This is a genomic window from Streptomyces sp. NPDC001902 (assembly GCF_042891295.1).
Classification (GTDB): Bacteria; Actinomycetota; Actinomycetes; order Streptomycetales; family Streptomycetaceae; genus Actinacidiphila.
The window spans coordinates 56,677-107,560 of record NZ_JBIATA010000033.1 but is presented as its reverse complement, the minus strand read 5'-3'; the positions used below and the strand labels follow the sequence as shown (position 1 = coordinate 107,560).

Annotated in this window: 50 protein-coding genes and 1 pseudogene (1 of these 51 cut by a window edge); 23 read left to right on the top strand and 28 right to left on the bottom strand. The window is 73.6% G+C overall.

The features are described 5' to 3' along the window. Positions 1 to 120: 120 nt before the first annotated feature. Positions 121 to 822, bottom strand: a complete 702-nt coding sequence (locus ACFYYN_RS37405; protein WP_500549297.1) for a Type 1 glutamine amidotransferase-like domain-containing protein — start codon at positions 820 to 822, stop codon at positions 121 to 123. A gap of 286 nt (positions 823 to 1,108) precedes the next feature. On the opposite strand from ACFYYN_RS37405, the gene ACFYYN_RS37400 reads away from it, so the two are divergent. The 3 genes from ACFYYN_RS37400 (at position 1,109) to ACFYYN_RS37390 (ending at position 6,654) form a co-directional block, all read left to right on the top strand. Next, a complete protein-coding gene (locus ACFYYN_RS37400; RefSeq protein WP_500549296.1) occupies positions 1,109 to 5,185 on the top strand; it encodes a discoidin domain-containing protein in 4,077 nt (1,358 codons plus the stop codon). A 95-nt stretch (positions 5,186 to 5,280) separates the two neighbouring features. Further along, positions 5,281 to 5,850: a GNAT family N-acetyltransferase gene (locus tag ACFYYN_RS37395; protein WP_500549295.1), complete on the top strand. Its 570-nt coding sequence runs from the start codon at positions 5,281 to 5,283 to the stop codon at positions 5,848 to 5,850. A 27-nt stretch (positions 5,851 to 5,877) separates the two neighbouring features. Continuing rightward, on the top strand, positions 5,878 to 6,654 hold the full coding sequence (locus tag ACFYYN_RS37390) for a hypothetical protein (protein ID WP_500549294.1): 777 nt from the start codon (positions 5,878 to 5,880) through the stop codon (positions 6,652 to 6,654). On the opposite strand, the gene ACFYYN_RS37385 is transcribed toward ACFYYN_RS37390, so the two are convergent. The 3 genes from ACFYYN_RS37385 to ACFYYN_RS37375 are packed head-to-tail and all read right to left on the bottom strand — an operon-like array spanning position 6,635 to position 9,380. Next, positions 6,635 to 7,195 (bottom strand): cysteine hydrolase family protein, encoded by a 561-nt coding sequence (locus tag ACFYYN_RS37385; protein WP_500549293.1) that lies wholly within the window; start codon positions 7,193 to 7,195, stop codon positions 6,635 to 6,637. The genes ACFYYN_RS37390 and ACFYYN_RS37385 overlap by 20 nt on opposite strands. After that, a complete protein-coding gene (locus tag ACFYYN_RS37380) occupies positions 7,171 to 8,934 on the bottom strand; it encodes an MFS transporter (protein WP_500549292.1) in 1,764 nt (587 codons plus the stop codon). Before ACFYYN_RS37380 ends, ACFYYN_RS37385 begins: the two co-directional genes overlap by 25 nt. After that, entirely contained in the window at positions 8,931 to 9,380 is a 450-nt protein-coding gene (locus ACFYYN_RS37375; protein WP_500336186.1) for a MarR family winged helix-turn-helix transcriptional regulator, read from the bottom strand. Before ACFYYN_RS37375 ends, ACFYYN_RS37380 begins: the two co-directional genes overlap by 4 nt. Positions 9,381 to 9,566: 186 nt before the next feature. Between ACFYYN_RS37375 and ACFYYN_RS37370 the strand changes: the two genes are divergently transcribed. The 6 genes from ACFYYN_RS37370 to ACFYYN_RS37345 all read left to right on the top strand — a co-directional run bounded on the left by ACFYYN_RS37370 (position 9,567) and on the right by ACFYYN_RS37345 (position 14,570). After that, positions 9,567 to 10,622, top strand: a complete 1,056-nt coding sequence (locus ACFYYN_RS37370; protein WP_500549291.1) for an ABC transporter substrate-binding protein — start codon at positions 9,567 to 9,569, stop codon at positions 10,620 to 10,622. 128 nt (positions 10,623 to 10,750) lie between these two features. Next, on the top strand, positions 10,751 to 11,755 hold the full coding sequence (locus ACFYYN_RS37365; protein WP_500326243.1) for a FecCD family ABC transporter permease: 1,005 nt from the start codon (positions 10,751 to 10,753) through the stop codon (positions 11,753 to 11,755). Continuing rightward, positions 11,752 to 12,855: a FecCD family ABC transporter permease gene (locus tag ACFYYN_RS37360; protein ID WP_500549290.1), complete on the top strand. Its 1,104-nt coding sequence runs from the start codon at positions 11,752 to 11,754 to the stop codon at positions 12,853 to 12,855. The genes ACFYYN_RS37365 and ACFYYN_RS37360 overlap by 4 nt, the downstream gene beginning before the upstream one ends. Next, entirely contained in the window at positions 12,852 to 13,661 is an 810-nt protein-coding gene (locus ACFYYN_RS37355; protein WP_500549289.1) for an ABC transporter ATP-binding protein, read from the top strand. Before ACFYYN_RS37360 ends, ACFYYN_RS37355 begins: the two co-directional genes overlap by 4 nt. A gap of 56 nt (positions 13,662 to 13,717) precedes the next feature. Next, positions 13,718 to 14,035, top strand: coding sequence for a hypothetical protein (locus ACFYYN_RS37350; RefSeq protein WP_500549288.1), 318 nt, complete (start codon positions 13,718 to 13,720; stop codon positions 14,033 to 14,035). Between the two features lie 136 nt (positions 14,036 to 14,171). Then, entirely contained in the window at positions 14,172 to 14,570 is a 399-nt protein-coding gene (locus ACFYYN_RS37345; protein WP_500549287.1) for a VOC family protein, read from the top strand. Between the two features lie 92 nt (positions 14,571 to 14,662). Here the strand turns inward: ACFYYN_RS37345 and ACFYYN_RS37340 are convergent, their stop codons facing one another. Further along, positions 14,663 to 15,826 carry a HEAT repeat domain-containing protein gene (locus tag ACFYYN_RS37340; RefSeq protein ID WP_500549286.1) on the bottom strand — a complete coding sequence of 388 codons (1,164 nt, stop codon included), beginning with the start codon at positions 15,824 to 15,826 and terminating at the stop codon, positions 14,663 to 14,665. 168 nt (positions 15,827 to 15,994) lie between these two features. On the opposite strand from ACFYYN_RS37340, the gene ACFYYN_RS37335 reads away from it, so the two are divergent. Then, the gene (locus tag ACFYYN_RS37335) at positions 15,995 to 16,621 is read left to right on the top strand and encodes an LAETG motif-containing sortase-dependent surface protein (protein ID WP_500326253.1); all 627 of its coding nucleotides are present in this window, start codon (positions 15,995 to 15,997) and stop codon (positions 16,619 to 16,621) included. 114 nt (positions 16,622 to 16,735) lie between these two features. On the opposite strand, the gene ACFYYN_RS37330 is transcribed toward ACFYYN_RS37335, so the two are convergent. Further along, complete coding sequence (locus ACFYYN_RS37330) at positions 16,736 to 17,332, bottom strand: GNAT family N-acetyltransferase (RefSeq protein ID WP_500549285.1); 597 nt, start codon at positions 17,330 to 17,332, stop codon at positions 16,736 to 16,738. A 196-nt stretch (positions 17,333 to 17,528) separates the two neighbouring features. On the opposite strand from ACFYYN_RS37330, the gene ACFYYN_RS37325 reads away from it, so the two are divergent. Both ACFYYN_RS37325 and ACFYYN_RS37320 read left to right on the top strand, forming a co-directional pair. Then, positions 17,529 to 18,401 (top strand): alpha/beta fold hydrolase, encoded by an 873-nt coding sequence (locus ACFYYN_RS37325; protein ID WP_500549284.1) that lies wholly within the window; start codon positions 17,529 to 17,531, stop codon positions 18,399 to 18,401. Positions 18,402 to 18,447: 46 nt separating this feature from the next. Next, positions 18,448 to 19,377 carry a pyridoxamine 5'-phosphate oxidase family protein gene (locus ACFYYN_RS37320; protein ID WP_500549283.1) on the top strand — a complete coding sequence of 310 codons (930 nt, stop codon included), beginning with the start codon at positions 18,448 to 18,450 and terminating at the stop codon, positions 19,375 to 19,377. Between the two features lie 6 nt (positions 19,378 to 19,383). Here the strand turns inward: ACFYYN_RS37320 and ACFYYN_RS37315 are convergent, their stop codons facing one another. Together ACFYYN_RS37315 and ACFYYN_RS37310 are read right to left on the bottom strand one after the other, a co-directional pair. Then, positions 19,384 to 19,599 carry a hypothetical protein gene (locus ACFYYN_RS37315; RefSeq protein ID WP_500336202.1) on the bottom strand — a complete coding sequence of 72 codons (216 nt, stop codon included), beginning with the start codon at positions 19,597 to 19,599 and terminating at the stop codon, positions 19,384 to 19,386. Next, complete coding sequence (locus ACFYYN_RS37310; protein ID WP_500326262.1) at positions 19,596 to 20,273, bottom strand: RNA polymerase sigma factor; 678 nt, start codon at positions 20,271 to 20,273, stop codon at positions 19,596 to 19,598. Before ACFYYN_RS37310 ends, ACFYYN_RS37315 begins: the two co-directional genes overlap by 4 nt. Before the next feature lie 154 nt (positions 20,274 to 20,427). Here ACFYYN_RS37310 and msrB point away from each other — a divergent pair, with 154 nt between their 5' ends. Both msrB and msrA read left to right on the top strand, forming a co-directional pair. Further along, the gene (gene msrB, locus ACFYYN_RS37305; protein WP_499515733.1) at positions 20,428 to 20,895 is read left to right on the top strand and encodes a peptide-methionine (R)-S-oxide reductase; all 468 of its coding nucleotides are present in this window, start codon (positions 20,428 to 20,430) and stop codon (positions 20,893 to 20,895) included. Between the two features lies 1 nt (position 20,896). Then, entirely contained in the window at positions 20,897 to 21,409 is a 513-nt protein-coding gene (gene msrA, locus ACFYYN_RS37300; protein WP_500326264.1) for a peptide-methionine (S)-S-oxide reductase MsrA, read from the top strand. A gap of 94 nt (positions 21,410 to 21,503) precedes the next feature. On the opposite strand, the gene ACFYYN_RS37295 is transcribed toward msrA, so the two are convergent. From ACFYYN_RS37295 to ACFYYN_RS37245, 11 genes and pseudogenes are all read right to left on the bottom strand, one after another. Beyond that, positions 21,504 to 22,019: a CGNR zinc finger domain-containing protein gene (locus tag ACFYYN_RS37295; protein ID WP_500549282.1), complete on the bottom strand. Its 516-nt coding sequence runs from the start codon at positions 22,017 to 22,019 to the stop codon at positions 21,504 to 21,506. A 183-nt stretch (positions 22,020 to 22,202) separates the two neighbouring features. After that, complete coding sequence (locus ACFYYN_RS37290) at positions 22,203 to 22,880, bottom strand: GAP family protein (protein ID WP_500549281.1); 678 nt, start codon at positions 22,878 to 22,880, stop codon at positions 22,203 to 22,205. 70 nt (positions 22,881 to 22,950) lie between these two features. Further along, positions 22,951 to 23,691 (bottom strand): annotated as a pseudogene (locus ACFYYN_RS37285) (SDR family oxidoreductase). A 23-nt stretch (positions 23,692 to 23,714) separates the two neighbouring features. Further along, positions 23,715 to 25,325: a benzoylformate decarboxylase gene (mdlC, locus tag ACFYYN_RS37280; RefSeq protein WP_500549280.1), complete on the bottom strand. Its 1,611-nt coding sequence runs from the start codon at positions 25,323 to 25,325 to the stop codon at positions 23,715 to 23,717. A gap of 191 nt (positions 25,326 to 25,516) precedes the next feature. After that, positions 25,517 to 25,930 carry an ATP-binding protein gene (locus tag ACFYYN_RS37275; protein ID WP_500549279.1) on the bottom strand — a complete coding sequence of 138 codons (414 nt, stop codon included), beginning with the start codon at positions 25,928 to 25,930 and terminating at the stop codon, positions 25,517 to 25,519. Positions 25,931 to 26,133: 203 nt separating this feature from the next. Then, positions 26,134 to 26,460 (bottom strand): hypothetical protein, encoded by a 327-nt coding sequence (locus ACFYYN_RS37270; RefSeq protein WP_500549278.1) that lies wholly within the window; start codon positions 26,458 to 26,460, stop codon positions 26,134 to 26,136. Between the two features lie 141 nt (positions 26,461 to 26,601). Further along, on the bottom strand, positions 26,602 to 26,937 hold the full coding sequence (locus ACFYYN_RS37265; protein WP_500549277.1) for a hypothetical protein: 336 nt from the start codon (positions 26,935 to 26,937) through the stop codon (positions 26,602 to 26,604). 37 nt (positions 26,938 to 26,974) lie between these two features. Then, positions 26,975 to 27,730: a ferredoxin reductase gene (locus ACFYYN_RS37260; protein ID WP_500326279.1), complete on the bottom strand. Its 756-nt coding sequence runs from the start codon at positions 27,728 to 27,730 to the stop codon at positions 26,975 to 26,977. Further along, positions 27,700 to 28,299: a sulfite oxidase-like oxidoreductase gene (locus ACFYYN_RS37255; RefSeq protein WP_500549276.1), complete on the bottom strand. Its 600-nt coding sequence runs from the start codon at positions 28,297 to 28,299 to the stop codon at positions 27,700 to 27,702. Before ACFYYN_RS37255 ends, ACFYYN_RS37260 begins: the two co-directional genes overlap by 31 nt. A 143-nt stretch (positions 28,300 to 28,442) precedes the next feature. Then, positions 28,443 to 29,498, bottom strand: coding sequence for an aldo/keto reductase (locus ACFYYN_RS37250; RefSeq protein WP_500549275.1), 1,056 nt, complete (start codon positions 29,496 to 29,498; stop codon positions 28,443 to 28,445). A 128-nt stretch (positions 29,499 to 29,626) separates the two neighbouring features. Continuing rightward, positions 29,627 to 31,096, bottom strand: coding sequence for an MFS transporter (locus tag ACFYYN_RS37245; RefSeq protein WP_500549274.1), 1,470 nt, complete (start codon positions 31,094 to 31,096; stop codon positions 29,627 to 29,629). Positions 31,097 to 31,343: 247 nt separating this feature from the next. Here ACFYYN_RS37245 and ACFYYN_RS37240 point away from each other — a divergent pair, with 247 nt between their 5' ends. Next, positions 31,344 to 31,934: a TetR/AcrR family transcriptional regulator gene (locus ACFYYN_RS37240; RefSeq protein WP_500549273.1), complete on the top strand. Its 591-nt coding sequence runs from the start codon at positions 31,344 to 31,346 to the stop codon at positions 31,932 to 31,934. A 36-nt stretch (positions 31,935 to 31,970) separates the two neighbouring features. On the opposite strand, the gene ACFYYN_RS37235 is transcribed toward ACFYYN_RS37240, so the two are convergent. Continuing rightward, positions 31,971 to 33,233 (bottom strand): FAD-dependent oxidoreductase, encoded by a 1,263-nt coding sequence (locus ACFYYN_RS37235; protein WP_500549272.1) that lies wholly within the window; start codon positions 33,231 to 33,233, stop codon positions 31,971 to 31,973. A gap of 179 nt (positions 33,234 to 33,412) precedes the next feature. On the opposite strand from ACFYYN_RS37235, the gene ACFYYN_RS37230 reads away from it, so the two are divergent. Further along, positions 33,413 to 34,564, top strand: a complete 1,152-nt coding sequence (locus ACFYYN_RS37230) for a serine hydrolase domain-containing protein (protein WP_500549271.1) — start codon at positions 33,413 to 33,415, stop codon at positions 34,562 to 34,564. Between the two features lie 18 nt (positions 34,565 to 34,582). On the opposite strand, the gene ACFYYN_RS37225 is transcribed toward ACFYYN_RS37230, so the two are convergent. Next, on the bottom strand, positions 34,583 to 36,007 hold the full coding sequence (locus ACFYYN_RS37225) for a hypothetical protein (RefSeq protein ID WP_500549270.1): 1,425 nt from the start codon (positions 36,005 to 36,007) through the stop codon (positions 34,583 to 34,585). A 61-nt stretch (positions 36,008 to 36,068) separates the two neighbouring features. Here ACFYYN_RS37225 and ACFYYN_RS37220 point away from each other — a divergent pair, with 61 nt between their 5' ends. Both ACFYYN_RS37220 and ACFYYN_RS37215 read left to right on the top strand, forming a co-directional pair. Then, positions 36,069 to 36,860 carry a TetR/AcrR family transcriptional regulator gene (locus ACFYYN_RS37220; RefSeq protein ID WP_500549269.1) on the top strand — a complete coding sequence of 264 codons (792 nt, stop codon included), beginning with the start codon at positions 36,069 to 36,071 and terminating at the stop codon, positions 36,858 to 36,860. 56 nt (positions 36,861 to 36,916) lie between these two features. Next, positions 36,917 to 37,105, top strand: coding sequence for a DUF4236 domain-containing protein (locus ACFYYN_RS37215; RefSeq protein ID WP_326570932.1), 189 nt, complete (start codon positions 36,917 to 36,919; stop codon positions 37,103 to 37,105). Between the two features lie 9 nt (positions 37,106 to 37,114). On the opposite strand, the gene ACFYYN_RS37210 is transcribed toward ACFYYN_RS37215, so the two are convergent. Beyond that, positions 37,115 to 37,717: a GNAT family N-acetyltransferase gene (locus ACFYYN_RS37210; protein WP_500326293.1), complete on the bottom strand. Its 603-nt coding sequence runs from the start codon at positions 37,715 to 37,717 to the stop codon at positions 37,115 to 37,117. Between the two features lie 141 nt (positions 37,718 to 37,858). On the opposite strand from ACFYYN_RS37210, the gene ACFYYN_RS37205 reads away from it, so the two are divergent. Continuing rightward, positions 37,859 to 38,257 (top strand): YybH family protein, encoded by a 399-nt coding sequence (locus ACFYYN_RS37205; protein WP_500549300.1) that lies wholly within the window; start codon positions 37,859 to 37,861, stop codon positions 38,255 to 38,257. A gap of 60 nt (positions 38,258 to 38,317) precedes the next feature. Next, positions 38,318 to 39,046, top strand: a complete 729-nt coding sequence (locus ACFYYN_RS37200; RefSeq protein WP_500326295.1) for an SMI1/KNR4 family protein — start codon at positions 38,318 to 38,320, stop codon at positions 39,044 to 39,046. A 25-nt stretch (positions 39,047 to 39,071) separates the two neighbouring features. On the opposite strand, the gene ACFYYN_RS37195 is transcribed toward ACFYYN_RS37200, so the two are convergent. Both ACFYYN_RS37195 and ACFYYN_RS37190 read right to left on the bottom strand, forming a co-directional pair. After that, positions 39,072 to 39,743, bottom strand: a complete 672-nt coding sequence (locus ACFYYN_RS37195; protein WP_500549268.1) for an enoyl-CoA hydratase-related protein — start codon at positions 39,741 to 39,743, stop codon at positions 39,072 to 39,074. A 183-nt stretch (positions 39,744 to 39,926) separates the two neighbouring features. Beyond that, complete coding sequence (locus tag ACFYYN_RS37190; protein WP_500549267.1) at positions 39,927 to 41,207, bottom strand: sulfite oxidase; 1,281 nt, start codon at positions 41,205 to 41,207, stop codon at positions 39,927 to 39,929. Positions 41,208 to 41,788: 581 nt separating this feature from the next. On the opposite strand from ACFYYN_RS37190, the gene ACFYYN_RS37185 reads away from it, so the two are divergent. From ACFYYN_RS37185 to tmpA, 3 genes are all read left to right on the top strand, one after another. Next, positions 41,789 to 43,153, top strand: a complete 1,365-nt coding sequence (locus ACFYYN_RS37185; RefSeq protein WP_500549266.1) for a bifunctional o-acetylhomoserine/o-acetylserine sulfhydrylase — start codon at positions 41,789 to 41,791, stop codon at positions 43,151 to 43,153. Continuing rightward, positions 43,150 to 44,310: a homoserine O-acetyltransferase MetX gene (gene metX / locus ACFYYN_RS37180; protein ID WP_500549299.1), complete on the top strand. Its 1,161-nt coding sequence runs from the start codon at positions 43,150 to 43,152 to the stop codon at positions 44,308 to 44,310. The genes ACFYYN_RS37185 and metX overlap by 4 nt, the downstream gene beginning before the upstream one ends. A 101-nt stretch (positions 44,311 to 44,411) precedes the next feature. Next, positions 44,412 to 46,049, top strand: coding sequence for a 2-trimethylaminoethylphosphonate dioxygenase (tmpA, locus tag ACFYYN_RS37175; RefSeq protein ID WP_500549265.1), 1,638 nt, complete (start codon positions 44,412 to 44,414; stop codon positions 46,047 to 46,049). Positions 46,050 to 46,431: 382 nt separating this feature from the next. On the opposite strand, the gene ACFYYN_RS37170 is transcribed toward tmpA, so the two are convergent. From ACFYYN_RS37170 to ACFYYN_RS37155, 4 genes are all read right to left on the bottom strand, one after another. Further along, a complete protein-coding gene (locus ACFYYN_RS37170; protein WP_500549264.1) occupies positions 46,432 to 46,923 on the bottom strand; it encodes a hypothetical protein in 492 nt (163 codons plus the stop codon). Further along, a complete protein-coding gene (locus ACFYYN_RS37165) occupies positions 46,924 to 47,703 on the bottom strand; it encodes a GntR family transcriptional regulator (RefSeq protein ID WP_500549263.1) in 780 nt (259 codons plus the stop codon). Positions 47,704 to 47,834: 131 nt separating this feature from the next. Then, entirely contained in the window at positions 47,835 to 49,802 is a 1,968-nt protein-coding gene (locus tag ACFYYN_RS37160; RefSeq protein WP_500549262.1) for a phosphocholine-specific phospholipase C, read from the bottom strand. 27 nt (positions 49,803 to 49,829) lie between these two features. Continuing rightward, positions 49,830 to 50,884, bottom strand: the 3' portion of a protein-coding gene (locus ACFYYN_RS37155; RefSeq protein ID WP_500549261.1) for an endonuclease/exonuclease/phosphatase family protein. It continues 709 nt past the right edge of the window; only the last 1,055 of its 1,764 coding nucleotides appear in the window; its start codon lies beyond the right edge, outside the window; it ends in the stop codon at positions 49,830 to 49,832.

The following is a 50,884-nucleotide window of genomic DNA, read 5'->3' as shown; positions in this document are numbered from 1 at the left end:
ACCCACGCCCTCGACATCCGCAACCGCGTCATGCTCGAACTCGAACCCGACCACATCGCCGTCCGCCCCGACCGCCCCGAAGAGGACTGACCGGCAACCCACCCGGTTCCTGACCGGACCTCACGTCAGCAGGCGTGCGGGCAGTCCCGTCTCGCGCACCGCGCCACCGCTCCCGGACTCCACCCGGTGCAGGGTCGGACCCGGTCGTTCCGCGACGACCTCCGTGAGACCGCCGTCGGTGAACAGGGCCGCCACCCCGTCGTCGAGGGCCCAGCCGGCGGGCAGTTCCCCCTCGGCCACGGCAGCGCGGAACGCGGGCCTGCGGGCGGGCTCGCTGTCGTAGTGGGGGCAGAAGCTGCCCGACAGCAGGCCGAGGCCGTCGCGCAGCGGTGTGACGGGGCCGAAGGAGTCCGTGAGGCACGCCCCGAACCAGCAGTTGGCGCCGGCGCTGATGCCGCACAGGAGCACGCCCGCGTCGAGGGCTTCGCGGAGGACCACGTCGAGGCCGTGCACGCGCCACACGGCGAGCATGGCCGCGGTGTTGCCGCCGCCGACGTAGACGACGTCCTGGGAGAGGACGAAGGAACGCAGGTCCCGGTGGTCACGGCGGAACAGCGGCAGGTGGGCCGGTTCGCAGTCGCGCGCGGCGAACGCCGAGTGGAAGTCCTCGACGTAGGACTGCGCGTCACCACTGGCGGTGGGCACGAAGCAGACCTTCGGGCGGCGCCGCCCGGCGGGGCGCAGCACGTATGCGTCGAGCGGCGACCCGGGCGCCCAGGAGAAGCCGCCGCCCAGCAGCACGATCCTTCTCTTCGCAGCCATACGGGCATCTTTGACGGCCACTGGGCGGGCGACACCTCCTGCCCGGACCGCCGCCGGAAAGGCCCCCGGCGCGGGCGGACCAACGACTCTGACGCGAAGCCCGACTCATGTCAATATGTATTCCTAATTTAGGAGAATCCCGGAACGTGGCGTGCCCAAAACCTTGACAGGCCCTTCCCGGCGGGTGCATGTTCGGCAACGTTGTCATCGCGATGGCAACGTTGTCATCGCTTCGATGATGCCAGGCCGCCTCCTCATTGAACATCCCTGAACGGAGCCGTTGTTCATGCCGGACCAGTCCTCCCTGCCCTCCCGACGCGCCGTACTCTCCACCGGCTCCACCCTCCTCGCGGGGTTCGGGCTCGGCATGGCCTTCCCCGCCGCCGCCACGGCACAGACGCGGTCCTCGAACCCGGCCGATGCCCGGGGCGAACTCGCCGCGTACCGCCCGGTCACGGTGTCCTCCACCGACTACGCCCCCACACCGGCCGAGTTCGCCGTCGACGGCCTCGACCGGGTCGGCGTACGGGGCTCCGGCTGGCGGGCCGCCGCCGGCGACCCCCAGTGGATAGCCGTCGACCTCCAGGCCCTGTGCGAGGTCGGGTCGGTGCGCCTCACCTTCGAGGCGACGGTCGACGACCCGCCGTTCACGCCCGGGACCGGTGGCAACCCCCGCGACAACACCACCGGCCAGGAGGTGCTGTCGAGTTGCGCGGTCGCCTTCGTGATCGAGACCTCGCGCGACGGGAAGTCGTGGACCGTCGCGCACCGCACCGACGACGGCAAGGGCGGGGTCGTGGAGATCGCCCTGCCCCGGCCCGTCACCGCCCGCTGGGTGCGGATGACGGTCACCAAGCGCTCCAACGCCAACCCTCTGGGCCTCAACGGCTTCCAGGTGTACGGCACCCCGCGCGGACACCGCCCCGAGGCCACCGGCTGGACCGACTGGGGCACCCACCACCGCACGCCCCCGGCCCTGGAGGTCGCCGACGACGGCACCGTGCCGCTGGAGTCCGGCTGGGACCTGACCATGGACGACTGGGCGGGCGGCAGCGCCGCGGAACTGTCCGCGCCCTCCGTGGACACCAGCGCCTGGCTGCCGGCCACCGTGCCCGGGACCGTCCTGTCCTCGCTCGTGGCCGAGGGCCACCTGCCCGACCCGGTCGCCGGCTTCGCCAACCTGCACATCCCCGAGGCCCTCTCCCGCCACTCCTGGTGGTACCGACGCGAGTTCCGCCTGCCCAAGGGCCTGCGCACCGGGGCCGGGCGCCGCGTCTGGCTCGAGTTCGACGGGGTCAACCACGAGGCGGACATCTGGCTCAACGGCAAGCAGGCCGGCACCCTCACCTTCCCCTTCGCCCGGGCCGCCTACGACGTGACCGGGCTGCTGGCGGCGCAGGGCCCGCAGGCCCTCGCGGTGAAGATCAGCCCCATGCCGTTCCCGGGCAGCCCCGGCGACAAGGGCGCGGCCGGCCTCGCCTTCGTCGACGCCGGCGCGAACATGATGAACCGCAACTCGCCGACCTACCTGGCCTCCTCCGGCTGGGACTGGATGCCCGCGGTGCGCGACCGGGCCGCCGGCATCTGGAACCACGTACGGCTGCGCTCCACCGGCGACGCCGTCCTCGGCGACCCCCGCGTCGACACCGTCCTGCCGGACCTGCCCGACACCCGCACGGCCGAGGTGACCATCGTCGTACCGCTCCGCAACGCCGCCGCGGAGGCCAGGTCCGTCACCGTCACCGCCGCCTTCGACGGCGTGCGCGTGCAGCGGACGGTCACCGTGCCGGGGGGCGGCAGCACCGACGTCGTCTTCGACCCGGCCTCGGACCCGAAGCTGCGCCTGCGGAACCCGAAGCTGTGGTGGCCCAACGGCTACGGTGAGCCGGAACTGCACCGGCTCACCCTCACCGCCTCCGTGGCCGGGCAGGAGAGCGACCGGCGCACCACGCGCTTCGGCCTGCGCCAGTTCGGCTACGAGTACGACACCCCGCTCACCTTCCAGTCCGGCTCCGACGCCTACGCGCAGACGGTCACGTTCACCCGGCGGACCGCCCGCTACGTGCGGATCCTGTGCCGCACCCGGGCCACCGACTGGGGTTCGTCGATGTGGGCGCTGTCGGTGGCCGACAGCAGCGTGCCCGACCTCGACCTCGCCCTGCACAAGGAGGCCACCTCCTCCTCCACCGACGACCCGAACAACCGCCCCGGCAACGTCACCGACGGGGACCCGGGCACCCGCTGGTCGTCGAAGTTCGAGGACGACCAGTGGGTCCAGGTCGACCTCGGCTCCGCGGTGCCCTTCGACCGCGTCGTCGTCACCTGGGAGCAGGCGTACGCCGAGACGTACACCGTCCAGGTCTCCGACGACGGCGACGACTGGACCGACGCCGCGTCCGTCGACAACGCCGCGGTCCCGCTGCCCTTCCAGACCTCGGGCGCGGCGAGCCTGCAGGACGTGGAGTTCGCCGCGACCACGGCCCGCTACCTGCGGATCCTCTGCCACACGCGCGCCACCAGCTGGGGCTCGTCGATGTGGGGCCTGTCGGTGGTCGACAGCGGTACACCCGGCACCGACCTGGCGCTGCGCAAGGAGGCCACCGCCTCGTCCTCCGAGGGCGACGGCAGCGGGCCGGGCAACGCGGTGGACGGCAAGCCGGGCACCCGCTGGTCCTCGAAGTACGAGGACGAGCAGTGGATCCAGGTCGACCTCGGCTCCGCGGTGCGGTTCGACCGGGTCGTCATCACCTGGGAGCAGGCGTACGCCAGGACCTACACCGTCCAGGTCTCCGACGACGGCGACGAGTGGACCGACGTGAAGTCCGTCGACAACTCCACCGTGCCGCTCAAGATCAGCGTCAACGGCGTCCGCGTCTTCGCCCGCGGCGGCAACTGGGGCTGGGACGAGCTGCTGCGCCGCATGCCCGCGGAGCGCATGGACGCGGCCGTGCGCATGCACCGCGACATGAACTTCACGATGATCCGCAACTGGGTCGGCAGCAGCAACCGCGAGGAGTTCTACGCCAGTTGCGACGAGCACGGCCTGCTGGTGTGGAACGACTTCCCCAACGCCTGGGCGATGGACCCGCCCAACCGCCAGGCCTTCCTCGACCTGGCGCGGGACACCGTGCGGCGCTACCGCATCCACCCCAGCGTCGTGGTGTGGTGCGGCGCCAACGAGGGCAACCCTCCGGGCCCGGTGGACGAGGGGATGCGCTCCGCGGTCCGCGCGGAGGCCCCCGCCCTGCTCTACCAGAACAACTCGGCCGGCGGCATCGTCTCCGGCGGCGGCCCGTACGGCTGGGTCGAGCCCGAGCGGTACTACTCCGCGTCCACCTACGGCAGCGGCAGCTTCGGGTTCCACACCGAGATCGGCATGCCCGTCGTGTCGACCGCCGAGACGATGCGGCGCATGGCCGGCGACGAGCCCGAGTGGCCGGTCGGCGGCGTCTGGTACCACCACGACTGGAGCACCCGCGGCAACCAGGCCCCGCAGAACTACCGCGCGGCCATCGAGGGCCGGCTCGGCACCGCGGAGGACCTCGACGACTTCTGCCGCAAGGCGCAGTTCGTCAACTACGAAAACTTCCGCGCCATGTTCGAGGCCTGGAACGGCCGGCTGTGGGACGACGCCGGCGGCCTGATGCTGTGGATGTCGCACCCCGCCTGGTACAGCACGGTGTGGCAGACGTACGACTACGACTTCGACGTCAACGGCGCCTACTACGGGGTCCGCAAGGCCGCCGAGCCCGTCCACGTGCAGGCCGATCCCGTGACCGGGAAGGTCGTGGCGGTCAACCACACGCCCGCGGCTCTCAAGGGTGCGACGGTGTCCGCGCGGCTGCTCGACCTGTCCGGTCATCCGCTGTCCGCGGAGCGTCGCGGCACGGTGGACGTCGCGGCGTCCGCGAAGGCGGAGGCGTTCACCGTGGCGTGGACGGACGGCCTGCCGGACTTCCACCTGCTGAAGCTGCGACTGACGGACCGTCACGGCGACGTGCTGTCCGAGAACGTCTACTGGCGCTACCGCAAGCCCGAGCACATGCAGGCGCTCAACAAGGCCGCGCGGACCCGGGTCCTGGCCGACGTCACGGACACGGACCTCTCGGGCGACCGCCACGGGCTGACCGCGCGGCTGAGCAACCGGGGGTCCACGGTCGCCGCCCTGGTCCGGCTCTCCCTGCTGGACTCCCGTGACGGGGACCGGGTGCTGCCCACCCTGTACAGCGACAACTACCTGTGGCTGCTCCCTGGTGAGAGCCGCACGGTGACGCTGTCCTGGCCCGCCGGGGCGCTGCCGTCGAAGCGTCCCGAGCTGCGGGTCGACGGCTACAACGTGCCGCCGGTCACCGCGCAGCCGTAGTCCCCGTCGCCGCCGTGGCGGTCACCTGCCGGGTGACCGCCACGGCGATGCGGCGCGCCGGGAACCCGTCCCACATCGCGGACGTCTGACAGGAGGTGACGACTTCTCCAGCCCTGATGCGCCCGGCGCGGTTCGGCGACCTGGCGGCCATCGTGGACGTGCACACGCAGGCGCGTGCCGCGTACTACCAGGCGGGCGGCCTGCCCGGTTCCGAGATCGACAGCCCCGACGGGTGGGCGCGCCGTCGCGCGTCCTGGGCGCACGCCATCCAGTCGAGCGCGACGACGGTGCTGTGCGCCGTCGAGGACACCGAGGTGGTCGGCGTGGTGGCCATGGGGCCGCCCAAGGAGGGCTCGGAGGCCGCGCCGGCGTGCGGTGAGCTGCACTGGATCCACGTACGCCCCGACCGCTGGGGCCGCGGCGTCGGGGGGCGGTTGCACGCCGAGTTCGTGCGCTTCCTGCGGGACTCCTCCCTGGAGACGGGGCTGTTGGACGCCTGGGAGCGCAACAGCCGCGCCCTCGCCTTCTACACCCGCCACGGCTGGGTCCCGGAGGGCGGTCGCCGCCCCGGCCCCGGCGGCGCCGACTTCGTACGTCTCCGTCTCGACCTGCGCGGCCGCGTGTCCGCCGCCGCGTCCGCGGGCAGTAGCGTGCCACTGGCCTGACCGGCGGCGTCTGGCATCCTTTCCGGTGTGCTGATCAAGGGGTACGACCACGGACCGCTGACGGCCGGTGAGCCGCTGACGGACCGTCCCGGCTTCTGGGCGAACCACCTCCTGGGGTGGTGCGAGGCCGGGCCGTCCGACGAGCGTCCCGAGCCGGAGTGGTTCGGGGACGACGGGGCCGACACCGACGCCCTGGCCGAGGTGCTGGACGACGAGCGGGCCTGGCCGGTCCTCAGGGTGCCCTTCGGGGACGGCCACTGCGTCGTCCTGGTCCACCGGAACCTCGACGGCGACGCCGGGCTGGACTTCCTTCTCACCCACCCCGGCTGGGTCCGCGCGGAGACCCTGTTCTCGTACGCCGGCGACGCCTACGGCCCCGGTCTGCGGTGGCGCCAACTGGTGCACGTCGCCGAGGCGGTGCCGGGTGCCGGCCCGGACGAGGGCCTGTCCGATCCCGCCGCCCGGCTGCTGCTCCTGCTGCCCGTGCTCACCGACGGCCGGCGGCACGCCACGAAGGCCCTGCCGCGGATCGCCGCCGCGCTCACGGCGGTCGGCGCGCCGCAGGAGACGGCGGCGCTCGCGGCCCGGTGCCTCATCGGCGGTCCGGGGGACGGGATCTGGCACGACCCGGCGTGGGGCTCGCCGCTCAGCGGTGGCGGTTCCCGTACCGGGGAGGGCGAGGGGCGGCCGTACCCGGAGCCGTTGCCGGGCCTCGGCGTGACCGCCGCCCAGGGGGAACGGCTCGCCCGCGCCCTCGGCGGGCACGGGGAGCCGTCCACCGGGGTCAGTGAGCCATGGACTTGACCCATTCCTCCACGGTGACGACGTCGGCCTGCCGCGGGAACACCTTCTCCGTGAGCACGCGGTGCACCTCCGGGTCGGCGTCCAGGCATCCGTCGGACAGGACGGTGAGCCCGTAGTCGAGGTCGGCCGCCTGGCGCAGCGTGGACAGGACCACGCCTGAGGTCGCGATGCCGGTCAGGACGAGGCTGTCGATGCCACGCGCCCTCAGGACGACGTCCAGGTCGCTGCCCGCGAAGGCGCTGACGCGCTTCTTGGTGACGACGATGCCGCCGGGGGCGGGCGCGACGTCGGGGTGGATCTCGGCGCCCGGGTCGCCCGCGGCGAAGCCGCCCGCCTGCGCGAGCGCGCCGAAGGTCTTGTTGCGGGAGCTGATCTCCGGATGTCCGGCGCGGAAGCCGATGACGACGTGGATGACGGGGACGTCCGCGGCACGCGCGGCGTCGATCGCGTCACGCACCCGGGACAGGTAGCCGGTGTCCCCGGTGAAACGGTCGGTGATGGCTCGCTGGACGTCCATCACGAGGAGTGCGCTGTGCGCCATTCTTGCTGTCCTTTGTCCGTGACGTTCGGGTCGTTCGGGTCGTTCGTGTCGCCACCGGGACGGCTCGCCGCGGGAGTGTCGCGGCGGCCGCGCAGCGCCGAGGCGAGCGCGGCGATCAGGGCCATGACGGTGGCCGCGCCGAAGACGGTGACGAGTCCGTGGTGGAAGGGACCGGAGACGAGCGTGGGGAAGAAGGCCGTGCCGGTCAGGACGTGCACCTGGTGCTCGGGCAGGGTGCCGAGGACCCCGCTGGGCGCGAGCAGGTGGCCGATGGGGTTGTCGCCGAGGAAGGTGGCGAACAGGGTGCTCACCGGCGGCAGTCCGGCGACCTGCTCGGCGGTCCCGGCGGGCACGCCGTTCGCCCGCAGTCCGTCCGCGAGCGTCTGCGGCAGCGAGCCGGCCAGGCCGGCGATCATCAGCGAGAAGCACAGGCCGATGGAGAGCGCGGTACCGGAGTTCTGGAAGGTGGAGCGCATGCCGGAGGCGACGCCGCGCTGATCCGGCGCGACGCTGCCCATGATGGCCGAGGTGTTGGGGGCCGAGAACATGCCCTGCCCGATGCCGCTCACCAGCAGCAGTGCCGCGAAGGCGGGGTAGGGGAAGTCGACCGGGAGCGCGAGCAGGCCGACGAACGCGGCCGCCACGAGGACCAGTCCAGTCGTGGAGAACAGCCGGGCGCCGAAGCGGTCCGACAGGTACCCGGACACCGGCCCCGCCACGAGGAAGCCGACGGTCAGCGGCAGCATGAACAGGCCCGCCCACAGGGGCGTCTGCTCGAAGTCGTAGCCGCGCAGCGGCAGCCAGATGCCCTGCAGCCAGATGATGAGGGTGAACTGCAGGCCGCCGCGGGCGATCGCGGTCAGCAGCACCGCCAGGTTGCCGGCGGCGAACGCCCTGATGCGGAACAGGCCGAGCTGGAACATCGGTTCCGCGACCCGGGTCTCCGCGACGCAGAACGCCACGAGCAGCAGCACGCCCGCCGCCAGGCCGCCGAGCACCCAGGGGTTGGTCCAGCCCGTGGGGTGGCCGCCGTAGGGCTGGATGCCGTACGTGATGGCGGCGAGCAGGCCCCCGGCGCCTGCGGTGAAGCTGAGGTTGCCGATCCAGTCGACCCGCCCCCGCTTCCGTGCGCCGGTCTCCCGCAGGCTGCGGTACGACCAGACGGTGCCGACGACGCCGATGGGCACGCTCACCCAGAACACCGCGCGCCAGTCGATGGTGGCCAGCAGCCCGCCGGCGATCAGCCCGAGGAACTGGCCCGCGAGCGCGGTGATCTGGTTGATGCCCAGCGCCATGCCGCGTTGCCGGGTGGGGAAGGCGTCGGTGAGGATGGCCGCCGAGTTCGCGGTCAGCATCGACCCGCCGACGGCCTGCACGATCCGGAAGCCGATCAGCCACAGGGCTCCGCCCCCGCCCCTGAGCGGGTCGAGGGACAGGGCGAGCGAGGCGCAGGCGAAGATCGCGAAGCCCATGTTGTACATCCGGACCCGGCCGAACATGTCGCCCAGGCGGCCGAGCACGACCACCAGCACGGCGGAGACCAGCAGGTAGCCCAGGATCATCCAGAGCAGGTAGCCGATGTTGCCGGGGGCGAGCGGGTCGAGGCCGATCCCGCGGAAGATGGCCGGCAGGGAGATGATCACGATCGACGCGTCGATCGTCGCGATCAGCACGCCGAGCGTGGTGTTCGACAGCGCCACCCACTTGTAGCGGCCGCCGGCGACGTCCGCGCTGGTCACAGCTGCTCCGCCAGCCGGTCCAGCAGCGGCAGCGCGTCGACGAGCTGCCGCCGCTCCTGCGCGGTGAACTGCCCGCCCAGCACGGCGGCCAGCCGCTGCACCGACTCCGACCGGCGGTCCGCGAGCACCTTGAGCCCCGCCTCCGTCACCGTCATCACGACGCGCCGCTTGTCCTTCGCGTCCGGCCTGCGGCTCACCAGCCCGCGTTCCTCCAGCCCGGCCAGCGTCGTCGCCATCGCCTGCGGGCGCACCCGCTCCAACTCGGCCAGCGACCCCGGAGAATCCGGGCCGTCCCGGTCCAGCCGGGCGATCACCGACACCTCCGACAGCGTCACGTCCCCCACGGCGTGCGCCTGGCGCAACCGCCGCGCGATCCGGCCCACGCTCAGCCGCAACGCAGCCCCGACCTCGGTCGGGTCACCCGCTTCGAGTGCCTTCGCATCCATGATTAGTAACAATAGATTAATCAATCTGATGTAACTATCGAGCTCCGGTCAAGACCGGACCAAGAGGCGGCGCCGGGACCGGGCGGGAGCGCCCGGGGACCCCCCGCTTGCGGAGGGCGCACAGGCAGCGCATAAGGTTAGGCTCGCCTAATGCTTCAAAGGTGAACCACGTACAGGAGCCTCCACATGTCTCTTCGGCGCCGCGGCACAGCCGCCGTCGCTGTCGCCATCGCCGCCGCGCTCTCCCTCGCGGCCTGCGGTGGATCCAGCAGCAACGGGAAGGAGGGCAGCGCAGCCGCCTCCGCGACCGCCGGGTCCAAGGACTCCAAGTCCGTCGCGCAGGGCGGCGAGGACTTCGGGGACGCCGCGGAGAAGACCGCGGCCATGGGCACCACCGCCGAGCCGGGCGAGTGGCCGCGCACCATCACGCACGCCATGGGCAGCACCGTCCTCAAGGCGCAGCCGAAGCGCGTCGTCGTCCTGGATGTAGGCGAGCTCGATAACGTTGTCTCGCTCGGCATCAAGCCGGTCGGCCTCGCGCCCACCGAGGGCTCGCCGGAGCTCCCGTCCTACCTCAAGGGCGCCGCGGGCAAGCCCGCGAACATCGGCACCATCAACAGCCTCAACCTCGAGGCGATCGCCGCGCTCAAGCCGGACCTGATCCTGGGCAGCCAGCTGCGCGCCGCCGACTCGTACGACGAGCTGTCGCAGATCGCGCCGACCGTCTTCTCCATCCGCCCCGGCTTCACGTGGAAGGAGAACTACCTCCTCAACGCGGCCGCGCTGGACAAGACCGCGCAGGCCAGGGCGAACCTCGACGCGTACGCGAAGAAGGCGGAGGCACTCGGCACGAAGCTGGGCGCCGACAAGCCGACCGTGTCGATGGTGCGCTACATGCCCGAGGGCAAGATCCGCCTCTACGCGAACGACTCCTTCATCGGCACCATCCTCAAGGACGTCGGCATCCCGCGGCCGAAGAACCAGGACATCGAGGACCTGGCCGCCGAGATCAGCGCCGAGAACATCGACCAGGCCGACGCCGACTACATCTTCACCGGCGTCTACGGCGACCCCAAGGCCACCGAGAAGTCCAAGGCCCAGGGCAACCCGCTGTGGAAGAACCTGAACGCGGTCAAGGACGGCCACGCCTTCGACGTCCCGGACGAGACCTGGTACCTCGGGCTCGGCGTCACCGCGGCCAACGCGGTCCTCGACGACCTGGAGCAGCGCCTCACGGCGTGAGCCCGCGAGGCCACCGAGAGCCGTACGCCGGGCGCCGGCGGGCCGGCGTGCCCGCCGGCGCCCGGCGCGCGCCCGTACGACCCGCAATCCGCAACGCGGAACCCGGAAAGAGAGAGTGAGCGCGGCGCATGGCGCGACCGACCCGTCGCCGTATCGCCTGGCTGGTGGGGTGCGCGGTGATGCTGCTGATCGCCGTCCTGCTGAGCCTGGCCGTCGGCAGCCGACAGATCGCCCCCGGCGAGGTCATCCAGGCCCTGCTGCACGGCGGCACCAGTGACGACGCCCAAGTGGTGCGGGCGTTGCGCGTGCCGCGCACCGTCATCGGAGTGCTGGCCGGCGCCGCCCTCGCCGTCGCCGGGACCGTGATGCAGGGCGTCACCCGCAACCCGATCGCCGAACCCGGCATCCTGGGCGTCAGCCAGGGCGCGTCCGTCGGGGTGGTGTGCGCGATCGCGTTCCTCGGCGTGCACACCCTCACCGGGTACGTCTGGTTCGCCTTCGTGGGCGCGGCGGTCGCGGCGGTCGCCGTGTACGCCGTCGCCGCGGGCGGTTACCGCGGCGCCTCCCCCGTGAAGCTCGCGCTGGCGGGCGCCGCGATGAACGCCTTCCTCGCCTCCGTGGTCTCCGGGATCGTCACCACCGACGCCCACGCCCTGGACGAGTTCCGGTTCTGGCAGGTCGGCTCGATCAGCGGCCGCGGCAGCGACGTCATCGGCCAGATCTGGCCGTTCGTGGCGGCCGGACTGCTGCTGGTCGCGACGATGGCCCGGGGCCTGGACGCGCTCGCGCTCGGCGACGACGCCGCCAAGGGCCTCGGCCACAACGTGGCGCTGCTGCGCGTCCTGGGCGCGGTGGGGGCGACCGTGCTGACCGGCGCGGCCGTGGCCGCCGTGGGGCCGATCGCCTTCACCGGCCTGGCGGTTCCGCACATCGCCCGGGCCCTGGTCGGTGCGGCGCACCGCTGGGTGCTGCCGGTGGCCGCCCTCCTCGGTCCGGTGATGATCCTCGCCTCCGACGTGCTCGGCCGTATCGTCTTCCCGCCCTCGGAGGTACCGGTGGCCGTCATGACCGCCCTGCTCGGCGTGCCGTTCCTCATCGCGCTGGTGCGGCGCCGGACGGTGGTGGCCGCATGAGCCGCGCGACCGCGCCCACGACCTCGCCGACGCCCACGCCCGCCCGGCTCTCCGTACGCCCGGCCGGGCACGCCCTGTTCCGTCCCGGGCGGGGCAGTTTCCTGGTCCACCGCCGGGCGGTCCTCGTCGCCGTCGTGCTCGCCGTGCTGCTGCTCGCGGCCGTCGTGCTCTACCTCTGCGTCGGCGAGTCCTTCGTCTCCCCCGCGGAGGTCGTCAACGTCCTCCTCGGCCGTCCCAGCCCGGACCAGCTCGTCGTCGGCACGCTGCGACTGCCCCGCCTGGTCGTGGGCCTGCTCGCCGGGGTCGCCTTCGGCGTCGCCGGGGCGCTGGTCCAGGCCGTCGCGCGCAACCCGCTGGCCAGCCCCGACGTCATCGGCGTGACCCACGGCGCGGGCGCCGCGACGGTCGCCGCGATGAGCTTCGGCCTCGCCTCGCACACCGCGCTCCCGTACGTGTCGATCGCGGGCGGGCTGGCGGCCGCGCTGCTCGTCTACGTCTTCGCCTGGCGCCGCGGGCTCCACGCGTCGCGCTTCGTCCTCGTCGGGATCGGCGTCTCGGTCGCCCTGGGCTCGCTCACGCAACTCTTCCTCACCAAGGGCGACTTCCTCGTCGCGCAGCAGGCCAAGGTCTGGCTGACGGGCTCGCTCAACAGCCGCGGCTACGACCAGGCCGCTCCCCTGGCGACGGTGCTGCTCCTGGCGATCCCCGCGGCGCTCTGGGCGGCCAGGGCCCAGCGCGGCGCCTCCTTCGACGACGACACCGCCTTGGCCCTCGGCATCCGGCTGGACCGGGTACGGCTCGGCCTGACCGCGCTCGGCATCGTCCTGGCCTCGGTGGCGACGGGGGCGACGGGACCGGTCGACTTCGTCGCCCTCCTCGCCCCGCAGATCGCCCGGCGGCTGACCCGCACGGCGCAGATCCCGCTGCTGTCCTCTGCGCTGACCGGCGCGCTCGTGGTCGTCGTCGCCGACCTGCTGGCCCGGCGCCTGTTCTCCCCCGTCGAACTCCCCGTCGGCGTCCTCACCGCAGCGGTGGGCGCCCCCTACCTGATGTGGCTGATCGCCCGCACCCGCAGCCGTTCCGGAGGCACCACCTCATGAGCCGTACCAGCCGACTCACCGCCCGGGAGCTGACCCTGGCGTACGAGGACCGCACCGTCGTCGACGGCCTGGACCTGGAGGTCCCCGACGGGCGGGTCACCGTCATCGTCGGCCCCAACGCCTGCGGCAAGTCCACGCTGCTGCGCGCGCTGGGCCGGCTGCTCAAGCCGCGCTCCGGCACGGTCCTGCTGGACGGCACCGAACTCGCCCGCATCCCCGGCCGGCAGATCGCCCGGGCGATCGGCGTCCTGCCGCAGAGCCCCACGCCGCCGGACGGCATCACCGTCGCCGACCTCGTGGCGCGCGGACGCCAGCCGCACCAGAAGTGGTGGCAGCAGTGGTCCGAGGCCGACGAACGCGCCGTAGCGGAGGCGCTGGAGCACACCGGCACCGCCGACCTCGCGGACCGGCCGGTCGACGAGCTGTCGGGCGGGCAGCGCCAGCGGGTGTGGATCGCCATGGCCCTCGCCCAGGAGACCGACCTGCTGCTGCTGGACGAGCCGACCACGTACCTCGACATCGCCCACCAGGTGGAGGTGCTGGACCTGGTCCGCCGCCTCAACCACGGGCGGGGACGCACGGTCGTCGCCGTGCTCCACGACCTCAACCAGGCCGCCCGCTACGCCGACCACCTCATCGCCATGAAGGCCGGCCGGATCGTCGCCCAGGGCCCGCCCCGCGACATCGTCACGGCGGACCTCGTCCACGAGGTCTTCGGCCTCACGTCGGTCATCGTCCCCGACCCGGTCACGGGCAGCCCCCTCGTCGTCCCCGGAGTCCCCTGGCAGCCCGCCGCGGCACAGTGACCCCTCCGCCGTCGCACGGCACGGCGGAGGCCGACGGCCTCCGCCATACTGCCCGGATGACCGCACCGACCGGCCCCGTGATCCTCTTCGACGACGACTTCCACATGTACGTCCTCAGGGACGTCGCCCACGCGGAGGCCTACTGGGAGATGCCGGACGAGTACACCTGCGGATTCGACGCGCAGGCACGCCCTCTGAGCATGGCGGGCGAACCCCATCGGGTCACCCTCGAACTCACCGGCGCCGCACCGGCCGAGACGGCACTGCGCCGCCTCGTCGCCGACCACTACCGGCGCTTCCTCCCCCGCGAGGCCCCGCCACAGGCGGCGGACCTGGCGGAGTTCGTGGCGGCACTGCCCCGCGACGGCGGCTGACGTCCGCCCGGCCGGGCGGACGTCAGCGCGGCGGCGGCAGGGGTTCCTCCTCGAACCGGGCGTCACTGGGTCCGTCGGTGCGCCCCTGCTCCTGGGCCGTCCCGGGTCGGACAGCGCGGTCTGGGAACATCGGACCATGAGCGGAACCCACCTGAGCGTCAAGGACGTCGTCGTCGACTGTGCGGATCCGGAGCGGCTGGCCGCGTTCTGGGGCGAGTTGCTGGGGCGGGCGGTCGTGGCGCGGATCGGCCCGTACGTGTGGCTCGCGCGCGGCGAGGGGCCGGGCCTGGGCTTCCAGCGGACCGAGGAGCCCAAGTCCGGGAAGAACCGGGTCCACTTCGACGTGGCCTCGCCCGATCCGGGGGCGGAGCGGGCGCGGATCGAGGCGCTGGGCGGGCGGGTGCTCGAGGAGTACGCCGAGGGCGGGTTCCTGGTCATGGCCGACCCCGAGGGGAACGAATTCTGCGTCGTCCCCGAGGGGCCATTCGAGCTCGACGACGAGGGACGCGCGAGCTACCTCCGCGACGGCGGCTGACCAGGGCGAGGCCCCGCAGCGATGTGCCGCATGACTTCCGGCGGCGGCCCCGGGCGGCGCGGAACCGCCGCCCGGCGGACCGGGGCGCGCTCTCAGCTCGTGGCGGGCAGCGCGGCGACGAGGAGGTCCCGCAGCGGATCGCGTTCCGTGGGGAGTCCCGCGGCCCGCAGCCAGGAGACTCGGTTGGCCATGGTGCCCCAGCAGGCGTCCTGGCCGACCAGGGCCTCCAGGAAGGCACGTTGGGCCTCCGTCAGCGGCCGGCCGGGGGCGTACGGGGTCGGGAAGGCGCACGCGAGGAGCGGGCCCCACTCACTGTCGACGGTGTGCTGGTGGTACTTCGGCACCAGCGCGAGGGCGGCCGGGAGGACCTCGTCGAAGTGCCGGGCGCGGTCGAGCAGTCCGCGCAGCAGGGTGAAGCGGAACCAGCCGTCGAACTGGGGCAGCGGCTCGTCGAACCACGCGTCGGCGGCCGTGGGGTCCGCGAGCGCGTCGAGCAGCGCCGGCACGGCCTCGGAGCCGGAGGTGCCCAGCGCGGCGCAGGCGCGCACCGCCGGGTCGGGGTCCGCCAGGAAGCCGCCGGTGTCATGCCCCCAGGCGCGCAGCGACAGGAGGGCGCCCGCCCGCTCGCGGCGGTCTCCGTCGGCGCGGACGATCCGCTCCAGGCGTTCGGCCGCGGCCGGTACGCGGTCGGCGAGTTCGGGCGCCCGCAGCAGATGCGTCACCGCGCCGAGGGCCGCCTCCCTGACGGTGGCGTCCGCGTCGTCCAGCCAGGGCAGGACCGCGCCGAACAGTTGCGGCCGGACGGCACGGCACGCCTCGATCGCCGCGATCTCCTCGGCCCAGTCCTCGTCGCCGTCCTCCTCTGCCCCCTCGTCCTCCTCGTCCTCCTCGTCCGCCGCGGAGTCGGCGAGTTCGCCCAGCCACTCCAAGAGCGCGGCACGCAGCGGCCGGACCCGGTCGTCCCAGGAGAAGTAGCTCTCGTGAACGGCGAGCGTGCGGGGGTCGCCCAGGATGCCCGCGACGAACAGCGCGGCGGGCGCGGTGGCGGAGTACAACGAACCCTGGTGCAGCACGGACATCTCCAGCCGGCCGAGCGACTCCGCCTGCACCTCCGGGTCGTCGTGCAGGAGCCCGAGCAGGTCGTCCGGGGTGCCGTCCGCGGATCCGTAGGCGTGGGCGAGGGCTGCCCAGTCGGTCGCCGGCAACAGGGCGGCGGGTTCGGGCAGGGCGGTGGCGGCGTCTTCGTTCGCGGACATGGCGGCAGTCTGCCGCAGAGGTCCGACAACGGCCGTGCACATCAGGCGAATCCGGCCCTTTCACCCGTGTTCCCGCGTTAACTGTGGGGCGGCAGTGAGCGATGTGGGGAGGGGGGAGTACATTGCGGCTGCCATTGGCATCGGAATTCACCACAGCCTGGAGAACTTGTGACCGCATCCCCCCGCCGTGCCTGGTACCGCCCCGGCACCCTGATAGCAGCCGCCGCGACCGGTGTCATCGGTCTCGGCCTGTGCGCCACCCCGGCGTCCGCCCACACGCCCAACTGGAGGGCGGACTGCCACACGGTGGAACTCCACCTGAAGGCGTACAACGGGCGCGTCACGAACACCGTCACGGTCACCGCGGACGGCAAGGAACTCCTGAAGACCACGGAGTTCGGTTCGTCCTTCGACTGGACCCACGAAGTGCCGGCCCACACCGCCGACGTGCACCTGCACCTCAGCGTGGTGGCCGGGGACGGCAAGCAGTTCTCGAAGGAGGACGACTTGACCGTTCCGGCGTGCCAGGACCAGAGCACGCCCACGCCCACGCCCACGGAGACGAAGACCACCGAGTCTCCCAAGCCCAGCGAGACGCCCAGCGAGTCGGCCAGCACGGCCCCCTCCGCTGCGCCCTCCACCCCGTCCACCGACGAGTCCCCGGCCGGCGACCTCGCCGAGACCGGCGCCTCCAGCTCCACCCCGCTGATCGCGGGCGGTGCGGCCGTCGCGCTGCTCGCCGGCGGCGGTCTGCTCTTCGCGAACCGCAAGCGTCGCGCCGCGGCCCGTCACTGACCCCCGGTCGCTGACGGCGGTGCGGTGACGCGCCGTGCATGACACAAGGGTGCCGGACCGTGCTCCGTACGGTCCGGCACCCGTCCTTTTGATTCCCGAGCCGGACGCCCCGCGTCAGGCCACGGGCCCCGGCGCGGCGGAGGCCTCGAACTCCCCCTTGCGCAGCCGGTACACCTGCAGCCGCAGGTCGTAGTACTTCTCGGTCTCCCCGACCCATTCCATGCCGACGCTGCGGGCCGTGGCGGCGCCGCGGTCGTTCCGCGGGCGGACCACGGCGAAGAGTTCGTCGACGCCCGACCCGAAGGCGTAACCGGCCAGGGCGCGCCCGGCCTCGGTCGCCAGGCCCCTGCCCCAGTAGGGGTGGGCGAGCTGCCAGCCGATCTCGAGGTCGACGCCGTAGGGCGGGAGCGGCAGGACGGCGGCTCCGCCGACGAGTTCGCCGCTCTCGCGCAGTTCGATCGCCCAGCGCCCGGCCGGCCGTTCGAGGGCGGCACCGCCCTCCTCCCAGGAGCGCAGCAGTTCCCGCATGGACGCGACGTCGGGCTGCCGGGTCATCGCCGGAGCGAGCCAGCGCGTCACGTCGTCCGCCCCGTAGACGGCCAGCGCCGCTTCGGCGTCGTCGCCGCGCCATGGCCTCAGGACGAGCCGGGGGGTGACGATCCGGGTTTCCTCGTTGCCCTTCGCGCGCTGCGCCGTGGCCGTACCAGTCATCTGCGTCTTCCGTCCCTGTCGCGGGCTCCGCCGGCCGTACGTCCGGCGGGCGCCCGAAGTCCCCTGTGCCCTTGCACAACACCAGGAGGCCGCCGTCACTTCCCGCCCCGCTCCCACCTAACCCTCATCACTCGCTTGACAGGTTACCTCGACCCTGTTTCGATGTAACCATCGAAGTGAATCGAAGGGGTTAGACATGGTCACCGTGCACCACCGCTACGCCGAGGTCCAGGGGCACCGGCTCTTCTACCGGGAGGCGGGCCCGGCCGACGCCCCCGTCCTCGTGCTCCTCCACGGCTTCCCGACCAGCTCGTTCATGTTCCGCGAGCTGATCCCGCGGCTCGCCGGCCGCTACCGCGTCATCGCGCCCGACCACCTCGGCTTCGGATTCTCCGACGCCCCCGCCGCCGACGCGTTCGCGTACTCCTTCGACGCCCTCGCCGGACTCACCAAGGGCCTGCTCGACCGGCTGGGCGTCACGCGCTACGCGCTCTACGTCCAGGACTACGGAGCGCCGATCGGCTGGCGCCTCGCGCTGGGCGACCCCGGGGCCGTCACCGCGATCGTCACCCAGAACGGCAACGGCTACGAGGCGGGGTTCATCGAGGAGTTCTGGAAGGACGTCCACGCCTACCAGCGCGAGCAGACCCCCGAGACCGAGGCGGGCGTCCGTGCGGCACTGAGCCTCGAGGGCATCAAGTGGCAGTACGTCACGGGAGTGGCGGACGGGACCACCGTCAGTCCCGACACCTGGCACCACGACTTCCAGCTGGTCTCCCGGCCCGGGAACGACCTCGTGCAGCTCACGCTCTTCCGTGACTACGCGTCGAACCTCCCGCTCTACCCGCGCCTGCACGAGTACCTGCGCACCCACCCCGTGCCCGTGCTCGCGGTCTGGGGCGAGAACGACCCCATCTTCGGGCCCGACGGCGCCCGGGCCTTCGCCAAGGACGCGCAGCGGGCGGAGGTGCACCTCCTCGACGGCGGCCACTTCCTCCTGGAGACGCACGTCGAGCCCGTCGCGGAGCTGATCCTGGGCTTCCTCGACAAGGCCGGCCTGCCCCGCTGAGTTCCCGCATCCCCCACCCCACCGCCGTACGACGATTGCGAGGGCCATGACCCGCCATACCGGCTTCCACGAGGGCGAACTCGCCGTCCAGCGACGTGCCGGCGTCGCACACGAGGCCGCGCGCCTGCGGGGCATGCTCGACCCGCCGCACCTCGGCGGCGGCGTGGCCCACTTCCTCGCCGAGCGGGACCTGGCCGTGCTCGGCGCGCACGACGAGGACGGACGCCTGTGGGTCTCCCCGCTGACGGGGACCCCGGGCTTCCTCTCCACCCGGGGCGAGCTCGTACGGGTCGCCGCCCGTCCGCGTACGGGCGACCCCCTCGCCGTGCTCCCCGTCGGCGGGGCCGCGGCCCTGATCGTGATCGACTTCGCGATCCGCCGCCGGCTGCGTCTCAACGGCACCCTCGCCGCGGCCGACGACGCCGGCTTTGAGCTCGCCGTCGACCAGGCGTACGGGAACTGCCCCCAGTACATCCAGCAGCGCCTGCTCGGCCCGGCGCCGGCGGACGCCCCCGACGGCGAGGACACGCCCACGACCGGGGCGCGGCCCGCCGACCGGCTCGACGCGACGCAGGCGGCCCTGGTGGGTCGCGCCGACACCTTCTTCCTGGGCACCGCCCACCCCGAACACGGCGCCGACGTCTCCCACCGGGGCGGCCCGCCCGGATTCGTCCGGACGGCGCCCGACGGCAGCCTGTGGTGGCCGGACTACCCCGGCAACAACATGTTCAACAGCCTCGGCAACCTGGCCGGCGACCCCGCCGCGGCCCTGCTCTTCGTCGACTTCGCCGCCGGGACGACGTTGCAGCTGTCCGGCACCGCGGTCGTCGACTGGACTGCGCCCGGTGCCGCCGGCGACGACGGGGGCACCGGCCGCCGGGTCCGCTTCACCCCGCGGCACGTCGCCACCGGGCGGGTCCCGGTCCGGGCAGACGCCGTCCTGCCCTACCGGCTCAACCCGCCGCTCACCGCCTGACCGGGATCAGCCGCCCGTCACCGCGGCCAGCAGTCCGCGGAAGTCCTCCTCGCAGGCCGGGCAGCCGCGCAGGTGCACCGCGACACCGGGGTAGTGCCGCTCCGGTGCCGCGTCCGCCAGGAACAGCTCCAGGTAGACGTCCATCAGGTCGAGCGCCGCGTCGCAGCCGGGGTCCAGGGGGTCGGTCCGCAGGAGGTCGTCAAGGCCCTGCCAGTCGTTCATGAGCGCCTCGCTGTCGTCAGGGGCAGATGTCCATTGGCTGCGAGCCGGGCACGGAGCTTACGCCGCGCGTCGAACATCGTCTTGTAGAGCGCGTTGCGGTTCGTCCCGAGTTCCGCGGCGAGCGTGTCGGCGTCCACGCCGTTGACCGCGAGCGCGGTGAACACCGTGCGCTGGCGCTCGGTGAGCTCCTCGTCGACGGCCTCACGCAGGGCGTCCACGAGTTCACGGGCCTCGCTCTGCCGGACGGGGTCGATGCCGAGCCGGTCGGGGAGCCGCTCCCACGCCTCGGGGTCGAGCTGCACGCCGGCCGTCCGCCAGAAGTGACGGCCGAGCTTGCTGGACACCTCGTTCATGACGAACTTGTACGCCCAGGTCGTGAAGCGGCTGTCACCGCGGAAATCGCCGATCTTCCGGGTGATCGACAGCAGCGCGTCGGCCGCGGCCTGGTGGGCGATGTCGTCCAGCTCCGGCCCGGTGATGCCGTGCCGCGACCCGCGCCGGTTCAGCTCGGCGTAGGCGATCCGCAGCAGCAGCGCGTGCAGCCGGCCGGTCGCCTCCTCGTACGCCTCACCGTCCGCCGAGAGCGCCCGCACCCACTGCGCGGACTCCGCGTCGAGGGACCGGCCTCCCCGGGCCCCGTCACCGGCCCGGCCGTCGTGTTCTGCGGAACCCATGCAGCGATCCTAGACGCGGCCGCCCGCCCCCACCTCCACGGCGGCGCCCCCCGGGGCCCCGCGGAAAACCGGTCGTTCCCGGCAGGTAAGACCCGCGCGTTCCCCGTCACCAATGGGCGTACGGAAAAGAGAGAGCCGCGAGCAAGGAGGGACCGTGACCGGCTACCGCAGGAACCCGGAGGCCGTCTCGCGACTGTCACCGGAGCAGTACCGCGTGACGCAGGAGAACGGCACCGAGCGCGCCTTCACGGGCGCCTACCTGGACAACAAGGAGCCCGGGATCTACGTGGACGTGGTCTCGGGGGAGCCGCTGTTCGCCTCGGTCGACAAGTACGACAGCGGCAGCGGGTGGCCGAGCTTCACCCGGCCGCTGGACCGCACCACCGTCGTGGAGCGGCCCGACCCCGCTTACGGCCGGCTGGCCACCGAGGTCCGCTCGGCGACGGGCGACAGCCACCTGGGGCACGTCTTCCCCGACGGCCCCCGGCAGGCGGGCGGCCTGCGGTACTGCATCAATTCCGCCTCACTGCGCTTCATCCACGCCGATGACCTGGAGCGGGAAGGTTACGGGGCCTACCTCGGGTTGTTCGACAATGGTGACAGGACCGATTCGGAGGATTGACATGGCAGGACAGACACAGAGGGCCGTGCTCGCGGGCGGGTGCTTCTGGGGCATGCAGGACCTGATCCGCAAGCAGCCCGGCGTCGTCGCGACCCGCGTCGGCTACTCGGGCGGCGACGTGCCCAACGCGACCTACCGCAACCACGGCACGCACGCCGAGGCGATCGAGATCCTCTTCGACCCCGAGAGGACGGACTACCGGGCGCTGCTGGAGTTCTTCTTCCAGGTCCACGATCCGACCACGAAGAACCGCCAGGGCAACGACATCGGCATGAGCTACCGCTCGGCGATCTACTACGTGGACGACGAGCAGAAGCGTGTCGCGGAGGACACCATCGCCGACGTCGAGGCCTCGGGCCTGTGGCCCGGCAAGGTCGTCACCGAGGTCGAGCCCGTCGGGCCCTTCTGGGAGGCCGAGCCCGAGCACCAGGACTACCTGGAGCGCTACCCGGAGGGCTACACCTGCCACTTCCCGCGGCCGAACTGGCGGCTGCCGGCCCGCACGAAGGGCTGACCGACCCCGTCGCGCCGCCCTGGTGACGGGCTCGGGCGGCGCGGCGGCCCGACACGGCCCGGGGCCTCAGCGGCTCCGGGCCGCCGTCGTACGTTCAGTCGGCGGCCGTGGCGCGGGCGCGACGGTGGTGGCGCCGGGCCTTCATCCGGTTGCCGCAGGCGGCCATGGAGCACCAGCGGGCGGTGTTGGCCTTGCTGCGGTCGAGCAGGAACAGCCGGCACTCCTCGTTGGCGCAGGGCCGCAGGCGTCCGGGCCTGCCCTCCTGGAGCGCGCCCCAGACCGTGACGGCCCGCACGGCCGGCCTGCGGTCCGCCGGGGCCTCCAGCTCCCAGTCGATGCCGTGCGCGGTCACCCGCGGCACCCGGACGACCCCGGTGAGCAGCTTCTGGAGGTCGCCGGGCTCACCGTCCCCGCGCGCGACGCGCTGCAGCACCTCGCGCGCCGCCAGGAGGTGGCGCAGCTCCTGCGCCGTGCCGGCTCCGCCGTGGGCGCGCAGCCAGCGGCGGCCGGCGTCCGGGCCGGCCAGCTCGTCCACCTGGGTCCCGTCGACGACCGGCGTCGTGTTGAGCAGTTCCAGCAGGAAGTCGTCGTCCGTGGTGTCGGCCGTCATGCTCGGCGCCCCCATTCCCGGGTAACCCTTCATTGCGTGTTTGAAGGTTACACCTCCGGGCACGGGCACGGCGGGGGCCGCCCGGCTCATGAGTGCGTTCCCGCTGGAGCGGCCGTGAACTGCGGCTGGAGGCCCCGATCGAACGCGCGGCGCCCTACCGACCGTCCCGACGGGCCTGGAGGGTCAGCGGTCGAGACCGGCGAGGCCGTCGCCGAGGACGCTCGCGCCCAGGAGCAGCAGCACGACCACCAGGATCGCCGTGCTGTTGGCGACCATGAACCGCCGCAGGCCGTCCAGGACGCGGGACGCGCGCTCCCCGCCGGCCAGGTGCAGGAGCACCGCGCCGAGCACGACGCAGGAACCGACGAGGACGAAGGCAACCACGGCGAGGGCGAGGTCCGTGCCCTGCGCGCCGGTCTCCGCGATCGACGCGGCGGCCGAGGCCGTCAGGACGAGGTTCTTCGGGTTCGCCGCCGACAGCAGGAGGCCGAGCAGCAGCGCGCGTGCGGCGCTCGCCTCGTCCAGCGACCTCGTCCAGCCCGGCGCCTGCGCCTCGTCACCGTTCCTCGGGCGCCGCCACCACTTGCGCGCGCCGAGGACGAGGAGCGCGCTGCCGGCGCACACCCGTCCCCAGTCGGCGACCGCCGAGGAGGGGCTGTGGGGGTCGTGGGCGCCGCCGAACGCCACGGCGACGACGGCGGCCACGGCGACGAGTCCGGCGATCCATCCGGCCGCGAAGAGCGGGCCGTTGCGCCGGCCGTCGCCTCCTCCCAGGATCATGACGACGCCGATCACGGGGAACGGGCTGAGTGCCACCGCGAGGGCCGCGGGCAGCACGGCCCCAATAGCCTGGCCGAGCACCGTTCCCCTTCCGTCCCGCACACCCGGCCGCTCCGGGTGCCCTTGGCTGATCGCGCGGTTCGCCGCGCCGTCAGAGCGCCCGCAGCTCACCACCGTCGACGGGCAGCATCACGCCGGTCGGGAAACTCGCGGCCGGCGAGAGGAGGAACGCCGCGGCCGTCGCGAACTCCCGGGGCCGCCCCGTGCGGCGCAGGGAGTTCTCCGGGCGCCTGCCGCCGGTCAGGACGGCTGGTTCCCTGGCGCGATCGGTGTCGATGTGCGCCGGCAGCAGGCCGTTCACCCTGGTGCCGGATCCGCCGAGTTCGTCGGCGAGCGTCTTTGGTCACCAGGGCCAGCCCGGGCCGCAGCCCGTTGGAGACGGCCAGCCCGGGGATCGGTTCGCGGACCGACGAGGACAGGACGAAGGCGAGGGAGCCTTCGCCGGTGAACGCGTTCGCGGCGGCCCGGGCGATGCGCACCGCGCCCAGGAACGTGGACTCGAAGGCATCCCGCCACACCTGGTCCGCGACGTCCATCACGGCGCCGGCGGGCGGCCCGCCGGCGCTACGAGGGCGCCGTCCAGCCGGCCGAGGTGCCGCAGCGCCGCGCCCACGACCTCGTCGGCGGAGCCCGGGTCGGCGTTGTCCGCGACCACGCCGACGACGCGGGCGTCACCGCCCAGGTCCCGGGCCGCGTCCGCGACGGAGGCGGCGCTGCGTCCGGTGACCACCACCCTGGCGCCCTCGGCGGTCAGCACCTCCGCCACGGCCCGGCCGAGTCCCCGGCTGCCGCCGGTCAGCAGGTGGACATGGTCCCGGCATCCCAGATCCATGACGGCGTTCCGTTCCTCGCGCCTCAGAGGGTGATCTTCTGGGGCCGGGTGGTCACCACGATGACGGAGGTGACTCCGGACTCCAGGGCGGCCGTGAACTCCTTCTCCAGCTCCGCCGTGCTCGCCACCTCGACGGCACGGCAGCCGAAGCCCCGCGCCACGGACACGATGTCCAGTCCCGGGAGGTCGAGTCCGGGCACGCCCGGGGTCTGCTCCAGGTCGGCGAAGGACTTCAGGATCGAGTACTCCCCGTTGCGCATCGCGACGTACACCACGGGCAGCCCCTGCTGCACCGCGGTCCACAGCCCTTGCACCGAGTACTGGAAGGAACCGTCCCCGATCAGGCCCACCACCGGACGCCTGACCCCGCGGTCCCGGTCGCCGAGGGCGATGCCGACGGCGGCCGGCAGGGCCCAGCCGATGCCGCCGCTCGCGGTGGCGAAGAAGGACCCGGGCTCCACGGTGGGCAGCCACTCGGCGTGCTCGGCCATGGTCGAGGTGGACTCGTTGACGAAGACGGCGTGCTCCGGGCGGACCTCGCCGAGGGCGGCGTAGACCTCGGCGGGCGTCGGCGGGCTGCTCGGGGTCTGCGGCAGCTTCCGTGGGCGCGGCATGGGCTCGGGCCGCTCGCGGTCGCCGCCGTCGGCGACCTCCTCGGTGAGGAGTTCGATCGCCATCCGGGCGTCGCCCAGGAGGCTGTCGCCGACGCGGGCGGCCGCGGCGACCGCCGGGTCGCTCGTGATGTGCAGCAGTTCGGTCCCCGGCGGCAGGATCTCGCCGGGCACGTACGGGTAGTACCGGAAGACCTCGGCCCCGATGACGACCACCAGGTCATGGCCGGTGAGCCGTTCGCCGATGGCCCGCACCGACATGCCGAGCGGGCCTCGGTAGAGGGGGTGGTCCTCGGGGAACGACGCGCGGTCCGCGAGCGGCGGGCTGTAGACCGCCGCCTTCAGCCGCTCGGCCAGCGCCACGGCGGCCTGCCATCCGCCGGCGCGGTCCACCTCGGGCCCGAAGACCAGGGCGGGACGCCGGCTCGCCGTAATGCGCGCGGCGAAGCGCCGCAGGCGCTCCGGGTCCGGCGCGTACGCCGTGCTGACGTCGCGCAGGACGGCGGGGCCGGCCAGCGGCCGGTTCCAGTCGTCGAGCGGGATGGACAGGAACACCGGGCCCGCGGGCGGCTGCAGGGCCGCGGCGTAGGCGCGCATGAAAGCCTCGGGCACGTCCTGCGCGCGCGCCGGCTCGTACGACCACTTCACCCACGGCTTGGGCAGGGTCGTCGCCTCGCGGTTGCCCAGGTAGGGCTCGCCGATGACCAGTTCGCGGTGCTGCTGGCCCGCGGTGACGATCAGCGGGGTGTGCCCGTGGTACGCGGCGACCAGGTTGCCGACGCTGTTGCCGAGGCCGGCCGACGAGTGCACGTTCACCAGCGCCGGGCGGCGGGTGGTCTGGGCGTAGGCGTCCGCCATGGCGATGACGGAGGCCTCCTGGAGGGCCAGGACGTAGGTGAAGTCGTCCGGGAAGTCCTGGAGGAACGTCTCCTCGGTGGATCCCGGGTTGCCGAAGACCGTCGTCAGCCGCAGTGACCGCAGCAGGTCGTAGGTCACCGATTGGACGGTGGATCGCTCGCTCATGGTGCGCAGTGCTCCCAGGGGCCCGGTGGACGCCGAGGCGGACGGTATCCGCCGGTCGCGGGGTGTCATCTGTCGCGACACACGGTGACGTTAGACGCTCGCACCACAACGGCCCAGCACATCGGACGTGCCGCGCGGTGCGACCATCCCAACGGGCGGCGTGGACGAACGGGCCCCGGTGGCGGCCCCCCTCAGGGGTTGCCCGTCTCCTCGTACCGCGTGTCCCAGTGCCGCGTGAGGGAGGCGACGATGAACAGACCGCGTCCGCCCTCGTCCTGCAGGCGGGCGTGGCGCAGGTGCGGCGCGGTGTCGGCGTCGTCGTGCACCTCGACGGTGAGCCCCCGGTCGAGGATGAGCCGCAGCCGGATGGGGCCCTTCGCGTGCCGGATGACGTTGGTGGCGAGTTCGCTGACGACCAGGTCGGTGACCGGGGCGTGGTCCTCCAGCCCCCACTGCGCCAGCCGGCCGTGCGCGGCGCGGCGGGCCTCGCGGACGGAGGCCGCCTCGGCGGGGAAGGTCCAGCTGGAGACGTGGCCGGGGGCGATGGTCCGGGTCCTGGCCAGCAGCAGGGCGGCGCCGTCCTGCGGGGTCGCACCGCGCAGCACCTTGTAGACGATCTCGTCGCCCGCCGGCGAGCGCCAGTGAGCACTCCAGGAGGGCGACGGCCTCCTCGTGGTGGCCCAGGACCAGGTGTCCCAGGCCCGCTCTGCGCTGCGGCTCGGGACGGTCGAGAGGGATGCGCCCGGAGTCGTCCCGGGTGATCAGGTGCTCCACGCCGTCCCGCCGCCGTGCCCCGCCCGGCTGAGGGTCAGGAGTCCGCCGTGGTGCCGTGCCCGAGGTACAGGGCTGCGCCGGCGTCCCGGTCCGAGGCGGTGAGGTAGGCCCAGCCCAGGGGGTTCCAGCGCAGACGGCGCACCTCGACGCCGTCGATCACGGCGTTCCCCCGCGCCGCGCACTCGTACGCGTCCGCGGCGCGGAGCATGGCGGTCCGCACGGCGTCCTCCGCGTCGGCGGCCTCGCCGACCACGTAGTAGTGGCTGCGCACGGCACCCCGGGCCGTGCTGAACCGCAATCCCACGAACCATCGGTCCTCGGGGGCGGTGACGGTGGCAAGCATCGGCACTGCTCTCCTCATCCGCGGTCTCCGTGGCGTCCGTCTCCGGACCACCACCCGTCGATCCGTTGGAACAGCGGGCGCGGCACCCTCCATCGCAGGTCGGGGAGGCCCCGGCGAACCTGGGAACGGCGGTACCACCCCCAGGGGCACGGGCAGCGCTCAGGCCCCGTCGGCGGGCCGGTACCGGACCGCGCAGATGAAGACACCGGAGCCGGACCGCTCGCACTCGACGTACGCAGCGGTCCCGGTCTCGGCGGCGGGCGGACGCCAGGGCATCACGGCCTCGCCCGCGAGCAGCGCGTCCAGGGTCTGCAACCGGGGGTCGCGCAGGGTGGGGTGGTGCTCGTAGCCGGCCGCACCGAGGGCCATGGCGACGGCCATGCCGAGCAGGTTGACCTCGGTCGGCTGCTCGGGCGGTGCCGAGCCCTCCGTCGGGTGGAGGCGGATGCCCTCGTCGGGCACCTCGATCACACGGGCGGCGTAGCGCTCGGTCATGGGCGGGGTGGTCTCCTTCCGGTGCGGTGGCGCGGGGTCATCCCCCGCTGGGACCGAAACGCTCGGTGCGGATCCGGTCCGGGGAGTGGCCCAGGGCCACCAGCAGGCCCGCGGCCGTCTCGACGAAGCCGGTGGGGCCGCACACGTAGCAGGTGGGCTCGAAGTCCGCGGGCCAGCCCCATTCGGCCAGGTCGCGCGCCTGGAGCCGGCCCGCGGGGCGGGTCCCGCCGTCCGGCGCCGAGCGGGTGTGGACGTACGTCGTGTCGAGGCCGGGCTCGCCCCGGTCCAGCTCGGCCGCGTAGAACCGGTCCCCGGGCGTGCGCACGGAGTACAGCAGCCGGAACGGCGCGCGGCTGCCCGCCGCGGCGCGGGCGCGGACCATCGCCATGAGCGGGACGAGCCCGGAGCCGCCCGCGACCAGCAGGACCGGTTCGGTCTGCTCGGGGCGCCAGACGAACCAGCCGCCAACGGGGCCGCGGATCTCGACGGCGTCGCCGACGGCGAGGTCGTCGGTCAGGTAGGGCGAGACCTCGCCGTCCTCGACGCGCTGGACGGTCAGTTCGATCCGGTCGCCGTCGGGCGCGGACGCCAGGGAGTAGCTGCGCTGGGTGCTGTAGCCGTCCTCCGCGGTGAGCCGGACGTCGAGGTGCTGTCCGGGCAGGTGGCCGGGCCAGCCGGGCACGTCGAACACGAGGGTCCACGCCGCCTCGGACTCGGCGCGCCGCTCCACCAGTTCGGCGGCCTGCCAGCGCAGACGGTCGCCTAGTCTCCTTGGTACCGCTGTTCGCGCCATGGGTCTCCGTAGTCGTGGTAGCCGACGCTCTCCCAGAAGCCCGGCTCGTCGTCCAGGAGCAGCCGGATGCCGCGGACCCACTTCGCCGACTTCCACAGGTACAGGTGCGGGACCAGCAGCCGGGCGGGGCCGCCGTGCTCCGGGGCGAGCTCGTCACCGTCGTACTCGTGGGCGATCCACGCCTGTCCATCGAGGAGGTCCTCCAGGGGCAGGTTGGTGGTGTAGCCGCCGTAGGAGTGAACGAGCGCGTACTCGGCGGCGGTCTCGACGTCGGCGAGCAGCACGTCCAGGGAGACGCCCCGCCAGTGGGTGCCGAACTTCGACCACTTGGTCACGCAGTGCAGGTCGGCGGTCGGCGTCTCGGCCGGCAGCGCCATGAGTTCCGCCCAGTCCCACCGGTGGCGGGTGCCGTCCTCGGTGGTGACGGTGAACTCCCAGTCGTCCCGGGTGATCCGCGGGGTGGGTCCTGCGGACATGACGGGGAAGTCGAAGGTCTCGTACTGTCCCGGCGGGAGTTCGTTGCCCGATGTGGGGCGCCGGCCGTGGAATCCCCGCGAGATGATGGGCATGCCGCGCCGTCCTTCCTCTCCTCGCCGCCCCGCAGTCGTGGTGCGGAACCCCAGCATCGCGGACCGGGGGAATCCGGTCCACCGGAGCCCCGGGCGGGCGCGGCCGCGGTCGGTCGTGACCGGGGCCGCGCCGTCACTGGGGGTCAGGCGACCGGCCGGGGCGGCTCGACCACCAGGGAGGAGTCGCCGCCGCGGACCCGCTCCAGCACGCCGGCGGTGGCCTCGTGGGGGACGCCGAGCGGTACGGCGCTGACCTCGTTCAGCCGCGTGTACTGCTCCGGGGTGAGCTGCACGTCGAGCGCGCCGAGGTAGTCCTCGAGCTGGGCGGTGTTGCGCGGGCCGATGATCGGCACGAAGGACGTCGCGGCGCGGGCGCCCCGCTCGCGCAGCCAGGCCACGGACACCTGCGCCGGAGTGGCCGCGGTCTCCTTGGCGATGTCCAGGACGGTGTCGACGACCGCGGTCTTCTGGGCGGACGACTCGGTGTGGATCAGCGTCTTCAGGTCGCTGAGCCGGCCCTCGTCGCCGCCGCGGTACTTGCCGGTGAGCAGGCCGCCGCCGAGCGGGGACCACAGGGCGGCGCCCAGCCCGAGGCTCTCGGCCATCGGCAGCACCTCGCGGTCCGCGGTGCGCTCCACGAGGCTGTACTCGACCTGGATGCCGGCGACGGGGGCCCAGTTCTTCAGCTCGGCGAGGGTGACGGCGCGGGAGACGCGCCAGGCGGGGAAGTTCGACAGCGCGGCGTGCAGGATCTTGCCGGAGCTCACCAGGTCGTCCAGGCCGCGCAGGATCTCCTCGATCGGCGTCAGGTCGTCCGGGAAGTGGACCCAGTACAGGTCGATGTAGTCGGTGCCGAGGCGCTTCAGGCTCGCGTCCACCGAGTGGATCATGTTCTTGCGGCTGTTGCCGGTCCTGGAGATGTCCACCTGCGGTGTCGATGCGACGCTGAACTTGCTGGCGACGACGAAGTGGTCGCGGTCGGCGGCGATGAAGCGGCCGAGCAGTTCCTCCGACTCGCCGAACTGGTAGTTGTCGGCGGTGTCGAGGAAGGTGCCGCCGGCCTCGGCGAACCTGTCGAACATCCGGCGGGACTCGTCCGGGTCGGCGCCGGCGCCCCAGCGGGTGCCGAAGTTGCCGGTGCCGAGGGCGTACTCCGAGACGCGCAGTCCGGTCCGGTGTCCGAAGGTCGTGTAACGCATCAGTTCTCCTTGACGGGGTGGTGCTGTCGGGGGGATGTGCGGTGTTCCGCGGGGGCGGTCACTGGGGGGGCAGTGGCGGGTGGTCACGGGGGGGGGTGGTCGCGGGCGGGGTCAACTCCGTCGGCGTGTCACGCCTTTCCCTCCTGCGGTGACGACGGCCGTATGGTCCGGGGGCTGATCCCCAGCGCGGCGAGGGCGCTCAGCGCCACGACACCGGCGGAGATCCACCAGGCGAGGGAGAACGCGTGCGCCGGGTCGCGGGGGCCGGCGGCGGCCAGGACGACCACCAGGCCGCTGACGCCGAGCACGGTGCCGATCTGACCGGCCATGGTGACGACGGCGCTGCCGGTGGCGGCCTGGTCCTTGGGCAGGCCCGAGGTGGCCGACGAGATCATCGTGGGCAGGGCCAGCCCCACGCCGACCCCGGCGACCAGCCAGCCGGGCAGGATGTCGACGGCGTAGTCGAGGCGTCCTCCGGCATGGAGTGCGGTCCACGCGGTACCGAGGGCGACCAGCGCCGAGCCGAGCGCCGCGACGGTGCCGGCCGGGACACGCCGGCCGATCCGCCGGCCGAGGGCAGAGGCGGCGAACACCATGGCCGGGCCGGGCGCGACGCCGAGGCCGGTCTCGATCGCCGACCAGTGCCACACCTGCTGCAGCCACAGGGTCAGGCCGAGCAACTGGAGCCCGAAGGCGGCGTAGAACAGCAGAGCGGCGACGTTCGCCGAGGCGAACACGCGGTCGCGCAGCAGGCTCAGGTCGACGACGGGGACGGGGTGGCGCGCCGAGCGCAGGAGGCAGGCCGCGAGCGCCGCCGCGGCGGCGGCGAAGGCTCCGACGGTCGGCGCCGCCGCCCATCCCCATTCCGGGCCCTGGACCAGGCCCAGTGCGAGCGTGCCGATCGCCACCACCAGCAGGGCCCCGCCGACGAGGTCGGGCAGCCGGGCGCCGGTGTCCGGGCGGCCGCCCGGCAGCAGCCGTACGGCCAGGACGAACGCCGCGGCGCCGATCGGCAGGTTGAGCAGGAATATCCACTGCCAGGCCACCTGGACGAGCAGGCCGCCGACCACCGGTCCCGCCGCCGCGGCGAGCGAGCCGCTGGCCGCCCAGATCTGCACGGAGCGGGTGACCTTGGCGGGTGGCGCCGTGGTCAGCACGAGCCCGAGGCTGGCCGGGGTGAGGACGGCCGCCCCCGCCGCCTGCAGGAAGCGGAACGCGACCAGGACCCACAGGTCGCCGCTGAGGGCGGCGCCCAGGCTGGCGAGGGTGAACACGCCGAGCCCGAGCAGGAATCCGGCCTTGCGCCCGTAGCGGTCGCTCAGCCGCCCGGCCGGGACGAGCAGCGCGGCGTACACGATCGCGTAGCCGTTGAGGATCCAGCTGAGCCGTGAGAGCGAGCTCTCGCCCACACCGTGCCCGATGGGGGTCAGGGCGACGTTGACGACGAAGGCGTCGAGGGCGGAGAGGAACACCGACGTGGCGAGGACCGCGAGCACGAGCCCGGGGTGCGGGGCGCTGCGCGCGGCCGCCGGGCCGCCGGGGGCGGGCACCCGCACGACGGCGGTGCCGCCGGCGGGGTCCGAGGGGGTACGGGTCATGGGTCTGTCTCCGGGGAAGAGGCACGGTCGCGCCGTACGCGGGCCGGGCGGCCCGGTCGACGGGGACAACAGGGGGCGCCGCGGCACTGCGGCGGGAAGCGGAGACGTGCGCGGGACACGGCCCGACTCCGCGGGACGAAGCGGCGGGAGGGTCCGCCGAGCCCTTAAGTAAACCGATCGGTCTCCTTACGTGCTCCACCGTAACAGCCGTTTCCGGTGAAGTAAAACGATCGGTATCCTTAACGGCATGAGCGACGCACCCTCCCCCGTACGCCGGCGCAGTGGCCGAGGCGCCCGGGAGCGGATCCTCAAGGCGGCGACGGAGCTGTTCACCGCCCAGGGGGTCAACGCGACCGGGATGGACCAGCTGACCACCGTCGCCAACGTGTCGAAGCGCACCCTGTACACGCACTTCGCGAGCAAGGACGACCTCGTCCAGGCCTATCTGCGCGAACTCGAGGACGGCCTGCTTCCCGCCGAGGTGATCCCCGGCGAGCCCTGCCCGGACCCGCGGGAGCAACTCCTGGCGATCTTCGACTGGCCGCCGGGGCGGACGGACGGACCGTTGCGCGGCTGCCCCTTCCTGAACGCCGCCGTCGAGGTGCCCGACCCCGACCACCCGGTGCACCTGCTGGTGGCCGCCTACAAGAGGGAGTTCGCCCGCAGGCTGACGGCCCTGGCACGGGTGGCGGGGGCCCGCGACCCCGAGGCGCTCGGCGAACGGCTCGCCCTGCTCTACGACGGCGCCGTCGCCCGCAGCACCGCCCTGAACGCCACCGGGCCGGGCGCCCACGCCCGCGCCATCGCCGTCGCCCTCGTGGACGCCGCGATCGACTGAGCGCCCCGCGCCCCGCGCCCCGGCCGTCCCAGCGCCTCAGCGCAGCCGTGTCGCCGCGCGGCGCCGGTCCGACAGCACCTCGCGGGCGGCCCGCGTGCCCGAGGCCAGCGCGCCCTGGAGCGACCCGGTCGCCCGGTGGTCGCCGCACACGTGGCGCCCCGGCGCGAAGCGGGTGGTGCGGGTCATCGGGTGCGGTGCCGGCATCGCGGGCAGCGCCTCGCGCACGGTGCAGCGGTGCAGCGGCTCCCAGGCGGAGGCGTCCGTGCCGTACGCGTCCGACAGCGCCGCGGTCAGGGCGGGCTCGTCGGCGGGGCCCGGCGCACCGAGCACGGAGGTCGCCACCAGGGCGCGGCCGTCCGGGGACAGTCCGGGCTGCACTTCGGTGAGGACCACGGTGTTGAGGAAGCGGCGGCGTTCGTCCACCATCAGCGTCGGTTCGGCGAGCGGCGACCGGTCGGCGGCGTGGTAGTACGTCGTCACGGTCCGCGTCGGCGGGACGGTGAGACCGGGCAGCAGCCGTGCGGCCGCCCCCGGTCCGGTGGCCACCACCACGACGGGCGCGGTGACGTCCGTGCCGTCCTCCAGCAGCACCCCGTCGCCGGTCAGTTCGCGCACCGGGGCCTCGGTGCGGACGGTGCCCCCGGGAAGTCGCCCGGCGAGCTGGACGGGCACGGCACCGATCCCCTCGGCGGGCAGGGCGAGGGTGCCCCGCAGCATGCTGCGCCACACGAAGTGGAAGAAGCGGCTGGAGGTCTCCAGTTCGTCCTCCAGGAAGACCCCCGACAGGAACGGCCGGAACAGGGTCTCCACCAGCTCGGCCGAGATGCCCGCCGCGGCCAGCGCGGTGAGCGTCGTGGTGTCCGCGCCCGCGCGCAGCCTTCCCGCGGGCAGCGCCATGTCACGGGCGCTCAGGACCGCCAGCGCCGCCAGGTCCCGCCCCGACGCGAGCCGTCCCGGCAGCAGGTCGGCGGTCGCGTACGGCGGGCGGGTCGGGTCGGCGAAGCGCAGTCGCCCGCCGGAGGTGTGCACCAGGACGCCGGGGGTGAACGGCCGCAGCCGCAGCGGCTCCAGCTCCAGGCGCCGCTTCACCTGGGGGTAGGAGGTGTTGAAGACCTGGAAGCCGCGGTCGAGGAGGAAGCCGCGGTGCCGGTCGGTGCGCATCCGGCCGCCGACTCCGTCCGAGGCCTCGAGCACCCGCACCGCCAGGCCCGCCACGGCGAGGTCCGCCGCGCACGCCAGCCCGGCGGCGCCCGCCCCGACCACGATCACGTCACAGCGGCCACCGCGCTCCTGCTGCATGGATCCGGTGCCTTTCCTCCGTGTACACCCCGATACGGGCCGGCTTTCCGTACGCTACGCGGACGCCCGGGTGCCGCCCCCTGCAACACACCGCCGAACGGGTCGCGCGGCGGCGGACCGATGAGTCCGCGCCGTGGCGGAAGTCCTCTCCGTGACGGCGTACGAGGGAAGGTGGAGCGATGGAGCAGCGGTTGCACGACATCCTGCAGGCGTTCGTGGACGACGGATCGGTGCCGGGGGCCGTGGGCCTGGTGGCGCGCGGCGACCGGGTCGAGGTGGCGGCCGCGGGGACCCTCGCCGTCGGGGACCCCACCCCCATGACCAGGGACTCGCTCTTCCGCATCGCCTCGATCACCAAACCGGTCGTCGCGGCGGCGGTCATGATGCTCGTCGACGACGGACGGATCGCCCTGTCGGACCCCGTCGCGGCATGGCTGCCCGAACTGGCCGAACCGATGGTCGTCCGCACCCCGGCCGGTCCGCTCGACGACGTGGTGCCGGCCGCGGCGCCCATCACCGTCCTCGACCTGCTGGCCTCGCGCGCGGGCTACGGCTTCCCCGCGGACTTCTCCCTGCCCGCGCTCGCCCCGCTGTTCGGCGAGCTCAAGCAGGGCCCGCCGCGGCCGCAGCAGGTCATGGCACCGGACGCCTGGATGGCGACGCTGGCCGGGATCCCCCTGCTGCACCAGCCGGGCGAGGCCTGGCTCTACAACACCTGCTCCGACATCCAGGGCGTCCTGGTCGCCCGGGTGTCGGGCCGTCCGCTGGACGAGTTCCTGTCCGAGCGGATCTTCGAGCCGCTCGGCATGACCGACACCGGTTTCGCCGTGCCGCGTGCCGGCCTCGGCCGCTTCACCGCCTTCTACCGCCCGGATCCGCAGGGAGGGCTGGAGTTGGTGGACGCCCCCGACGGGCAGTGGAGCACCCCTCCGGCGTTCCCGTCCGGCGCGAGCGGCCTGGTGTCGACCGCCGACGACTGGTACGCCTTCGGCCGGATGCTCCTCGCCGAAGGCACCGCGGGCGGCCGCCGGCTGCTGTCGGCGCAGTCCGTACGGCTGATGACCACCGACCACCTGCCGCCCGCCGAACGCGACGCGAGCGCGGTCTTCCTGGAGGGGCAGGGCTGGGGCTTCGGCGGTTCGGTGGACGTCGCGGCCGTCGCCCCGTGGAACGCACCGGGACGCTACGGCTGGATTGGCGGCACCGGCACGGCGGCGCACGTCACGCCGTCCACGGACACCGTGACGGTGCTGCTCACGCAGGTCGAACTGACCGGCCCGGCCGCCCCGGCGACGATGCGCGCCTTCTGGACCTACGCGGCCGGGGCCTGAGCCGCCGGGGCCGCCCGGTCACGCCTCCCGGGACTCCGTCGAGAGGAAGACCGGGGTGACCGAGAGCGGGACGCCGACGGTGCCGTCGGCGCGGTGCAGCGGGACGGCGGCACCGAAGGCGTCGACCGCGTGGGCGGCGGCGTGGGGCCAGGGGAGGTCGACGAGGGTCCCCGGGGCGTCCTCGCCGGTGAAGGGATCGCCGGATCGCCAGAGGACCTGGAGCGCGCCGCGGCCCTCCCGGGACACCTCGAAGGCGTACAGGCCGGACCGGTCCTCCGTGGCGAGGCGGCGGACGGCCGTGACGCCGTCGAGGTACGCGGCCAGGAGGGCGAAGGCGTCGGCGGCGGGGCGGCGCCGGGTCAGGGCGGTGCCCTCGTAGTCCAGCAGGGCGAGCCTGCCGAAGAGGAAGCCCATGAGGTTGAGGCGGTCGCGGTAGCCGGGGATCTCCGGGGCCAGGTTCCAGCAGGCCGTGCGGGTGACACCGCAGGCGAGGGCCAGGACGGTGCGGGTGACGATCTGGCGGCGGTTGATGCGGTCGCGGCGCGCGGCGAGCTCCGGAGGACAGTCCTCCATGAACATGCGCAGCTCCGGCGGGAGTTCGGGGGAGCGTTCGTAGAGCAGGCGCATGGTCGCGCGTTCCGGCGCCTCGCCAGGCTCCGCCGCCCCCGTGAAGGCGGCCGTCATCGCCCGCTCGAGTTCCGCCTGGGCCCGGGGGAACTCGAAGAGGGTGGGGCCGTTGTACTCCCCCGCCACCACCGGGCGTTCGTATCCGTGCCGCCGCATCATCGCGCGCACCTGGGCGATCTGGTCCGGGATCGCGTGCGGGTCCCCGTAGAGGTGGACGTCGAAGAGGTCGAAGGCGTCGCGGCCGTGCTCGACGACGTGGTCGAAGAACCGCCGGGCCTCGCCGTCCGCGGGGTCGGACAGCACGTCGTAGCCGCAGCCGCCGAGGACGACCGAGGCGGCCGGGTCCGCGGCGCGTACGGCGCGGTGGAAGGCGGTGAGCTGTGCGACGTACTCCGCCGCGCTGCCGGCCCACAGGAGTCCGGTGTTGCTGGGCTCGTTGCCGCACTGCCAGTGGTCCACGCGGCCCCGGCACCTGGTCGCCAGGTCGCCGACGAAGCGCTCGTACCCGGCGGGGTCGAGCGCGGGCGAGGACGGGAGGAAGCCGGTGGGCTGCCGGGTCGCCCACGGGGAGCTGGAACAGACGGTGACCCAGAGCTCGGCCGCCGGGTCGAGCTGCCCGAGGACGGCGTCGACGACGGACCAGGCGTACCGTCCGGGTTCCGGCTCGACCTGCCCCCAGTAGAGGAAGACGCGCACCAGCCTCGCGCCGAGCTCCCGCGTCTCCGGCACGAAACTGTCCGGCGCTCCGAACATCCCGTAGCTGATGCCCCTGACGACGCCGAGGCGGATCCCGGCCGGGGCGGTGGGCTGGCTCATGACTGCTCCCTCACTCTTGCGTATACGCCATATACTTTAGCTGACGTTGTAAACTCCCCCCGTGAAGGAGACGAAGGAGACCCCGGAAGGCGCCCCGGCCCCCTTGATCTGGACGCAGCCCGCGCCGCGCCGCCGCCAGAGCCCGCTGGAGCGGGACGACATCGTGCGCGCCGCGATCGCCGTCGCCGACGAGGGCGGCCCGCAGGCGCTCACGATGGCCGCGGTGGCCAAGCGGCTCGGCCCGTACACGCCGATGGCCCTCTACCGTCACGTGATGAGCAAGGACGGGCTGGTCGACCTCATGCTCGACGCCGTCACGGCGGAGATCCCGCTGCCCTCGGTGCCGGGCGCCGACTGGCGGGCCGATCTGCACGCGGTGGCCACCGGGAGCTGGGACGCGGTCAAGCGGCATCTGTGGTTCGCCCAGCTCGCCCCCACGCGCCCGCCGCTGGGGCCGCACATGATGCGCCGCACCGAATTCGTCCTCCAGGTGCTCGTGCACCAGGGCGCCACCCTCGGCGAGGCCATGACCTACGCGGCGCTCCTCGACCGGCACGTCCTCGGCAGCGCGCAGCAGGAGGCCGAGGAGCTCGCCATGCGCCGCCGCCACGGCATCCACACCCCGCAGCAGCTCGCCGCGGCCGTCACCGCCGCCCGCGAACTGGCCGCGGCGGGCGGGCGGCACCCGCTGCTCGCGCGGTGGATGGAGGCCCCCTCCGGGCCGGACGCGGACGGGCAGTTCGAGCTCAGCCTGGCCTTCCTCATCGACGGCATCGCCGCACGCCTGCCGGAGGGCGGGCGGCGCGACCTGACACCGGGCATCCGCGACACCCACGGGAACGGACCCCGATGAAAGGCCGTCAGCAGGGCACACGTACTCCAGACCGAACCCTCGGAAAGGAGCACCACGTGCCTCTTCGCTTCCGCAAGTCGTTCCGGATCCTGCCCGGCGTCCGCCTGAACATCAACAAGCGCTCGCTGTCCATCACCACGGGCAGCAAGGGCGTCCACCACACCGTCAACACCCGCGGTGAGCGCACCGAATCCGTCGACCTCCCGGGGCCGTTCTCCTGGCGCCGCACGCGCAAGGGGCACTGAGGCCCGTCGTCATTCGAGGATCCAGCCCGACATCCACCGCTCCCGCACGGCCGGCCACTCCGTGGCGACCAGGGAGTAGTACACGGTGTCGCGCCACGACCCGTCGACCCGGCGGCAGTGCCTGCGCAGCACGCCCTCGCGGATACCGCCGATGCGGGAGACCGCGTCCTGGGTCGGCAGGTCGAGGTCGTCCAGGCGCCACTGGACGCGGCCGAAGCCCAGGTCCTCGAAGGCGTAGTACACCAGCATGAAGTGGGTCTCCAGGTGGACCGGGCCGCCCCACAGGGCCGGATCCAGCCAGCTCCAGCCGATGTCCACGCGCTCGTCGACGACCGAGACGTCGACGTACGCGGCCCAGCCCGACGGGCGCTCCGTGGCGTGCGGGACGACCGCGAACACCACGGACTCCCCCGCCGCGGCCTGCGCCAGCCGCTGCTCCACGAGCGAGGCCATCTCGCCGGGCGAACCGGGCGGCGTCGTCGACAGCCAGCGCCACATCCCCTCGTCGGCGCGCGCCGCGGTGAACAGCGCCGGGACGTGCAGCGGCGAGAGCGGGACCAGCCGCGCGTACCGGCCGTCGATGGTGACCGGAGCGGGGAAGCGTAGTGCCATATCCGCACGCTAATCGGGCGGGCACGCGGCCGCACCAACTCGCGGATTCCCGCCCACCCGCCCCCTCCGCCCCATCACCCTTGGCCGACAGGACGGCGACGGACGGTGATCGCCGCGGCGGCGGCACGGGAGGACGGCACCATGCGGGACGACGAGGCGCGGATCCGGGCGCTCATCGAGCGCTGGGCGGAGGCGGTGCACCGGGGCGACCTGGACGCCGTGGTCGCCGACCACGGCGAGGACATCGTGATGTTCGACGTGCCGCCTCCCCACGACGGGGTCCGCGGCCTGCCCGCGTACCGGCAGGTGTGGCCGCCGTTCTTCGACTGGCAGGCCCGCGGCGCCTCGTTCGAGATCGTCTCCCTGGAGGTCACCGCCGGCGACGACGTGGCGTTCGCGTACGCCCTGCTCCGTTGCGGAACCCCGGAGGACTTCGCCCAGGACCCCGGGATCCGGCTCCGCCTCACGCTCGGGCTGCGCAAGCAGGACGGCCGGTGGATGGTCGCGCACGAGCACCACTCCTTCCCCCACGCAGGCTGACCGGCCGCGCGCGGTCCGCGGCGGGCGGGCGTGGTCCGGCGGCGCGATAGCGTGCCCGGCATGACAGACGACTTCGACGTGCGGCGGGAGCTGGCCGCGGGCATGACGGACCCGGCCAGGGCCCTGCGGTTCGTGCGCGGCTTCGCCGGGCACTGGCTCGCGCCCCTGCAGGAGGGCGACGGGTACGGTGCGCCCGAACTGACCGCCGCCGAGGAGCGCCTGGGCTTCGCCCTGCCCGCCGTGCTCCGTGACGCCTACCGGCTCTTCGGGCGGCGCCCGGACCTCACCAGCAACCACGACACGCTGCTCGCACCCGAGCAGCTCCACGTGGACTCCCGCGAGGAGGCGCTGGTCTTCCGGTACGAGAACCAGGGCGCCGCGTCGTGGGGCATCCTCCTCGCCGACCTGCACAAGCCCGATCCGCCGGTCGTCATGAAGCCGGACCTCGCGGACAAGGAGGCCGAGCGGTGGTCGGCGTGGCTGGACCGCTTCTCGTGGGCCTGCGTCGAGATCGTCCTGTCGGAGTCGCTGCACGAGCCGTTCGAGCTCTGCGACTTCCGCGACGACCTCGACGAGGCCCACTTCGACGCCCTGGACGGGCGGTTCACCCCGCTGCCGTTCCCCGCGTACCCGCCCGGTGAGGACCTGGGTGCGCGCTGGTACGCCGGACCCGACGTCATACTCCGCGAGGACGACCGCACCTGCCTGTGGGCGCGGGCCCGCACCGAGGAGGCGCTCGACCGGGTGCGCGACGACCTCCCGGGCGACTGGCTCAACGACCCCCGCTGACCCCGGGCCCCGTCGGCGTACGGGTTCAGCCGAGGGGGACGTCCTCCTGGCGGAGGGCCTCCAGCGCGGGGCCGTACATGCGGGTCTTGATCGTGCCGAGCGTGGCGCCCGCCTTGCCGGCCAGAGGGCGGGCGAGGGCCACGGCGGCCTCGCGGAGCTCGTCCTCGCCCGCCGTACGGTCCACGATGCGCTCGGCCAGCGCGTCGAGGCCGCCGTAGCGGCGCGCGGTGGTCATCGCCTCGTGGGCCGTCTGCGGGTGCAGGCGGGCCTGGATGAGGGCCGACATGCCGGGGGTGAAGGGGATGTTGATGTCCGCCTCGGGCAGGCACCAGTAGCCGCGGTCGGCGCGCATCACACGGAAGTCGTGGGCCAGCGAGAGCATCGCGCCGGCGGCGAAGGTGTGGCCCTGCAGGGCGGCGACGGTGGCCACCGGCAGGGTCAGGAAACGGGCGAGCAGGGCCTGCACGCCCGTGACGTACGCGCCGGCCTGGTCCGCGTGGGCGAACAGCCACTCCAGGTCGAGCCCGTTGGACCAGAACTTGCCGGTGGCCGCGGTGACCAGGGCCCGCGGCCCCTCGGCCTTCTCCACCTCGTCGAGCAGGGCGTCGACGGCCGCGAGCCAGTCGGGGTGGAAGCGGTTCTCGGTGTCCCCGAGGTCGAGGATGAAGACGTCGTCCTGGCGGTCGAGCGTGGGCATGACTGCTCCTTGGGGCGAAGGGGCGGACGGCCGGGCGGCTGCGGGAACGCGGAGCCGGGCGGGCGCTTCCGCCTTGGCTCCGCGAACGGCATACCTACCGGCCGGTAACCTCGGTGGTCCGCATCGTACAGGGAGCGGCGCGGCCTGTCCCCACCCAGGACGTCGCGTACCCAGGACGTCGCGTCAGGCGACGACCACCGGATGCCGCACCACGGCGTCGAAGAAGTAGCCCTGGGTGTTGAACACCGCCTCGTCCGGCTGGGTCCGTCCCGCGGTGTCGGTGGCGCGCGCCAGCAGCACGGCCGGGCCCGGGGTGCGCGGCCGCCACGGGACGGTCCAGCGCACCCACCCGTCCCGGCGCGGGACGTCGCGCAGTGCGGCCCTCCGCCAGGTGGCACCGCCGTCGGTGCTGACCTCCACCTGCCGCACTCCCCCGGCCCCGGACCACGAGCGGCCGTGCAGGATGCTGCGGACCCCCGCGGAGAATGCGGCCCCCGCTTCGAGTTCGAAGGCGCTCTTGAGGGTCTGCCGGGTGAGCGGCGCGCTGCCGGCCTCGGGGAACCCGGGGCCGAACAGCCGGTAGAAGTCGGTGTTCCACGGCGAGTACAGCGGCTCGGCCGAGACCTCGATGTCACCGACCCACTTGACCGAGGAGATCCCCACCCACGAGGGCACGAGCACCCGCAGGGGACGGCCGTGGTCGTGCGGCAGCGGAGCACCGTTCATGGCGTAGGCCAGGATCACGTCGTCCAGCGCCTTCGCCACGGGCAGGGGCCTGCGGACGCGGCCCAGGCTGACGCCGCCCGTGACGTACTCGTCGTCGAGACCGCGCGGCATGACGTCCACCGCGTGCCGGGTGACGCCCGCCCGCCGCAGCACGTCCGACAGGCGCGCGCCGCGCCACCGGGCGACACCGACGGCACCCAGGGTCCACGCGGTGCCGGAGACCGTCTGTCCCTGCTGGGAGGTGTAGAAGCTCCGGCCGTTGCCCGCGCACTCGACGAAGGCGGTGCGCTCCACCGGCGGCAGCGCACGCAGGTCGTCCAGGCCGAACTCCACGGCGTCGTCCGGGCCCTGGCCGCCCCGCAGCCCGCTCCCCCAGACCTTCAGTCGCCAGGTCGCGGCGTCGACGACGGGGGTGGACGTGTGGTTGCGCACGAAGAAGCGGTCGGCGGGGGTCAGGTAGCCGGTCCCGCGCAGCGCCTCCCACTTCGTCTCGGCATTGGTCCCGCGGAGGGTGAACCACTCGTCCGGCAACGGCTTGACGATTCCCGGGGAGGTCGCGGCCGCGGCCCTCACCGGTCCGGGCAGGGCGAGGGCGGCGGTGCCCGCGGCGAGCAGGGTGAGCACCTCACGGCGGGACATCCCGTCGCCCCGGGCCCGTCCGGCGAGCCATTGGCGCAGCCGCAGGCGGTCGTAGGAGGCCTCGTCGACGGGAACGGTGGAGCGCGGGGCACGGGTCATGACGGTCCTGCTTCCAGTGGCGGGGAACGACCGAGGACGTGCGGAGGACCACGCACGGCGGCGCGGTGACAAGGGGGGTGAACCGGAACGGGGTGGCGACCCTGAGCGCTCAGCGACAACAGCGGCGCGACGCGGGAACGCGCGGCGTGCCGACGGTGCGTGCGGCCGTGACGGCCGGGCTGGTCGAGTTCACGCGCTCATCGTAGGGCCGGTCCGACACGGCGTCAGCCCCGTCCCCGAAGTCCATCGCCATGGCGCCTGGCGGGGCCCCGCCGCACGGCGTGCTGACGGTAAGTCACCTCGGGCGTTCCGCTGGTGCGTTCCGCCTCCGTGTGGTTACCTTGCGTCATGACCCTGCTCGTGACCCGCCGCCACGTGGACTACGTGCGTGTCACCAGCATGGGCTGTCGCGCCGAGCGCTGACGCCGCGCCTCCGGCCTCCTGCCGCCGTCACCGGCCGCCGATCATCCCTTCCGCTTCCTTGCCTTCCCCTGCCCGGGACGCGTTCGCCTGCCGTCCCCGGCTGCTCTTGGGCGTGCCCGAGCCCGCCCCCGCACCCGCATGCGCACCGAGGGAGAACCATGAGCCAGCCCATCGACTCCGTCACCGCCGGCCACACCCCGGAGGAGGGCCCCGGCACCGGGCCCGACACCTCCGCCTGGTCGTTCGAGACCAAGCAGATCCACGCCGGCGCCGCGCCGGACCCGACGACCGGAGCCCGGGCGGTGCCGATCTACCAGACGACGTCGTTCGTCTTCCGCGACACGCAGCACGCGGCCGACCTGTTCTCCCTCGCCGAGCCCGGCAACATCTACACCCGGATCCACAACCCCACGCAGGACGTCCTGGAGCAGCGGGTCGCCGCCCTGGAAGGCGGTGTCGCCGCGGTCGCGCTGGCCTCCGGGCAGGCCGCGGAGACGCTGGCCATCCTGAACGTCGCGTCCGCCGGGGACCACATCGTGTCCAGCACCTCGCTGTACGGCGGCACGTACAACCTGTTCCGCCACACCCTGCCCCGGTTCGGCATCGAGGTGTCCTTCGTCGACGACCCGGACGACCTCGACGCCTGGCGCGCCGCGATCCGCCCCGGCACCAAGGCGCTGTTCGCGGAGACGCTCGGCAATCCGCGCGGCAACGTCCTGGACGTGCGGGCGGTCGCGGACGTCGCGCACGAGGCGGGGGTGCCGCTCATCGTGGACAACACGGTGCCGACACCCTACCTGCTGCGGCCGATCGAGCACGGCGCGGACGTCGTCGTCCACTCCGCGACGAAGTTCCTCGGAGGCCACGGCACCACCATCGGCGGGGTCGTGGTCGACGGCGGCAGCTTCGACTTCGGTGCCCACGCCGAGCGCTTCCCGGACTTCAGCGCCCCGGACCCGAGCTACCACGGGCTGCGCTACTGGCCGGCCCTGGGCCCGGGCGCGTACGCGGTCAAGCTGCGCGTCCAGTTGCTCCGGGACATCGGCCCGGCCATCGCCCCGCACTCCGCCTTCCTGCTCCTCCAGGGCGTGGAGACGCTCAGCCTGCGCATCGAGCGCCATTCGGCCAACGCCCAGGCCCTCGCCGAATGGCTGGAACAGCGTGACGAGGTGGCCGCCGTGCACTACCCCGGGCTGCCGTCCAACCGCTGGCACGCCGCGGCACGGCGCTACCTGCCGCGCGGAGCGGGCGCGGTGCTCGCCTTCGAACTGCGCGACGGCGTCGAGGCGGGCAAGCGGTTCGTGGACGCGGTCGAACTCTTCAGCCACCTGGCCAACATCGGCGACGTCCGCAGCCTGATCATCCACCCGGCGTCGACCACGCACAGCCAGTTGGACGAGGAGCAGCTCGTGGCCACCGGCACCTCGCCCGGACTGGTGCGCCTCTCGGCCGGCCTGGAGAACCTCGCCGACCTCAAGGCGGACCTGGAGGCCGGGTTCCGCGCCGCGAAGGGCGTGTCCTGAACACCACGCCTGCCGCCGCGCTCCCCCTCCCGCCGGCCTCCGGGGCCTGGCGGGAGGGGGACCCGCCGGGCCGCCGCCGGTGGCACGCGCTGGAGAAGCCGCTGCCGCTGGAATCGGGCGGCGAGCTCCCGGGGGTGCGGATCGCGTACGAGACGTGGGGCAGGCTCTCCCCGGACCGCTCCAACGCGGTGCTGGTCCTGCACGCCCTCACCGGCGACAGCCACGCCGCAGGGCCCGCCGGGCCGGGTCACCCCACGCCGGGCTGGTGGGACGGGATGATCGGACCGGGCCGCGCACTCGACACCGACCGGTGGTTCGTGGTGGCGCCGAACGTCCTGGGAGGCTGCCAGGGCAGTACGGGGCCGTCCTCGTGCCGGCCCGGCGGACGGCGCTGGGGCGGTGCGTTCCCGCAGCTGACGCAGCGCGACCAGGTCGCTGCCGAGGCCGAAGTGGCGGACGCGCTGGGCATCGGCCGCTGGGCGCTGGTGGCGGGCGGGTCCATGGGCGGGATGCGCGCCCTGGAATGGGCCGTGTCGCGGCCGGAACGCACGGAGGCACTGCTGCTGCTCGCCTGCACCGCCGCGGCGAGCGCGGAGCAGATCGCCTGGGCCAACGTGCAGCTGCACGCCATCCGGGACGATCCGCACTGGCGGGACGGCGATTACCACGACGCCGCGCCGGGGCACGGCCCACACGCGGGGCTCGGCCTGGCCCGGCGGCTGGCCCATGTGACGTACCGCAGCGAAGCCGAGCTCGGCGCCCGTTTCGGGCGCGCGCCGCAGGAGGCGGAGGACCCGTGGCGCGGCGGCCGCTACCAGGTGGAGTCCTACCTGGACCATCACGCGGCCAAGCTGGTCCGGCGCTTCGACGCGGGGAGCTACGTCGCCCTGACCCAGGCCATGAACGGGCACGACGTCGGCCGCGGACGCGGCGGGGTGAGGGCCGCCCTGCGCCGGGTGACCGCCAGGACCGTGGTCGCCGGGGTCTCCTCCGACCGCCTCTACCCGCTCGCGCAGCAGGAGGAGCTGGCGGCCGGCATCCCCGGCGCGGGGCCCGTCCGGGTCGTGGCCTCCCCGTACGGGCACGACGGCTTCCTCATCGAGACCGCGCAGGTCGGCGAACTCGTCGGGGAGCTGCTGGGCCGGGCGGGGCCCTAGGCGGGCGTTCGCCGCGGGGCCATGCCGCGGTCACCTCCGGGACGTCTCCGCCTGTGACGGTCGGAGAAGTTGGCTATACAACTTTGCCCCGAGGAGTGACCGTGTCCGCCCTGTCCAGTTTTCCCGTCGGCGACCTGCCGGCGATGTGGCTCCGCGACAACTGCCCCTGCGCCGAGTGCCGCGACCCGCGGTCCGGGCAGAAGCTGTTCCAGATCGGTTCCCTGCCCGCCGGGCTGCGGGTGGGCCGGGCGGCCGACGCCGCCGGGGACGGCCGGCCCGCCGTCGACGTGGTCTGGGAGCCCGACGGGCACCGCTCGTCGTACCCGCTGACGTGGCTGGAGGCCGCCCGGCCCGGCCGGACCGGGCACGGTGACCTGCGCACCGAGGTTGGGAAGGAACTGTGGACCGCGCGCGAGGTCGCCGGGCGGCTGCCCGAGGCGGACTGGGAGGAGTACCTGGGCGAGCCGGGAGTGCGGGCCCGGATGCTGGAGTCCGTGCTGCGGCTCGGCTTCATGGTGCTGCGCGGTGTGCCCGGGCGTGAGGGCCAGGTGCTGGAGGTGGCCGAGACCTTCGGGTTCGTCCGCGAGACCAACTACGGCAAGCTCTTCGACGTGCGCGTCGAGCCGGACCCGAACAACCTCGCCTTCACCTCGGCCGCCATCACGCCGCACACCGACAACCCGTACCGGGATCCCGTTCCGACGCTCCAGTTGCTGCACTGCCTGGTCAACGACGCGGACGGCGGCGACTCCGGTCTCGTCGACGGCTTCGCGGCGGCCGCGCTGCTGCGCCGCGAGGACCCGGAGGCGTACGACGTGCTCACCCGCACGCCCGTACCGTTCGTCTTCCGTGACGCGGGGACCGAACTGCGGGCCGACCGCCCGCTGATCGGCACCGACCCGCTGGGCCGCGTGCGGGAGGTGCGGTTCAACAACCGCTCGATCGGCACGCTGCGGATGGCCGCGGACGAGCTGGAGGCGTTCTACACGGCCTACCGCACCTTCGCCGAGCTGCTGCTCCGCCCCGAACTCCAGCTGGACCTGCGGCTCGCGCCCGGCGACTGCCTGGTCTTCGACAACACCCGGCTGCTGCACGCCCGCACCGCCTTCGCCCAGGACGGGGCGCGCCACCTCCAGGGCTGCTACGCCGACCTGGACGGGCTGGCGAGCACCCTGGCCGTGCTGCGCCGCGCGGACACCCTGGAGCCGCTCGCCGAACTGTTCGCGGGCGCGGTGTCCGCGGAGTACCTGGGCGAACCCGTCACCATGGCCCAGCACATGCTGCAGGCGGGAGCCCTGGCCGAGGCCGCCGGTGCCCCGCCGCACCTGGTGGCCGCCGCGCTGCTGCACGACATCGGGCACGTGGAGGGCGAGGTCGTCACCGGCCGGGACCTGATGACCGGCCACGACAACCGGCACAGCCACACCGGCGCCGACCTGCTGGGCCGCTGGTTCGGGCCCGAGGTCACCGAACCGGTGCGGCTGCACGTGGCCGCCAAGCGCTACCTGTGCGCGGTCGAACCGGGTTACCACGACCGGCTGTCGGAGGCGTCGAAGTACACCCTGGAGGTCCAGGGCGGTGTGATGACCCCCCGCCAGGCGGCCGAGTTCGCCGGGCTGCCGGGCGCGGCCGACGCGGTCGCCGTCCGCCGCTGGGACGAGGAGGCGAAGGACCCCGACGCCCTCACCCCGCCCTTCGCGCGCTTCCTCCCGCTGCTGGCCGCGCTGATGCGCGGGTAGACGGCAATCCCCGGGGTGCCGGAGGCGGTCGTCCGGCCGTCCCGCCGTCTCACGCCCTTCGGGGCACAGATGCGGGCTGCGGAGGGGAAGGTGGCGGCCTGGGGCCGGCCGGCGCTGCGCGGCTGGTGGATGGCCGGGGTTCGGGCGCCGGAGCGGCCCGCCTCTCCGGTGGCATGGGTCTCGTTGCCGTCCGCGGGTGCAGATGGCCGGTTGCCGCGCCCACTGCCTGTGGTGGGCGCGCCCCCCGTGACCCGCGTCTGCGGGTGGTTCCCCGGGACCGGGCTCGCTCTCATCGTCCGGTACGGCGAGAGCGAGCCCGATCTCGCCCCCGCAACAGCTGCCGCACGCGGATGCTCCTGCTCCAGGCACTCGGCACCGGGCATCAGACCGGGCGGATCGAGCGCTCCCGCTCGGTCGCCAGCCGGCGGATGCGCTTCGTGCGGCCTGCGGCCGCCAGCCGGTTCAGCACCGCGGGTTCGTCCGAGGACGCGGCGAGGCACAGTTGGAGCCAGTCCGACCAGGACTCCGGAACGGATGCGTCGCCGAGCAGGGCGGTCACCGACGCGCTCTGCAGGACGCCGAGTTCGCGGGCGCGCCGGGCCGCGTACGCACGGCCGCGCTCGGTGCCGAGCCGGTCGCTCCAGGCCGAGTGGCCGGAGGGTGGGAGGCGACCGAGGACGTGCAGGACGATGCCGAGGGCCACGCTCGGGTCGGGTTCGACGGCCACGGCGTCGTACAGGTCGGGCAGACAGGCCGGGTCGTCCAGGGCCCGCCGGTACAGGGCCCAGCGCTCGTGCTCGTCGGAGAGGTCACCGGGGGTGGCGCCGAGGCGGTGGGCGAGGGCGGCGGTGACCTGGTCCAGGCCCCGGGACACTCAGTCCTTCCCGGGACGGGGGCTGTGGCGGCGGCCGAGTGTGGAGGCCGCCACGGAGTTGTGCACCGTGAAGGCGATGGTGCCGGGGAGGTAGCGGTCCTCGGACCACTCCACCGGCGCGCCCTCGGGATCGGTGGTGCGGCGCCGCTCGCGCAGCAGGACCTGCCCGGGCGGGCAGTCCAGGAGGCGGGTGTCGTCGGCGTCGGCCCAGGCCAGGTCGATGGTGTGGTCGGCGTCGGTGAACAGGACGCCGTGCGCGACGAGGGCCTCGGTGTGCGAGACGGTGTCGGGCGGCAGTTCGGCCACCAGGGCGCCGATCCGGGCCGGGTAGAGGGAGCGTTCGACCATCACCGGCTCCCCGGACAGGGTCCGCACCCGCAGCACCAGGTAGACCTCGGCGCCGTCCTCCAGGCCGAGCTGATCGGCCTCGGAGAGCTCTGCGGGCCGCCGCACCACGCTGTCCACGCGGCCGCCCGGGGTCTCCCCGATGGAACGCGCCCAGTTGGTGAAGCTCAGCAGCTCCGAGAAGCTCTGTGCCCGCGGGCCGCCGAGCACCGTGCGCCGGGTGCCGCGGCGCGAGGTGACCAGGCCGTCCGAGCGCAGCACGGCCAGCGCGTGCCGGACCGTGCCCCGGGAGACGCCGTAGCGCTCGGCGAGGGTGCCCTCGGGGGGCAGTTTGGTGCCGGCGGCGTACTCGCCCGCGATGATCGCCTCGCGGAGTCCGGCCGCGACCTTGCGGTAGCGCAGCTCGTCGTCCGGGGTGCCCTGCTCCTGCCGCACCGTGGTCTCCTGCGCTGCTCGTGCCGTGCGGGCCGCCCCTGCGGGCGGTTCCCCCGACCCTACCCGGAGGGGACGGGCGCCGGCCCGTCCCCGGTCCCCCGACCCCCGCCTCCCGTCCCCTCCGGCGTGCCTCACGCGGAGTGGACGGTTCCCGCGTACCGCTGGACGAAGCGGGTCCCGGTGCCCGCGGTGACGGTCACGTCGTAGCGGCCGCCGTCGGTCCGCCAGGTCACCCGGGTGCGGTCGCCCGCCTTGACCCACACGGTCTGCTCCTTGCCGGCGAAGTCGTTCGGCGTGAGCGTGAAGGCCACCTCGGTGCCGCCGTCGTTGCGCAGGTAGAACTCGACGGCCGCGTTCTCCGGGCGCCCGTCGTGCCGCAGGGTGGCCGCGACCCCCGGCACGGCGACGTCGTCCTGGCCGTCGGGGACGACCGTCCCGGAGAAACGGCGGACGAAGCCGTCGGCGCCGTGCACGGAGAAGTCGTAGCGGCCGTCGGTGTCCGCCGCGTCCCACACGTACGTGCGCGACGAGCGCGGCGGGACCGTGAACGGCGTGCCGGTGAAGGGCAGCGCCGTGTTGGGCAGCACGGTGAAGTGGTAGCCGACGGTGCCGTCGTTGGTCAGCCTGCAGGTGACCTTGCCCTTGTCGCGGTCGACGGTCACGTCGGCCCACGGCCGGTACGGCAGCGGGCGGTGCGGCCGCCGCCCCTCCTCCTGCTGCGGCATGGCCGAACGGTCGGGCACCTTCACCGCGGGCAGCGCGTTGCTGGCGTCCGCCTTGGCCATCAGCGCGACGGTGTCCGGCAGCGCGGGGATGCTGTAGTCGGGTTTGGTGAAGTCGAAGCAGCTGGTGAGGTCGCCGCAGACGGTGCGCCGCCAGTCCGAGATGTTGGGCTCCTTCACCCCGGTGACGCGTTCGAGGAAGCGCAGCACCGAGGTGTGGTCGAACACCTGGGAGTTGGCCCAGCCGCCGCGCGACCACGGCGACACGACCCACAGCGGCACCCGGCTGCCCAGGCCGATGGCCTTGCCGTTAGCGAACTCGTCCTTGGTGCCCGGCTCGGGGAACGGCGGGATGACGTGGTCGAAGTAGCCGTCGTTCTCGTCGTACATGAGCAGGAAGACGGTGTGCTTCCACACGTCGGGGTTGGAGAACAACGACTGCAGCGCGGTGTTGACCCAGTGGGCGCCGTAGTCGGGGCTGGCCGCGGGGTGCTCGCAGAACAGGTACGGCGCCACCAGCCAGGAGACGGTGGGCAGCGTGCCGTCCTTGCAGTGCTTGTCGAACGCCGTCAGGTCGAACTTCGTCATGGCGTTGACGTAGCGCGGGTCGTCCTTGGGGAACTCGTGGAACTGCTTGAAGTACGACAGGGCGTTGTCGTCGTAGTCGCCGTTGCGGTCGTCCGAACCGTCCGGGTTGTGGTAGACGCGCCAGGTGACGCCCGCGTCCTCCAGCCGCTCGGCGTACGTCGTCCAGTCCGCCACCGGGTTGTCGGTGACCGGGGTGTTGTCGGTCCACGGGCCGGTGGTGCCGTCGACGCCGGGGCCCGCGGTGCCGGTCCACAGGTAGAGGCGGTTGGGGTCGGTGGGGCCGTTGAGCGAGCAGAAGTATCCGTCGCAGAGGGTGAAGGCGTCGGCGAGCGCGTACTGGTAGGGGATGTCCTCGCGGGTGAAGTAGCCCATGGTGCGCTCGCCCTTGGCGGACACCCACTTGTCCATGGCGCCGTTGTTGACGGCCGAGTGGCCGCTGTCCCAGTCGTGCGGGAGGCCGCCGGCGTTCTGGGCGTTGTACTTGGTGGTGTCCATGCGGAACGGCAGGAGGTGGCCCTCCTCGCGTCCGCGGGCAGGCTGGCGGAACACCGGGTCGCCGTTGGACAGCACGGCCGCCTGGCGGTCGCCGAAGCCCCGTACGCCGCTGAGGGTGCCGAAGTAGTGGTCGAAGCTGCGGTTCTCCTGCATCAGGATCACCACGTGCTTGACGTCGTCGATGCTGCCGTGCCGCGGGCCGTTCCCGGCGGCCTCGGCCGTGCCGGGGAGCCCGACGGCTGCGGCGGCTCCCGCGGCGGTGCCGATGAATGCGCGGCGGCTGAACTCGGTCATGGGGAAGGTTCCTTAAGTCGTTCGGGGTCAGCCGCGGGCGGACAGGGAGAAGGTGACGACGGCGGCGGCGTGGTCGGAGGGCCAGCCGTTGCCTGCGGTGTCCGGGACGGGCCGGGGCCAGCCGGTGACCAGGGTGTGCGCCTCGACGACCTTGAGCGGGCCCGCGTACTGGACCTGGTCGATGCGGTCCTGGGGCTCCGCGCCGCCGTCCTCGCGCCGCGGCCTGACGGGTGACCAGGTGGTGCCGGGGTCCTTCACGGGGCTGGAGTGATCGGCGCGGAAGGCGTCGGTGAGGCCGGCGTCCTCCAGGGCCTCGGTGACGGGCCAGCGGAGCCGGCCGGCTCCCCCGTGCGCGGACGAGGTCCGGCTCGTCCAGTCGCGGTGCGACGGCGAGGCGAGGCCGGCGGCGAGCACGACGGGACCGCGGGAGGCGATGTCGCGGCGCATCGCGGCCACCAGCGCCTGCGTCTGCCGGTAGCGTGCGGTGCCCTTCTCCGCCGCCTCGACCTGCGCGGCCGTGCGGCCCGCGAGCACCGCGTACGGCCCGTAGCCGGCCTCGTCCAGCTGTGCCGTCCACAGCCGTACGGTGCGGTCGCCGGGCAGCCGCAGCGTCGCGGCGGCGGCCGGCAGCGAGGCGGTGGGGGCGACGGTGCCGGTGAGCGGATGGCGGCTCACGATGCCGAGGCCGCCGACCTGGTGCACGTGCCAGCCGAGCGCGGCGGCGAGCCGCTGGGCGCCGTCGTCACCGCACTCCTGGAGCGCGACGGCGTCGAGGCCCTGGGTCAGCACCAGCCGCAGCTGCTTCTCCAGCGCGCCGTCGACGTGGCTGCCCGCGTCCCACAGGTTGAGCGTGGCGACCTTCAGCGTCAGCCGGTCCCTGCTCGCGCGCACCGGCACCTGGACGGTGACGGTGTCGCCGCCGACGGCGCTGTCGGTGACGGCGACGACCAGCCGGCCGGGGGCGCGCGGCGCGAGGGCCGGGGCCTTGCCGCTGACGGTGCCGTCCGCTGCGACGGTCAGCCACGGGTCGCCGCCGGCGCGCCTGAAGGTCGCGCTGCCCTCGGCATTGCCCTCGGGCCTGA

Coding starts and splice junctions, on each gene's coding strand:
- ACFYYN_RS37405 (WP_500549297.1), bottom strand. CDS start 822: ATGGCTGCGAAGAGAAGGATCGTGCTGCTGGGCGGCGGCTTCTCCTGG.
- ACFYYN_RS37400 (WP_500549296.1), top strand. CDS start 1,109: ATGCCGGACCAGTCCTCCCTGCCCTCCCGACGCGCCGTACTCTCCACC.
- ACFYYN_RS37385 (WP_500549293.1), bottom strand. CDS start 7,195: ATGGCGCACAGCGCACTCCTCGTGATGGACGTCCAGCGAGCCATCACC.
- ACFYYN_RS37375 (WP_500336186.1), bottom strand. CDS start 9,380: ATGGATGCGAAGGCACTCGAAGCGGGTGACCCGACCGAGGTCGGGGCT.
- ACFYYN_RS37370 (WP_500549291.1), top strand. CDS start 9,567: ATGTCTCTTCGGCGCCGCGGCACAGCCGCCGTCGCTGTCGCCATCGCC.
- ACFYYN_RS37365 (WP_500326243.1), top strand. CDS start 10,751: ATGGCGCGACCGACCCGTCGCCGTATCGCCTGGCTGGTGGGGTGCGCG.
- ACFYYN_RS37360 (WP_500549290.1), top strand. CDS start 11,752: ATGAGCCGCGCGACCGCGCCCACGACCTCGCCGACGCCCACGCCCGCC.
- ACFYYN_RS37355 (WP_500549289.1), top strand. CDS start 12,852: ATGAGCCGTACCAGCCGACTCACCGCCCGGGAGCTGACCCTGGCGTAC.
- ACFYYN_RS37350 (WP_500549288.1), top strand. CDS start 13,718: ATGACCGCACCGACCGGCCCCGTGATCCTCTTCGACGACGACTTCCAC.
- ACFYYN_RS37345 (WP_500549287.1), top strand. CDS start 14,172: ATGAGCGGAACCCACCTGAGCGTCAAGGACGTCGTCGTCGACTGTGCG.
- ACFYYN_RS37340 (WP_500549286.1), bottom strand. CDS start 15,826: ATGTCCGCGAACGAAGACGCCGCCACCGCCCTGCCCGAACCCGCCGCC.
- ACFYYN_RS37330 (WP_500549285.1), bottom strand. CDS start 17,332: ATGACTGGTACGGCCACGGCGCAGCGCGCGAAGGGCAACGAGGAAACC.
- ACFYYN_RS37325 (WP_500549284.1), top strand. CDS start 17,529: ATGGTCACCGTGCACCACCGCTACGCCGAGGTCCAGGGGCACCGGCTC.
- ACFYYN_RS37320 (WP_500549283.1), top strand. CDS start 18,448: ATGACCCGCCATACCGGCTTCCACGAGGGCGAACTCGCCGTCCAGCGA.
- ACFYYN_RS37315 (WP_500336202.1), bottom strand. CDS start 19,599: ATGAACGACTGGCAGGGCCTTGACGACCTCCTGCGGACCGACCCCCTG.
- ACFYYN_RS37310 (WP_500326262.1), bottom strand. CDS start 20,273: ATGGGTTCCGCAGAACACGACGGCCGGGCCGGTGACGGGGCCCGGGGA.
- msrA (WP_500326264.1), top strand. CDS start 20,897: ATGGCAGGACAGACACAGAGGGCCGTGCTCGCGGGCGGGTGCTTCTGG.
- ACFYYN_RS37295 (WP_500549282.1), bottom strand. CDS start 22,019: ATGACGGCCGACACCACGGACGACGACTTCCTGCTGGAACTGCTCAAC.
- mdlC (WP_500549280.1), bottom strand. CDS start 25,325: ATGAGCGAGCGATCCACCGTCCAATCGGTGACCTACGACCTGCTGCGG.
- ACFYYN_RS37270 (WP_500549278.1), bottom strand. CDS start 26,460: ATGAGGAGAGCAGTGCCGATGCTTGCCACCGTCACCGCCCCCGAGGAC.
- ACFYYN_RS37265 (WP_500549277.1), bottom strand. CDS start 26,937: ATGACCGAGCGCTACGCCGCCCGTGTGATCGAGGTGCCCGACGAGGGC.
- ACFYYN_RS37260 (WP_500326279.1), bottom strand. CDS start 27,730: ATGGCGCGAACAGCGGTACCAAGGAGACTAGGCGACCGTCTGCGCTGG.
- ACFYYN_RS37255 (WP_500549276.1), bottom strand. CDS start 28,299: ATGCCCATCATCTCGCGGGGATTCCACGGCCGGCGCCCCACATCGGGC.
- ACFYYN_RS37250 (WP_500549275.1), bottom strand. CDS start 29,498: ATGCGTTACACGACCTTCGGACACCGGACCGGACTGCGCGTCTCGGAG.
- ACFYYN_RS37245 (WP_500549274.1), bottom strand. CDS start 31,096: ATGACCCGTACCCCCTCGGACCCCGCCGGCGGCACCGCCGTCGTGCGG.
- ACFYYN_RS37240 (WP_500549273.1), top strand. CDS start 31,344: ATGAGCGACGCACCCTCCCCCGTACGCCGGCGCAGTGGCCGAGGCGCC.
- ACFYYN_RS37235 (WP_500549272.1), bottom strand. CDS start 33,233: ATGCAGCAGGAGCGCGGTGGCCGCTGTGACGTGATCGTGGTCGGGGCG.
- ACFYYN_RS37230 (WP_500549271.1), top strand. CDS start 33,413: ATGGAGCAGCGGTTGCACGACATCCTGCAGGCGTTCGTGGACGACGGA.
- ACFYYN_RS37225 (WP_500549270.1), bottom strand. CDS start 36,007: ATGAGCCAGCCCACCGCCCCGGCCGGGATCCGCCTCGGCGTCGTCAGG.
- ACFYYN_RS37210 (WP_500326293.1), bottom strand. CDS start 37,717: ATGGCACTACGCTTCCCCGCTCCGGTCACCATCGACGGCCGGTACGCG.
- ACFYYN_RS37205 (WP_500549300.1), top strand. CDS start 37,859: ATGCGGGACGACGAGGCGCGGATCCGGGCGCTCATCGAGCGCTGGGCG.
- ACFYYN_RS37200 (WP_500326295.1), top strand. CDS start 38,318: ATGACAGACGACTTCGACGTGCGGCGGGAGCTGGCCGCGGGCATGACG.
- ACFYYN_RS37195 (WP_500549268.1), bottom strand. CDS start 39,743: ATGCCCACGCTCGACCGCCAGGACGACGTCTTCATCCTCGACCTCGGG.
- ACFYYN_RS37190 (WP_500549267.1), bottom strand. CDS start 41,207: ATGACCCGTGCCCCGCGCTCCACCGTTCCCGTCGACGAGGCCTCCTAC.
- ACFYYN_RS37185 (WP_500549266.1), top strand. CDS start 41,789: ATGAGCCAGCCCATCGACTCCGTCACCGCCGGCCACACCCCGGAGGAG.
- ACFYYN_RS37160 (WP_500549262.1), bottom strand. CDS start 49,802: ATGACCGAGTTCAGCCGCCGCGCATTCATCGGCACCGCCGCGGGAGCC.